The sequence below is a fragment of the Photorhabdus sp. RW14-46 genome (genome assembly GCF_963887965.1).
Taxonomy (GTDB): Bacteria; Pseudomonadota; Gammaproteobacteria; order Enterobacterales; family Enterobacteriaceae; genus Photorhabdus; species Photorhabdus laumondii.
Window position 1 is genome coordinate 1 of record NZ_CAWPHH010000021.1, and the last position, 57671, is coordinate 57671.

47 protein-coding genes, 6 tRNA genes and 1 pseudogene (1 of these 54 running past the window's edge) are annotated in these 57671 nt (G+C 42.8%); 42 read left to right on the top strand and 12 right to left on the bottom strand.

The window, feature by feature from the left end:
- From rtxA to rtxH, 3 genes are all read right to left on the bottom strand, one after another.
- Window positions 1–2023: MARTX multifunctional-autoprocessing repeats-in-toxin holotoxin RtxA (gene rtxA / locus AACQ38_RS15895; RefSeq protein WP_165578595.1), on the bottom strand; the 2023-nt coding region annotated here is incomplete at its 3' end.
- A 198-nt stretch (window positions 2024–2221) separates the two neighbouring features.
- On the bottom strand, window positions 2222–2683 hold the full coding sequence (gene rtxC / locus AACQ38_RS15900; RefSeq protein ID WP_011145658.1) for an RTX toxin-activating lysine-acyltransferase RtxC: 462 nt from the start codon (window positions 2681–2683) through the stop codon (window positions 2222–2224).
- A gap of 21 nt (window positions 2684–2704) precedes the next feature.
- Window positions 2705–3055, bottom strand: a complete 351-nt coding sequence (rtxH, locus tag AACQ38_RS15905; RefSeq protein WP_041379985.1) for a protein RtxH — start codon at window positions 3053–3055, stop codon at window positions 2705–2707.
- Window positions 3056–3377: 322 nt separating this feature from the next.
- Here rtxH and AACQ38_RS15910 point away from each other — a divergent pair, with 322 nt between their 5' ends.
- The 7 genes from AACQ38_RS15910 (at window position 3378) to fur (ending at window position 12082) form a co-directional block, all read left to right on the top strand.
- Window positions 3378–5483, top strand: coding sequence for a peptidase domain-containing ABC transporter (locus AACQ38_RS15910; protein WP_165578572.1), 2106 nt, complete (start codon window positions 3378–3380; stop codon window positions 5481–5483).
- A complete protein-coding gene (locus tag AACQ38_RS15915) occupies window positions 5476–6831 on the top strand; it encodes an HlyD family type I secretion periplasmic adaptor subunit (protein ID WP_011145655.1) in 1356 nt (451 codons plus the stop codon). The genes AACQ38_RS15910 and AACQ38_RS15915 overlap by 8 nt, the downstream gene beginning before the upstream one ends.
- 2 nt (window positions 6832–6833) lie before the next feature.
- On the top strand, window positions 6834–8984 hold the full coding sequence (locus AACQ38_RS15920; protein ID WP_165578573.1) for a type I secretion system permease/ATPase: 2151 nt from the start codon (window positions 6834–6836) through the stop codon (window positions 8982–8984).
- A 186-nt stretch (window positions 8985–9170) separates the two neighbouring features.
- Complete coding sequence (locus AACQ38_RS15925; RefSeq protein WP_165578574.1) at window positions 9171–10139, top strand: GlxA family transcriptional regulator; 969 nt, start codon at window positions 9171–9173, stop codon at window positions 10137–10139.
- A gap of 138 nt (window positions 10140–10277) precedes the next feature.
- Window positions 10278–10565 (top strand): LexA regulated protein, encoded by a 288-nt coding sequence (gene ybfE, locus AACQ38_RS15930; RefSeq protein ID WP_011145652.1) that lies wholly within the window; start codon window positions 10278–10280, stop codon window positions 10563–10565.
- 174 nt (window positions 10566–10739) lie between these two features.
- A complete protein-coding gene (fldA, locus tag AACQ38_RS15935) occupies window positions 10740–11270 on the top strand; it encodes a flavodoxin FldA (RefSeq protein ID WP_011145651.1) in 531 nt (176 codons plus the stop codon).
- Window positions 11271–11635: 365 nt separating this feature from the next.
- Window positions 11636–12082 carry a ferric iron uptake transcriptional regulator gene (gene fur / locus AACQ38_RS15940; protein ID WP_011145650.1) on the top strand — a complete coding sequence of 149 codons (447 nt, stop codon included), beginning with the start codon at window positions 11636–11638 and terminating at the stop codon, window positions 12080–12082.
- A gap of 68 nt (window positions 12083–12150) precedes the next feature.
- On the opposite strand, the gene AACQ38_RS15945 is transcribed toward fur, so the two are convergent.
- The 5 genes from AACQ38_RS15945 to AACQ38_RS15965 form a co-directional block, all read right to left on the bottom strand.
- Complete coding sequence (locus AACQ38_RS15945) at window positions 12151–14826, bottom strand: beta-N-acetylhexosaminidase (RefSeq protein WP_165578575.1); 2676 nt, start codon at window positions 14824–14826, stop codon at window positions 12151–12153.
- Between the two features lie 693 nt (window positions 14827–15519).
- The gene (locus AACQ38_RS15950; protein ID WP_011145646.1) at window positions 15520–15969 is read right to left on the bottom strand and encodes a cupin domain-containing protein; all 450 of its coding nucleotides are present in this window, start codon (window positions 15967–15969) and stop codon (window positions 15520–15522) included.
- A gap of 613 nt (window positions 15970–16582) precedes the next feature.
- The gene (locus AACQ38_RS15955) at window positions 16583–18250 is read right to left on the bottom strand and encodes an FAD-dependent oxidoreductase (RefSeq protein ID WP_165578576.1); all 1668 of its coding nucleotides are present in this window, start codon (window positions 18248–18250) and stop codon (window positions 16583–16585) included.
- A gap of 565 nt (window positions 18251–18815) precedes the next feature.
- A complete protein-coding gene (locus AACQ38_RS15960) occupies window positions 18816–19172 on the bottom strand; it encodes a hypothetical protein (RefSeq protein ID WP_165578577.1) in 357 nt (118 codons plus the stop codon).
- Between the two features lie 620 nt (window positions 19173–19792).
- Complete coding sequence (locus tag AACQ38_RS15965) at window positions 19793–20557, bottom strand: TenA family transcriptional regulator (RefSeq protein WP_011145644.1); 765 nt, start codon at window positions 20555–20557, stop codon at window positions 19793–19795.
- A 574-nt stretch (window positions 20558–21131) separates the two neighbouring features.
- On the opposite strand from AACQ38_RS15965, the gene AACQ38_RS15970 reads away from it, so the two are divergent.
- The gene (locus tag AACQ38_RS15970) at window positions 21132–22025 is read left to right on the top strand and encodes a LysR family transcriptional regulator (protein ID WP_165578578.1); all 894 of its coding nucleotides are present in this window, start codon (window positions 21132–21134) and stop codon (window positions 22023–22025) included.
- Window positions 22026–22194: 169 nt separating this feature from the next.
- Here AACQ38_RS15970 and glnS read toward each other — a convergent pair whose 3' ends face one another.
- Window positions 22195–23862 carry a glutamine--tRNA ligase gene (glnS, locus tag AACQ38_RS15975; protein WP_165578579.1) on the bottom strand — a complete coding sequence of 556 codons (1668 nt, stop codon included), beginning with the start codon at window positions 23860–23862 and terminating at the stop codon, window positions 22195–22197.
- A gap of 712 nt (window positions 23863–24574) precedes the next feature.
- On the opposite strand from glnS, the pseudogene AACQ38_RS15980 reads away from it, so the two are divergent.
- The 11 genes and pseudogenes from AACQ38_RS15980 to AACQ38_RS16030 all read left to right on the top strand — a co-directional run bounded on the left by AACQ38_RS15980 (window position 24575) and on the right by AACQ38_RS16030 (window position 31855).
- Window positions 24575–25600 (top strand): annotated as a pseudogene (locus AACQ38_RS15980) (IS630-like element ISPlu3 family transposase).
- A 411-nt stretch (window positions 25601–26011) separates the two neighbouring features.
- Window positions 26012–27526: an N-acetylglucosamine-specific PTS transporter subunit IIBC gene (gene nagE, locus AACQ38_RS15985; protein WP_165578580.1), complete on the top strand. Its 1515-nt coding sequence runs from the start codon at window positions 26012–26014 to the stop codon at window positions 27524–27526.
- Window positions 27527–27803: 277 nt separating this feature from the next.
- Window positions 27804–28616, top strand: coding sequence for a glucosamine-6-phosphate deaminase (nagB, locus tag AACQ38_RS15990; RefSeq protein WP_011145640.1), 813 nt, complete (start codon window positions 27804–27806; stop codon window positions 28614–28616).
- An 84-nt stretch (window positions 28617–28700) separates the two neighbouring features.
- Window positions 28701–29861, top strand: a complete 1161-nt coding sequence (nagA, locus tag AACQ38_RS15995) for an N-acetylglucosamine-6-phosphate deacetylase (protein WP_011145639.1) — start codon at window positions 28701–28703, stop codon at window positions 29859–29861.
- Between the two features lie 15 nt (window positions 29862–29876).
- Window positions 29877–31100: a DNA-binding transcriptional regulator NagC gene (nagC, locus tag AACQ38_RS16000; RefSeq protein WP_011145638.1), complete on the top strand. Its 1224-nt coding sequence runs from the start codon at window positions 29877–29879 to the stop codon at window positions 31098–31100.
- Between the two features lie 151 nt (window positions 31101–31251).
- A tRNA-Met gene (locus AACQ38_RS16005) sits at window positions 31252–31328 on the top strand.
- A 5-nt stretch (window positions 31329–31333) separates the two neighbouring features.
- Window positions 31334–31418, top strand: a tRNA-Leu gene (locus AACQ38_RS16010).
- Between the two features lie 28 nt (window positions 31419–31446).
- Window positions 31447–31521 (top strand) — tRNA-Gln (locus tag AACQ38_RS16015).
- Between the two features lie 52 nt (window positions 31522–31573).
- Window positions 31574–31648 (top strand) — tRNA-Gln (locus AACQ38_RS16020).
- A 50-nt stretch (window positions 31649–31698) separates the two neighbouring features.
- Window positions 31699–31775 (top strand) — tRNA-Met (locus tag AACQ38_RS16025).
- A gap of 5 nt (window positions 31776–31780) precedes the next feature.
- Window positions 31781–31855 (top strand) — tRNA-Gln (locus AACQ38_RS16030).
- A gap of 241 nt (window positions 31856–32096) precedes the next feature.
- Here the strand turns inward: AACQ38_RS16030 and ubiF are convergent.
- Window positions 32097–33278 (bottom strand): 3-demethoxyubiquinol 3-hydroxylase, encoded by a 1182-nt coding sequence (gene ubiF, locus AACQ38_RS16035; protein ID WP_165578596.1) that lies wholly within the window; start codon window positions 33276–33278, stop codon window positions 32097–32099.
- 198 nt (window positions 33279–33476) lie between these two features.
- Between ubiF and miaB the strand changes: the two genes are divergently transcribed.
- From miaB to crcB, 23 genes are all read left to right on the top strand, one after another.
- Window positions 33477–34907: a tRNA (N6-isopentenyl adenosine(37)-C2)-methylthiotransferase MiaB gene (miaB, locus tag AACQ38_RS16040; RefSeq protein ID WP_011145636.1), complete on the top strand. Its 1431-nt coding sequence runs from the start codon at window positions 33477–33479 to the stop codon at window positions 34905–34907.
- A gap of 87 nt (window positions 34908–34994) precedes the next feature.
- On the top strand, window positions 34995–35972 hold the full coding sequence (locus tag AACQ38_RS16045) for a PhoH family protein (protein ID WP_049789758.1): 978 nt from the start codon (window positions 34995–34997) through the stop codon (window positions 35970–35972).
- Complete coding sequence (ybeY, locus tag AACQ38_RS16050; RefSeq protein ID WP_011145634.1) at window positions 35969–36436, top strand: rRNA maturation RNase YbeY; 468 nt, start codon at window positions 35969–35971, stop codon at window positions 36434–36436. The genes AACQ38_RS16045 and ybeY overlap by 4 nt, the downstream gene beginning before the upstream one ends.
- A gap of 72 nt (window positions 36437–36508) precedes the next feature.
- Window positions 36509–37390, top strand: coding sequence for a CNNM family magnesium/cobalt transport protein CorC (gene corC, locus AACQ38_RS16055; RefSeq protein ID WP_011145633.1), 882 nt, complete (start codon window positions 36509–36511; stop codon window positions 37388–37390).
- A 7-nt stretch (window positions 37391–37397) separates the two neighbouring features.
- Window positions 37398–38927: an apolipoprotein N-acyltransferase gene (gene lnt / locus AACQ38_RS16060; protein ID WP_011145632.1), complete on the top strand. Its 1530-nt coding sequence runs from the start codon at window positions 37398–37400 to the stop codon at window positions 38925–38927.
- Window positions 38928–39489: 562 nt separating this feature from the next.
- Complete coding sequence (locus AACQ38_RS16065; RefSeq protein WP_011145631.1) at window positions 39490–40383, top strand: amino acid ABC transporter substrate-binding protein; 894 nt, start codon at window positions 39490–39492, stop codon at window positions 40381–40383.
- Between the two features lie 132 nt (window positions 40384–40515).
- Window positions 40516–41256: an amino acid ABC transporter permease gene (locus tag AACQ38_RS16070; RefSeq protein WP_011145630.1), complete on the top strand. Its 741-nt coding sequence runs from the start codon at window positions 40516–40518 to the stop codon at window positions 41254–41256.
- Window positions 41257–41931, top strand: coding sequence for a glutamate/aspartate ABC transporter permease GltK (gene gltK, locus AACQ38_RS16075; protein WP_011145629.1), 675 nt, complete (start codon window positions 41257–41259; stop codon window positions 41929–41931).
- Window positions 41931–42656: an amino acid ABC transporter ATP-binding protein gene (locus AACQ38_RS16080; protein ID WP_011145628.1), complete on the top strand. Its 726-nt coding sequence runs from the start codon at window positions 41931–41933 to the stop codon at window positions 42654–42656. Before gltK ends, AACQ38_RS16080 begins: the two co-directional genes overlap by 1 nt.
- 162 nt (window positions 42657–42818) lie before the next feature.
- Window positions 42819–45401, top strand: coding sequence for a leucine--tRNA ligase (gene leuS / locus AACQ38_RS16085; protein ID WP_165578581.1), 2583 nt, complete (start codon window positions 42819–42821; stop codon window positions 45399–45401).
- A 13-nt stretch (window positions 45402–45414) separates the two neighbouring features.
- The gene (lptE, locus tag AACQ38_RS16090; RefSeq protein ID WP_165578582.1) at window positions 45415–45963 is read left to right on the top strand and encodes an LPS assembly lipoprotein LptE; all 549 of its coding nucleotides are present in this window, start codon (window positions 45415–45417) and stop codon (window positions 45961–45963) included.
- Window positions 45960–47000 carry a DNA polymerase III subunit delta gene (gene holA / locus AACQ38_RS16095; RefSeq protein ID WP_165578583.1) on the top strand — a complete coding sequence of 347 codons (1041 nt, stop codon included), beginning with the start codon at window positions 45960–45962 and terminating at the stop codon, window positions 46998–47000. The genes lptE and holA overlap by 4 nt, the downstream gene beginning before the upstream one ends.
- Window positions 46984–47661 (top strand): nicotinate-nucleotide adenylyltransferase, encoded by a 678-nt coding sequence (gene nadD / locus AACQ38_RS16100; RefSeq protein WP_011145624.1) that lies wholly within the window; start codon window positions 46984–46986, stop codon window positions 47659–47661. The genes holA and nadD overlap by 17 nt, the downstream gene beginning before the upstream one ends.
- Before the next feature lie 98 nt (window positions 47662–47759).
- On the top strand, window positions 47760–48086 hold the full coding sequence (rsfS, locus tag AACQ38_RS16105) for a ribosome silencing factor (protein WP_075508944.1): 327 nt from the start codon (window positions 47760–47762) through the stop codon (window positions 48084–48086).
- Window positions 48087–48088: 2 nt separating this feature from the next.
- Window positions 48089–48559, top strand: a complete 471-nt coding sequence (rlmH, locus tag AACQ38_RS16110) for a 23S rRNA (pseudouridine(1915)-N(3))-methyltransferase RlmH (protein WP_011145622.1) — start codon at window positions 48089–48091, stop codon at window positions 48557–48559.
- Between the two features lie 40 nt (window positions 48560–48599).
- Window positions 48600–50495: a peptidoglycan DD-transpeptidase MrdA gene (gene mrdA / locus AACQ38_RS16115; protein ID WP_165578584.1), complete on the top strand. Its 1896-nt coding sequence runs from the start codon at window positions 48600–48602 to the stop codon at window positions 50493–50495.
- A gap of 8 nt (window positions 50496–50503) precedes the next feature.
- On the top strand, window positions 50504–51616 hold the full coding sequence (mrdB, locus tag AACQ38_RS16120) for a peptidoglycan glycosyltransferase MrdB (protein WP_011145620.1): 1113 nt from the start codon (window positions 50504–50506) through the stop codon (window positions 51614–51616).
- Between the two features lie 13 nt (window positions 51617–51629).
- The gene (gene rlpA, locus AACQ38_RS16125; protein WP_011145619.1) at window positions 51630–52628 is read left to right on the top strand and encodes an endolytic peptidoglycan transglycosylase RlpA; all 999 of its coding nucleotides are present in this window, start codon (window positions 51630–51632) and stop codon (window positions 52626–52628) included.
- A gap of 162 nt (window positions 52629–52790) precedes the next feature.
- Entirely contained in the window at window positions 52791–54002 is a 1212-nt protein-coding gene (dacA, locus tag AACQ38_RS16130) for a D-alanyl-D-alanine carboxypeptidase DacA (protein ID WP_165578585.1), read from the top strand.
- Between the two features lie 157 nt (window positions 54003–54159).
- Window positions 54160–54423: a DUF493 family protein YbeD gene (ybeD, locus tag AACQ38_RS16135; protein WP_165578586.1), complete on the top strand. Its 264-nt coding sequence runs from the start codon at window positions 54160–54162 to the stop codon at window positions 54421–54423.
- Window positions 54424–54554: 131 nt separating this feature from the next.
- The gene (gene lipB / locus AACQ38_RS16140) at window positions 54555–55196 is read left to right on the top strand and encodes a lipoyl(octanoyl) transferase LipB (protein ID WP_041379981.1); all 642 of its coding nucleotides are present in this window, start codon (window positions 54555–54557) and stop codon (window positions 55194–55196) included.
- A gap of 110 nt (window positions 55197–55306) precedes the next feature.
- Window positions 55307–56272 carry a lipoyl synthase gene (gene lipA / locus AACQ38_RS16145; protein ID WP_011145615.1) on the top strand — a complete coding sequence of 322 codons (966 nt, stop codon included), beginning with the start codon at window positions 55307–55309 and terminating at the stop codon, window positions 56270–56272.
- A gap of 139 nt (window positions 56273–56411) precedes the next feature.
- A complete protein-coding gene (gene crcB, locus AACQ38_RS16150; RefSeq protein WP_011145614.1) occupies window positions 56412–56786 on the top strand; it encodes a fluoride efflux transporter CrcB in 375 nt (124 codons plus the stop codon).
- A 76-nt stretch (window positions 56787–56862) separates the two neighbouring features.
- Here crcB and cspE read toward each other — a convergent pair whose 3' ends face one another.
- Entirely contained in the window at window positions 56863–57072 is a 210-nt protein-coding gene (cspE, locus tag AACQ38_RS16155) for a transcription antiterminator/RNA stability regulator CspE (RefSeq protein ID WP_041379980.1), read from the bottom strand.
- 218 nt (window positions 57073–57290) lie between these two features.
- Window positions 57291–57671, bottom strand: the 3' portion of a protein-coding gene (locus tag AACQ38_RS16160) for a methylated-DNA--[protein]-cysteine S-methyltransferase (protein WP_011145612.1). It continues 81 nt past the right edge of the window; 381 of the gene's 462 nt are visible here — the last part of the coding sequence; its start codon lies beyond the right edge, outside the window — the gene reads right to left on this strand; the stop codon is at window positions 57291–57293.

Genomic DNA, 57671 nt, shown 5'->3' on the forward strand with positions numbered 1-57671 from the left:
GCACCCGGCTGCTACCGTTGCCTTTGTGGATTGAGATATTGCCATAAGCCAGCAGATGAGCCAGGTATTGCCCATCCCCGATACGCACAAGAACATTTACCGCGCCACCGGCGTAAACATCCATTTTTCCGCTCTTGCCTTGGTGAACCAAGACATTGGCTAAACCGGTACCACGGAATATCAGATCGCCCTTTTTACCTTTTTTTACAATCACGTTGGCAGCACCCGCACCATTAAAATGCGTATCACCGAACTTTGAGCCATGCAAAATAACGTTCGCCGCCCCCGCTCCTGTGAAATTAATATCTCCCCGTGTGACATCAGATGTAATAACGTTTCCACCACCCGCACCGTTAAAATTAATGTCATTACTGCTTGCAGATAATTTCACAAGGTCTTGATGATGATATTCTTTGCTATGCACTAATCGATGGGCGGTACGGCGCACTGTATTGATGTCATATTGAAGCTGGCTTAACGTGTAACCGGGGCAGACAGAGGTATACCCGTTAGCATAGGAAAACTCTTCATTGGCTAAATCACCCATATGATCGCCTGCTTTAGACCAGGCTGTTGCGATGTATTTGAGGTGCTTTGTTTCGGGATCATTGGCCAACTGAACTTCAACTACTTCGATATAGGATCCTATGACTTTGGCATACACATAAGTATTGGGTTTTCGGTTCGATTTGACTGCGGAAACATCGACTTTTCCCTGATCAGAAAAGACGACATACCCCTCCATTTTGGCATCGCCTAGCGAGATATCCTCCGCTTTAACCATCACACCACCCGCATAGGTTACCCACTGATCTGACAACAGGTTTTCCTCGATAGCATGGATCGTGACGGGTTGCAGACGCTCAAAGATTAAACCGGAAAGATGATAAGCGCCATTAGCATTTACCGTGATAAATCCATTGCCTGACGAAATTTCTTTCGCAGCAAGATTTTCAAGGTGATTGCCCGCTTTATACCAGGAAGTGGCATAATAACCGAGTTTGCCCGTAATGGGATTATTTTGCAGCCGAACTTTGCTGATTTTAGTGTACATTTTGTCAGCAAAGGCAAAAAGATAGGTATTCGGTTCAACGGTTGATTTCATCCCTGTGACTTTCTGGGACTCTTGGATCCCGCGTCCTCCCATCGTTGCCGTCGTTAATACGATCTCTTCAGCTTTAGCAAATTCCAGTGTCTCACCATCGAAATTGCTATTCGCGTCTATTCTGGTGATTACATTGTAAGCCCCCGCACCGGAGAAATTAATATTGCCATGCGCGACATCAGAATAGAGCTGGTTATAACCGCCAACACCTTCAAAAGTAATATCACCACGGGTCTGTTCATACTCGTCTTTATTTTGGTATACACGCTCAATTCGATTCGATGCCCCCGCACCACGTAAGATAATATTACCCTCTTTACCTTTACGTACGATGTGATTATCAGCACCGGCCCCGTTGAATGTAACATTACCGCGTTCTACCCGCGAATTGATACTGTTTGCAGCACCGGCACCATTAAATATCACATTTCCCTGTGAATCTTGATAACGGTTAAACCAGGTACGGTTAATGCCATTGCCTGCCCCTGCGCCGGCAAAATCTAAATTTCCCCGATTAGTTTCATGCCATAATTGATTATATCCACCGGCCCCTCTAAAACGAGTATCACCAGACAACCCTTTACGGACCAGTTTATTATAACCGGCCGCACCCGAATAATTTAAATTTCCCGTTTCACCCGTGTGATCAATAGCAGCCACACCGGCAGCCCCCGCAAATGACAGCCCGCCATTTCCCGTTTTATGAATACCGGTATAACCTGATACTCCCTTTACCGTAAGGTCGCCATCTGTATGGTATACATCGACTTTAAATGAACCAACGGTAACATCATCATTTCCGCCATAAGCATAAACTTCACCACCAGCCCCAATAGCAGTAATACTATTACCGTCATTATCGTCGTAATATCTTCCTGTAAAGAGATACACTGTACTTCTATTCGATGCTTTCCCCATCAAAAATTCCTTTAAATCATACAAGAGGGTATCTCCCCACCCTCTGGCTACACCAGCCGCTATTCGGTTACGGCGGGACATCCACTTAATGTCAAAAAATTCGGAGTGTTTAACGTCAAGTTTACACACTCCGATAACTACTTATCCCCTATCTGAAGGAAGGGCCTGCGCTCAGTGCTATTTGATCAAACAAATTGATCAAACAAAAAACCACTGTACCTGACGAATACAGCGGTTATTTTGAACATCCAGCTTCCCGCGGACAGTACAAGCTTTCTGGCCTTTCCACGGCAAAAAGACACGGCGGCGCAAATCCCTGGCAACTTCACGCCCGTGACCAAAAGGCGCAATCATTTCAGGAAAAAAGATATGTGGACCTGAGCGCCAGTCTGTGTGGATAAGCTCTCTTTCTCCCGAAAGAAGCTCATCTCGATTCTGCTCAGATAAAAAAGCCCAATTACAAAAGGCGATTGGGTGCCCTTGTCCATCTGCATAGTAGCAAAACTGATTCAGTTCAAATGCAGGCAAGATACGCTGTTGCCACTCGGACACCAGGTATCTTCGATGCAGAGGAGAATACTGGCTCAGCAGCATCACTCCTCCAATCATTGCCTGAATTTCTGCGGTATTCAGTTTCGCTGGTTGATGTATAATCGCCATGCGCTAATCAACCATGAGATTTTATTTTGTATTTTTAGATAGGCGTTTTTTAGCGTTAGCCGGCTCTTCCACTATAGATTCCGATGCAATTTGCTCTTCAGCCACTTGTGGCGCGGGTAAAAACCCTGCTGCAACTAATTTATCAAATTCAGCCGCCATTCGTGGATCTTCCAACATATTTTTAACCATAGAAACCATATACATAAATCCTGATGCTGGCATATGGATAACTTGCTTTAATTCAAGTTCATTATCATTTTCTGCCATTATCCCATTCGCCATACGATTAGGTTCTTGACCAACGAAATAAAGAGAAAAAACACCTTTATTATAATTAACACTAGAGATGGTTTGTACGAATTTTTCAGACATATTTTTATTTACCAAAAATAAACAACTTATTAATGAAGTTATACAATGTATACAACAAAGAATACATTTGATTCACGGATATCTTGAATTTTTATATCTATAAATACATTAAGAGTAAAAAAATCAATAAAATAATATAGAGAAAAAACTTAAAATCAACATTTACACACAAAAAGTCCTTTTACCCCACATATATAGTCCCATTTACCCACATCGATAATGACGATAAATATAAGATAATGAGTAACACTTAAATGCTACACAAAATTAATATAACAATTTGTTTTAATTCGTATTTTGTGGATTTTAAAGATATTTTTTCATGAATGAAATTGAGAAATTGACTATAGCATCATTAAGATTAATATTAATGATATATAATAGAAAAGAAAACATCACTGACATTGATAACTTAAAAAAATCTAATTGTTACTATTCATATATAAGTAATATAGAGGAAAAATTTAATTTATCGATTTCAAGTAAAAATTCCGTAAGCAAAAAGCACCATAATATACTTTTACCCGCAATCTTGTTTGATAATAATGGCCTACCTTTTGTTTTAGCCAAATCGAATAAAGAGAGCTCACTAATACAGAGGGTTGATAAAGAAAATCCTGAAATATGGTCCGAAGAAAGACTGATAAAAGAGTGGAATGGAAAATGGATTAAAATAAAACAGAAACAAGCTAAATTTAACATCCGTTGGTTTATTCCAGAATTTCTGGCACAAAAGAAAAATCTATGTGAGATACTGTTATTTTCCTTTGTGTTACAGATTCTTGCGCTAATTTCTCCCTTAGTTATTCAAGTGGTAATGGATAAGGTCTTAATCCACCAAGCGCTATCAACACTTGATGTATTAGTCTTTGGCTTAATCATCGCCGGCATCATCGAGGTGATTTTACGTGGATTACGAGAATACCAATACGCTCACACCGCAAACCGCATTGATATCAAACTGGGATTAAAACTAGTCCGGCATCTGTTCGGGCTACCTTTACTCTTTTTTAAATCCCGCCAAGTGGGAGCGATTGTTACTCGGGTGCGTGAACTGGACACCGTTAGAGAATTCCTGACCGGCTCAATGTTCACCTTATCTGTCGATGTTCTATTTATGTTTATTTTCATCTACGTGATGAGCCTGTTATCCGGCCTACTAACTTGGGTTTTTCTCGCAACCTTCCCTTTTTATGCCATTTTGGCGTGGTGGGTGACGCCTCGTATGGAAAAAGCGGTTGAACAACAATTCACCCATGCAGCAATAAATACCTCTTTTCTGACTGAAACGGTCTCTGGTGCTGAAACCCTGAAAAGTCTGGCGGTAGAGCCCAAATTCGTTCGCCGTTGGGATAGCCAGACTGAGAAGATGGTAGATACTAGTTTTGCAGTACAGCAACTGGGTAATCGCTCAAACCATATTGTTATGCTACTGCAAAAAGTTACCGGTGCGGCAATTCTCTGGTTAGGCGCATCAGAGGTTTTATCACTGCAAATGACCCTCGGTCAGTTGATCGCCTTCAATATGATGGTCAACCACACTTCCCAGCCATTAGCCAGACTGGTGGAACTATGGGGACAATTCATCAGAACACGGGTAGCCGTAGATAAATTAGGAGATATGTTAAACCTGCCAACCGAGCAACAATCCGGCCAGCAGCAGGTAGCACTGCATGGTGCAGTTTCGTTTAACAATATTGTCTTTCGCTATCAACCTGATATTCCGCCAACTATCAAAGGACTGACCCTTGATATCAGAGCCGGAGAAGCCATTGGTATCGTAGGTACTTCCGGTTCTGGGAAAAGCACGCTGGCACGTTTATTACTCCGCCTTTATTCCCCGGAAACAGGCGCAATCACCATAGATGGCATTCCATTGCAAAACATAGGGATCGAAACACTCAGACAACAAGTTGGTGTGGTTCTGCAAGAAAATTTCTTATTTAATAAAACAGTATATGAAAATATCGCTCAGTCGAAACCCGATGCCAGCCTAGAATCGGTGATTAAAGTCGCCAAACTGGCAGGCGCTCATGAATTTATTCTCAGGCTGCCGATGGGATATGACACAACCATTGCAGAAGGCGGGCAATCTTTATCTGGTGGTCAGCGTCAGCGACTGGCTATTGCCCGGACTCTCCTCGCTGACCCCAAAATCCTCATTCTTGATGAAGCAACCAGTGCGCTTGATGACGAGTCACAATCACGCATTCAATCAAATATGGCAGAAATTGCCCAAGGCAGAACGGTTATCACAATCGCACACCGCCTTTCAACTGTACGTCATTGTGATCGCATCATTGTTCTTAAACAGGGGGAAATTCTCGAACAAGGCTCTCATGAACAGCTAATTAACCACGGTAGACAGTACCGGAAGCTCTGGCAGTTACAACAAGAATTAAAACAGGAGATGCCTTGTCATGATTAAAGCGTTTAAGAATAAAATTAAAACCTGGTTGCGCCCTTGTCCGCAGCACTATGACTTTTTACCGACACATTTAGCATTGTCACAACGACCACCGTCACCTTTTGCCCGCTACACTGCAATCACGCTCAGTATCGGCATTATCATGGCCTTGCTCTGGGCTTATCTGGGTAAGTTGGATGTTCAGGCAACCGCAACCGGTCGCCTGATTGTCTCTGGCCGTTCTCAGATAATTCAGGCATACGAACAGAGCCGGGTGACCGCTATCCATGTTCAGAATGGGCAGCGGGTAGAGAAAGACGCCCCACTGCTGACACTCAACACACTCGGTGTTAACCAAGATATCACCCGGTTATTAAAGCAGATCGAATATCAAGCCCACGAAAAAATTCGTTATCAAGCTTTGACAGAAGAGCAGGAACCGACAAAACAGGAGCTGTTTCAGGCTTTGCCGGTATCTCAACAAACACAAGTTGCTGACAACTATTCCCGGGAGAAAAGAGAATACGAAGCGGTTGTAACAAATCTGAAAGCAGAGATGAACGTCAATCTCTCTTCTCAACAATCACGAAAAAGCGATATCAATGCGCTCACTAAGCTCCGACAAAATATCAGCCAGCGTTTAAAAGCACGTCAAACCTTAAGTCAAAAACAAGTGATCAGTAAAGTTGAATATCTTGAACAGGAAAAAGAGTTTCTGGAAACAGAACGCCTGATTGCCCAACAAAATGCGGAGTTTCATGTTCTGCAATCGCAATATATTAGCCTGGAAGAGCGCTTAAACAGCCTGAAAACACAAAAAGAGCGCGAATGGTTTGATAAAAGAAAACAGGCCGAAGTTCAATTGGTCGTTTTAGAGCAAGAGCTGGCAAAAGCTCAGGTACGGGAACAACTTGAAGTCATTCGCTCCCCCGTCACAGGAACAGTTCAACAACTCAGCGTCCATACATTAGGCGCGGTACTGCAACCAGCACAAAACTTGATGGTGATCGTCCCTGATGACAATGTGCAATTAGCAGAAGTGCAAATTTTAAACAAAGACGCCGGGTTTGTTTATTCGGGGCAACAAGTCACCATTAAGGTCGATGCTTTCCCTTATACACGTTATGGCACGATTGACGGCGAACTGTTGAGTATATCCAGAGATTCAACCACCGATGAACAGCTAGGATTGGTCTTTCCTGCTCAAGTGAGCCTTAAACGTAATAGCATTGCCATAGACGATACCCAGGTTGAAATTACCCCAGGAATGTCAATCGTCGCTGAAATCAAAACCGACCAACGCCGCGTTATCGATTATCTCTTGAGCCCTATCAGAGAGTATCAATCTGAAGCATTGAGGGAGAAATAATCGTGAACCTATTACCTTCTTCTGCTACTGACTCCAGTAACTACACTCATAATCAGGCGCTGAATTGCATCGTCTATGTGGGGAAACAATTTCATAAGCCAGCTACTGTCGATCAACTTCAACACAGCCTGGGTTTTGACTCCTTATATCTGAGTGAACTACAGCTGCGTGAAGCCGCCAACGCTATTGGGCTACACAGTAAAATTGAGCGATTAACTGTCAACACAGGGCCAACATTACCCTTACCGGCATTGATTGAGCTGGAACAACGGTGGTGGGTACTCATTGAAGTCGAGAATGACAATATTACCATTCTCGATCCTGTGACTGAACAAACTCAATCGCTTTCCCTATCTACATCTACGGGTAATAAAGAGAATGTATATAAGATTCTTTTAATCGCAGATCAGGAATTAACTAAGAAGCATGTCAAATTCGGCTTGAGCTGGTTTTATCCCTCCATTTTCCGCCAGAAAAGTCAGATAAGAGATCTGTTTTTGTTTGCCATGGTTCTCCAGTTATTTGCACTGGCCAGTCCGATCTTGTTTGAAAACATCATCGATAAGGTATTAGTAGGACGAAGTTTATCTAGCCTGCATGTATTAGGTATAGCTATGCTCGCTATCGCCCTTGCCGAACCCTTGTATAGCTTTATGCGCAACACCGTGTTTGGGCACATGGCAAGCCAGATAAATTCCGAGCTCTCCGGGCGACTGTATCGTCATCTGGCAGGATTGCCGCTGCAATATTTTAAGCAACGGCAAACAGGGCAGATCATTGCCAGAGTCAGAGAGATGTCTCAAATCCGCCAGTTTCTGACAGGTTCTACCCTGATGCTGTTGCTGGATTTAATTTTCGTCATCATGTTTATTGGCATCATGTTTTATTATGCCTGGATACTAACCTGGATTGTTATTGGCTCACTTTTTGTTTACTTCATATTATGGGTAGTCGCCGGGCCGGTTATTCGCCGCAAAGTAGAAGCAGAATATGAAACCGATGCAAATGCAACAAGCTTTCTGACTGAAGCCGTCACTGGGATTGAAACCATCAAAACCACCGCTACTGAAAACCGTTTCTTACATCAGTGGCAGCGTATTCTCAGCCAACAGTTGACTAAAAGCTTCGCGGCACAGAAAAGCGGTTTAATCGCAGGACAGGGAATCGATTTTGTCCAGAAATTTACCGCCGCGATCCTCCTATGGTGGGGGGTGACCGAAGTCTTACGCGGTGAACTGACTCCGGGGCAACTTATCGCCTTCAATATGCTGGCCGGACACGTCACGCAACCTATCCTCCGGCTGGCACAGGTTTGGCAGGATTTTCAGCATACGTTAATCGCGTTGAAACGTGTGGGGGATATTCTTGATGAGCCAATGGAAAACAGTAAACAGGGATTGGCTTCTGTACCTGAGCTGGAAGGCCAAATTGAATTCAAAAATATTCGCTTCCGCTACCATGACGATACACCGGAAGTTCTGGCGAACCTGTCGTTATTGATAAAATCGGGTCAATTTATTGGTATAACTGGACCGTCCGGTTCAGGTAAAAGTACTCTCACCCGTTTGCTACAAAGGTTATACGTACCTCAACATGGACAAGTTTTGATTGATGGCATGGATTTAGCTATTGCTGATCCCGTCTCTTTACGCCGCAATATGAGTGTTGTGCTCCAGGAAAGTATCCTGTTTTCTGGCAGCATCACCGATAACATTCGGCTGTGTAAGCCCAACGCAACAGATGCAGAAGTCTATCGTGCCGCTGAGTTAGCCGGAGCCATTGAATTTATTCAATCCCTTCCTCACGGTTTTGCGCATCCAGTTGGGGAGAAAGGAGTAAATCTTTCAGGTGGTCAAAGACAGAGAATCGCATTAGCAAGAGCGCTCTTGGTCAACCCAACCATCCTGATCCTTGATGAAGCTACCTCAGCATTGGACTATGAATCTGAAGCGGCAATCATGGCAAATATGGACGAAATATGCCGTAACCGAACAGTGATCAGTATTGCTCACAGGCTCAATACAATTCGCCACGCGGATAAAATCTGTGTGTTAGATCAGGGGCAAATTATCGAATTTGGCTCACATGACCAATTGCTCCAGCAAGGCGGCTTATACGCGCATCTGTGGCATCAACAAATTGGCGAAAACTAAATGGCAATTCAGCCAACTCTTAACAAAGACGGAATAAGTTTTGGCTGAAATTATTTTTTATTTTACTTGTTTGTTCAAAAAAATAACTCAATGTAATTAAATTATTCAAATTGTTACAATAAGTTATTAAGATGTTAGATAATGAAATATCTTGATACATCTTAATTTTTAAGTTGGAGAATTCTTATGGACAGGAATCCAGTTTCTTTAAGCGTGTTAGTATTTTCAGGAGGATCTCTGACTTCTATCACTGGCCCAATAGAAATTTTAACCACTGCCGCTCGTTTAGCCGGAGCGCCGGAGCCAGAAATCAATATTGTCACACAGGATAATCAGGACGTTGTCGGGATGGGTGGTGTTCGGCTAAAACCCAATAAACTCATAGGCGAAATAAAACAAACAGATATTGTCCTGGTGGGTTCAATTGGGGCTCCTTATTGCGATTTCGATCTTTGTACTCAAGAAACCTTAGATTGGCTCCAGATGATGGAAGAAAAAAATGTTCTTATCGTCTCCGTTTGTACAGGCTCTTTTGTACTGGCTAAAGCTAATTTACTCAATAACCGCAAAGCCACCACACACTGGCTATTTACCAAATTATTTAAGGACATGTTTCCGCAAGTACAGTTACATTCAGAAATAAAAGTCACCAGCGATAACAATATTTTTTGTACTTCTGGTACCTATGAATACAACGATGTCATGATGCATATTATTGAACAGATATATGGTCAAAATACCAGGGAAACCTGTAGTCAGCTCATATTTGGTAATATGGAAGGCCTCCCCTCTCATACTCTCGCAAGTTTTGTACCCTATCGCCAACATTCAGATACATTAATCCACAAACTACAAGACTGGATGCATTCTGCCCCATCAGACAGATTATCGGTTGGCAATTTGGCCGATAAAATTCATCTGTGTGAAAGGCAAATGAAGCGGCGCTTTAAGACTGCAACCGGCCAGACACCGATTCAATATATCCAACAGATTCGACTATCTCTGGCGAAATGCCGGTTAGAAAAATCGAATAAGACCATAGAAGAAATCAGCCATGAAGTTGGTTATGAAGATACTCGCTATTTCAGAGAGTTATTCAAGAAACTTAATGGGTTAACACCAATAGAGTACCGTAGAAAATACCAACACCGCTAAAACGGAAACTCAAGCATAATCCTTTACAGATAAGCAATGACGCCGCTTTTATCTTTGTCAGGCAGTAGCGATACACTAGAAGCTGGGGTATCATGGCGTGCTATATTTTATGGTATACGCCCTTTACTAATTGAATTTATGGCAAAAGAACAAATGGATCGCACCACTCTGGATTTGTTCGCAAATGAACGCAGACCGGGGCGCCCAAAAACCAACCCACTTTCCAGGGATGAACAACTCAGAGTCAACAAGCGTAACCAACTTCGCCGTGATAAGGTGCGTGGTCTGCGTCGTGTGGAGCTGAAAATAAATGCTGATGCAGTAGACGCACTTAACTTTCTTGCACAGCAACGCAACATCAGCCGCAGTGAACTCATTGAGCAAATTTTGCTGGCCCAGTTAGCAGAAAGTAACACCACGACTTGATAGCATTGAAGGCACGAAATCACACAAATTTGACAGAATTGTCCTGACTGTTTAGTCAGAATAGGATTTTGCTTTTTTATTAATACAATCAGAACCTTTTTTACTGATTTTTAACATTTTATACGTATATCTCATACAGAAATACACAAATAAAACAAGAGGTTATATTATCCTATGGCAATTATAGGTATATTTTTTGGCAGCGATACCGGCAACACGGAAAATATTGCCAAAAAGATCCAAAAAATTCTGGGTTCCGACATTGCAGAAGTTCATGATATTGCTAAGAGCAGCAAAGAAGATATCGAACAGTTCGATATTCTGCTGCTCGGCATCCCTACCTGGTACTACGGTGAAGCACAATGTGACTGGGATGATTTCTTCCCTACTCTGGAAGAGATCGATTTTGAAGGGAAGCTGGTCGCTCTTTTTGGTTGTGGTGATCAGGAAGATTACGCGGAATATTTCTGCGATGCGATGGGAACCATCCGTGACATTATTGAACCCCGCGGTGCCATTATTGTTGGTCATTGGCCAACCGAGGGCTATCACTTCGAAGAATCAAAAGGTCTGGCTGATGATAGCCATTTTATTGGGCTTGCTATTGATGAAGACCGCCAACCAGAATTAACAGAAGAGCGTGTTAATGCCTGGACTAAACAGATCTACGAAGAGCTGAGTTTGTCAGAAATTCTTGCAGGATAGCGACCTATCCCAGTAAGCGTAATTGGTGCAGGCCATTTCTTATCAATAGTGAACCCACGGTAGGTGAGAAGTGACTCGCTTCACTCACCCTGTGGGATCGCATTCAAAGGCTATTACTTTTGTCAAAACACGGCTTAAATCCGCTTTTTATTACCAAGAATGGCAAAAAATAGCCTAACCATGATAAATAGTAAGGTTATTCCTGCGTTTTATAAACGATTATTCTGGCAAAATGTGTAATGAAAGTTAAGGTTAACGTGGTTTTCATTTTCATTAGTCATGCCTATAATCATAATCTGATAACTAACTGGTACTTTTTGCAGTATCACTAAGTTCACTTTACTGAGTAACAGGACTGAATCCGCATGACCGACAACAATAAGGCATTAAAAGATGCTGGACTTAAAGTTACACTTCCTCGTCTGAAAATATTGGAAGTGTTACAGGAGCCTGAATACCACCATGTCAGTGCGGAAGATCTCTACAAGAAACTGATTGATAACGGTGAAGAGATTGGACTTGCTACTGTCTACCGCGTGTTGAATCAGTTTGATGATGCCGGTATTGTCACCCGTCATAACTTTGAGGGTGGCAAATCGGTTTTTGAACTCACTCAACAACACCACCACGACCATTTAATCTGCCTGGACTGTGGTAGAGTCATTGAATTCAGTGACAAATATATCGAAAGACGCCAGAAGAACATTGCTGAGCGTTATGGGATTAAACTTTCAAACCACAGTCTTTATTTATATGGTCACTGCTCTGCCGGTAATTGCCGCGAAGATAGTAGTGCACATGACGAGAAGTAATTCACTCCTGAGTTTTTATCCACCTAGAGAGGGGAACCCGCCAGGGTTCCCCTCTTGCTACAACATTATCATGCCTTTACATTATCAATTCGACTGTAACGTTTACCGTCCGGGCTGACAGAACGGATCAACACATCACCTCTCACTCTTGGGCGTTTATGGTTGTTATAAACTTCCCAGTTATGACCGCCATCCGTCGAATACTGGATTACCAATCCAGGCAGAGCAACATTAGCCCGCAAAATACCCCGTTTTACCTTAGCCCCCGGAACCGGTAGACGGTAAGCAATGCCCGCTTTATCCAGTTTACTAAGCTCACGTTGCCCTATCAGGTTAGCGAACCGGGTCCAGTCACGATTAAGCGCATCTATATCGACTTTATACGTTTCTCCACGCTTATATACCTGGCCCGGAATATAATCCAACTCCCAACCGGCCCGGTGCCATGCCCGTTCCGCTAGCGGCAACAAGCGCGGATAAATCATATATTCCATCTGCTCATCAGTCCGAACCGTTTCACTCCATCCTTGACCTGAAAGCCCATAGGCACCCGGCCACGGTTTATCACTTTTCGCACTGAATGCATTACCATCACGGTCAACGGAAGTTTCAGCATTTTGCGGTATGTTATTGGGCGCAAAACTAAAGATCTTAGCTTCATCGTTAAAGCGAGCCGCCCAATAATAGCCACGTTCTTGTGGATGAACTTCATATGGCATATCCAGATAAATATAATCTGGGCTAGATATCACCACGTCATAGCCTTTATTCGCCCAATCATTGACTGAATCAAAGCCGCCATCGTAGAGAGTGTCCCAAAAATTCACCCCAACGCGTTTGGTGGCAAAATCTTTAGCACTGCTAGCATGTTTTAAACCATCCTGCCATGCCTGCATCCTCTCGATACCATTAGCATTCACAATTTTGCTCACTTCAATTGCGAAGTCGCTGGCAAGATGATCAATGTCTTTCACAACATCCTGTTCTATCAACTTCTGACAAATCTGAGACTTAGCCCACGGTTTATCTTCCGCACTTTTATCAATGATGCCCTTACCCGGTACGATAGGACCATTTTTATCCTGGAATCCGTCTCCCAAACGGATATTCTTCGCTTCATCTCCCCCAAAATGCCAAGTCTCCAATGGTGAACCTGCTGCTTTATGCATAGCAGCAATTTCACCTATGACTTTCTCAACAAACCGTTTTGAAGAATCCATACACGGGTTCAAATAACTGCGGCGATCATAGAGCTGAACCGATGTTGCTCTGGTGGTATCCGTTGGATCGAGCAAACGATATTCACTCGCCCCTTTCACATTCCCCTGAGCAATTAATTTTTTATAGCGGGCTTCCATAGAAACAACCGCGGCACGAGCATGGGCTGGCATATCAATTTCAGGAATAACGTCGATATAACGAGCTTTAGCATATTTCAGAATATCAATGTAATCTTGACGGCTGAAATATCCGCTCCCCATGTTGTTGTTATCGGGGCCTGAACCCAATTGTGGTAATAAACATTGAGTTTCACTTAAATCATGACACCGCTGGCTGCCAACTTCCGTCAACTCAGGTAATCCAGGAATTTCCAAACGCCAACCTTCATCATCAGACAGATGAATATGGAGTTTATTCAGTTTGTAACTTGCCATTTGGTCAAGCAAACGCAGAACAGCCTGTTTACTGTGGAAATTACGCCCTACATCAAGGAGTGCACCACGATATTCAAAGCGGGGCGCATCTTTTGCCGTCAAAGTAGCAATCTTCCTATCGCCATCAACAGGAATTAATGACAACAGAGATTGAAGACCGTAAAACACCCCGGATTGGTCAAAAGCAACAATTTGTGCCCCATTCTGGGTCACATTCAGACGGTAAGCCCCTTTAACCTGCCAATCTCCAGGAAACTCTGAAGAGACAATCTGGGTCGCAACTGAATAACCACTATCCTCTAATTTAATGCCTTGATCAGTAAAACGTTTTCTGACAAGAATAACTGCCTCGTCATTTAAACCACCCAATTCCAGTCTCACCCCGCCAGATAAATCAGCATCCTCGGGAAAAATCTGAACCTCTTTTGGTGTCGGGATAATTTGCCCACGCAACTTCTCTGATCCAACCTTTTTGACCTGCAAATTCTTCATATAACGGTTTTCAGGCGTCATCAAAATATTGTTATCTGTCTGTGTGCGTTTCCACTGATCATCGGTGAAAGCAGATAAGAATTGACTTAGATCTTCTGTATCCGTACTAACAAGCACTTTAGGCTTCGCATTACCCGACGTTGCATACCAGCGAGGTAGAAAATCAGTGCTGTAAATCTGCCAGTATTCTCCAATAAACGGCAGTTTTACCTGCTCATTAGCTTTAATACCGGTGAATTTTTCGGTTGGCTCCAGTCTATGTAAATCGCCCGTAATACGCGTGATTTTAAACTGTTCATTATCCACGCTCAGGACCTGACGAATACTGTGGAAATAAATAGCCCAGTCAATAGAGTCAATCGCCTGATTACCATTGGTTAAAGTAATATCCACTCGATTACATTTAGCCCAATCTGCCCCCAGTACCGCACAGTTAACGCCGTGATCTCCTGCCTGATTATCAACAACCTTATAATTAACTTTTAATTGACTCAGTGCATCAACCACTTGCTGCGCTGTTTGGGAAGCATATGCAGAACCCATAAGTCCAACAGTTGCAGTCAGTGCTGCTAATGTATGCAATTTAAATTTCTTCATTATTACCTCTTTCAAACACAAAAGTTATGTAAGGTAAGCCACTGCTCATAGGCACTAAGAGCAGCAACAACGAGCCATGAGAAGACAATAGACGGCATGATGACGTTGAATTTAATCGCTTTCTCGTTTTGGAAAAAAAATGCCAATCTTTACGCCATATGTAACCATAAAATTACTGCCAAAAATGTAAATAGATTTACAAAATAAAAAACATTACATTAAGAAAGAAAATTAAAATCATCTAATCGACATCTATAAAGATTATTTTTCGCACCACAAATTATCAATAGTGAAAAAAGGATTTTTTGTAAAACATGACAGAGAACACATTAAAAAATAACGAGATAGAAGTTATACACCTCATTGATATAAAAATAGAAATAATACAAAAACGAAAGATTAACACTATAAGAAAATACTAGAAAACAGATCGATTAATACAAATACTTTCTAACTAAAATAGATATAAAATTATTTACCAATGATAATATTTAAAAAAATAAACTACCAATTGTGATTTGTTTTTCTATTATAGAGAATCATTAAATGATCAAAGTTTAACTGAATAAAAAATTCAATAATTGAGATGAAATTAATATATATATACCACCGGGATATTGCTAATAACATCTATCCCGGTGAAAACATTATCTGTTTTTAAATACAATCTATAAAACCTACACTTACTTAAATTCAAAGCTCTTCACGAACAGCAAGACCTAAGTTTTGCAACATTGGGGCATTCTCACATGCAATATAGAATACTTCATTAATAGCACTACTATTGACATGTTGATGCCATGCCCATACAGGAACATATATCGCATCACCGGCTTTCCATGAAATATGTTGTTCACCAATGAGTGAATACCCCTCCCCATTAACGATATATATTATAGTTTCATAACTGTGTCTGTGTTTACGGGTCGATTGTCCAGGTTGTAACCCTCCCAGAGTCATACTGAGAACTTTACTAGGTAAATTAACCATAGCCACTTTATGGCGCCTTTCATTTGAGAAATTCAAATCTTGACTCACTTCAGAGTTCAATACATTTTCATGAATCAATTGAGTAGGCTTATCTTCAATTAATTCTCCGGGAACTTTACCAAAGTCTCCAGATGAGAAAAACGTTTTTTTCACTATAATTACCTCTAATATTGTAGTTTATTGTAAAGTTTGTATTTTTTAACTATCTTGAAATAATACTCAACATATTTTATCTTAGTTACCATTTCGGCCTATCTTCCCTAATTATCCTAGCAATACCATGTCATATGCTGGTAATTTCTGACAAACGTACAAGAAGTACCATCAAAATTACCGATAAGTTTTTTTATAAAATTAACTGTATCATTCTGCGTAATAACAGTGGTGGTTGAACTATATTATCGTTCTATATCCGTTATCTTTCAAGTTGCCTCTTTGTTGGCTACACTCGCTCACCCCGGTCACATCGTTATCTATACCCGTCATCTTTCAAACTGCCTCTTTGTTGGCTGCACTCACTCACCCCGGTCACATAGTTTGCTATGCTCCCGGGGATTCACTCCCTTGCCGTCGCGATCCATCTTGAAATCCATTGGGTATATACACTTTCCACAAGCGCGCTTTTCTTAATGTGCTAACACCAAACCCCAATAATATTTCGACTGCTCGCTGACTTTTTTATATGCGCACCAGATGTATTAGTTAACCATTATATTATTAACCCTATTTCATTAGCGTTAATATCTTCATCCCAGAAAATCATCCCTTACTTACCGACAATTTTATCCAATATTGAACTTATGTTGTCAGGAACCCTATCACCTCTCCAAGCAATATATTGGTCAGGACGCACTAAAAGGAGCCTGGTTTGATATAATTGCCAAGCATCATGACCGGGAAGATCAATAATCTTGACCGGAATTTTACGTTGATATGCCTGAGCTAATAATTCAGATATATCGGGAAAATGAGATCCTACCCGAAGCAAACTAAACCCGGTGCCTAAAATATCGAACAGAGATACCTTGGTGCCAGGAATAGGTGTGAGCCATAAGTGCGGCAATCTCCCTCCGGGTACACTACTTGGTTTATAATTAAGCCAATCATCATCCGGTACGGGATCGCTATTAATAATATGAGAAGAACTATCATATCGGGCACCAAGTTCCACACCGATAGAAGTAAATTGACAGCGAAAATGACTTAACTCAATATTAATCTTTTCACGCGCCAGATCACCCGCATAATCCGCATCCTCTAAATTTGCAGGCACATATAGTGATGCTGTCTGCCGGGTATAAGAACGTGCAGCGGCAGTATTTCTCCATGCAATGGGACGACGCTCGCTTTCATAAGAATCCATTAACGCATTACCTGCCCAGCCATTTATAGACGCAACAATTTTCCAAGCTAAATTGCTAGCATCGTCGATCCCTGTATGCATACCAAAACCACCGGTGGGAGCAAATAAGTGAATAGAATCTCCTGCTAAATATACCCTACCCTCAGAATATTTATCAGCAACGAGAGCAACACCGCCTTTCCATATCGTATTGCCAAGGACTAATACCTCAACATCTGAACCTATTCCTGCCTGCGCTATGCGAACGACTTCCAAATCATCGATAACTTTCCCATCCTTACTCTGAGTCACAAATAAAAAATCATCTTTACCGTCCAGGCAGATAAATAACATATTTTCCCTAGGTGAAATAATATTGTATATCCAGGATTTTTTGTCTCGTAATAATCCCTGGTGAATTCCAGGAACACGGATATAACTGGAAACCATTCCACCCGTTAGAAAACCTGCCTTAGCTTCAACGGTTCCTTCGTAAACTATACCAAGCTTAGATCGAACAAAGCTCTGTCCGCCATCACACCCAACCATATATGCAGCTTGCCAAACTTCATCTGCATACTTTCCATCAATATGCTCCGCATAAAGTTTTACTTCATCTTTATACTGGACAAAATCTTTAACGCGCCAGCCATATCTTATTGTAATATTTGGACGACTCTTTGCATGTTGTAGTAGAAACCTTTCAACATACATTTGATTTGCACGTATTATGGGTTCTGGAACGGGATCTGTCGAAGCCGCATTTTCGCGCATAGACATTTTCTCCATTTCCGACGGTAACGTAATCCGTGCAAGCTCCCATCCATTAAACTTGGTAAAATATGATACGTCCAAAGGGAACTCTTTTGGCACGCCTAATGACCGAATAGGCTGAGATATGCCTACACGACGAAAATGCTCCATAATACGGGCACTATGGGTACTGCCTTTAGGCTGCCATCGGGTCTCTTCTTCCAAATTAAAGATAACGGAACGAACACCATATAAATCCAAAAATAAAGCCAACATTAGACCAACGGGTCCACCACCAACGATGGCAACAGGTGATACAGAAATATTTTCCGAAGTCAAAATATACTCTCCTTAATAATGATTAATAGCAATAAATATTTCAGACCAAATATACCCGTCATCTTTCAAGTTGCCTCTTTGTTGGCTGTACTCTCTCACCCCGGTCACATCGTTATCTATGCTCCCGGGGATTCACTCCCTTGCCGTCGCGATACATCTTGAAATCCATAGGGTATATATTAATTAAAAAATTTATATATCTGTGAATTATCTCCTTTTCCTCGCTCCTCATATAAAACAAAATAGTTATAACCATGTTCTATGTATCATTCACTAAACACCGTTTCATTTCTCTGGCAGTTAAGCTCCACAACTCTTTTTCCTGAGTAATTGTGATACTTTCTCACTTCTTTAAGGAAACGCTTATATATCCGTTATCTTTCAAGAATAAATAAAAATGAGAGCTCAAAAAAATAACATCAAAAATTTCACTATTTTTTAATATTTAAAATAAATCATCATATCCAACAGAAACGAATTCATTTATCTTATATCACACTACACTAAACAAGGTATTCTTTATCGTTTCCTTAATGTAATAAACAATATTCTGATAATCTCCCTCTCATACTGTCATAACAATAATATACCCGTCATCTTTCAAGTTGCCTCTTTGTTGGCTGCACTCCCTCACCCCAATCACATAGTTATCTATGCTCCCGGGGATTCGCTCCCTTGCCGCCGCGATGCATCTTGAAATCCATAGGGTATAACTCTTACGTCGTAGTTTAATTCTAAAAAAGAGGTATCCTAAATTCTTAGTAAAAATACCGGTGAACTGAAAGTGAGTTGGTGGGAACACATCTTTGTGAATGTTAAAGAACCACTCCATGCGTTCAAACTCAGAGACATCGGGAGATTCAGCAAGAATCAATCTTTTTATAATTGCAATAACCGTATTTTCATAAAAACCTCCATTCACAATATTTTACCTTCGCCATAATTAACTCTAATTACTGGATGTATATACCCGTTATCTTTCAAGTTGCCTCTTTGTTGGCTGCACTCTCTCACCCCCGGTCACAGAGTTATCTATGCTCCCGGGGATTCGCTCCCTTGCCGTCGCGATCCATCTTGAAATCCATAGAGCATAATTAACAATTTCTAAAATCCCATCTGGAAATTTTTATTTCTTTCATATTTATCGAGAATTTCAGGAGAAATATCACTTACTTAGGTTTTAGAACTTTACCTATTGCCATCGAAGAAATTTGACCGAAACTATTCACAACAACGACATATTCTCTAATATAGTATTTCTTCTCGACCTTTTCCAATATTAGTTGAACAATTTATTGTCCAACAAAATTTACATCTAAATTTAACTTTCCATTCAATAGAATCAATAATTACTAATTTCGTTTTTTTATTTTTGACATCATACGAGTTCAATCCAATAATTATTACATTATATATGATTACGATCGTTTGTATTACTTATTTTGCCAAAAATATACCCACCAATGCTTTATGCTGATATTTCATCACTAGAAACTATATCAAGTAACTTTGCTGTACATGTCATTATGTACACAAAGTATCTCAATCACACTCGGATAAAAGCATCGTTACATCTGTATTTGTCCTGATATTGCTTTGATACAGTTCATTAAGCATCCCAATGCGAAAACGCACCATTTCTTCACCAACCGCAATAACATCCCCCCTTCGGTAAGGTTTCTCTTCAATCATTCGATCAATAATTTTTCTCATCGCAATTGCATGATCTTCATCCTCTTCAACATGGATTCTAAAGAAATGTAATGCATCATCAGGTGCCTTTATTAATTGCAAGGCATCTAAAATTGGGCCATAAACTAAAGGTACGATCGCCTCAGCACCTAAACACAGTGCCGCAAGCCCTCTTAGAGAATCATCACTGCGGCAGTGGCGAAACATGGCATCAATCAGTTGTTGAGTACTGTTAAGAATCGGGTCACTTTTAGGAACAGCGTTAATAGCCGTCATCGCTTTTTTATATAACTTTGCATGAGATATCTTTGCTGCATCGGTTCCTGTTAGCTCTTCCAACAGATTATGAGAAAGCAGCATAAAATCTTTTTGATCTGCTAAACCTCCCATCAATGAACACAGATAACGGGTGAAATATTGTGAATAGTAATGGTGCTGGATCATAAACTTTCTTAATAAATTCTGGTCCGCCTCTCCAGAACGGCAAGCGACCAAAAATATATTCGAATTAAGCTCCTCCAATAACACTTTAGAGAAAACATCTTGCCATAATGGAGATAAAAAATAACCGGCCTCTTCTTTAAGCTCGTTTTGAGTATTGATAGTGAGTTCCATAATAAACCCTTTTAGTAACATTCAACCGATGAAATAGATGATATACAAGCTCTTCTCAAGCCAAAAATATTAGTTCTATGTTTATGCAACCCTATCAATCTCTTAACAGAGATTGCTGTAAAGCCGTAGGTAAGAATATAGATATTAATGCTCCAACTCAGTTCTACTGTGCACTGTATTCAAAGGGATAAACGCGGCAACAAGACCAGCAGTCAGGACAAGTGAAATTTTATTTACGTTCGATCCTATGTCTATTTTGGTTTTCATGACCATTTCAATTTTCTTTCAGCCTTGAATCTGTATGGCTTTCCGCTATATATACCCGTCATCTTTCAAGTTGCCTCTTTGTTGGCTGCACTCACTCACCCCGGTCACATAGTTATCTATGCTCCCGGGGATTCGCTCCCTTGCCGCCGCGATCCATCTTGAAATCCATAGGGTATAGCAGCTAAATAAAGATAAATTTTATTTCATACTACAGATTCGCTAATAGTGAATAAATAGACCTAAAATCACTTCTGAAGTGACTTTCTTGTCACCAATAGTGACCTAATAAAAATCCCAAGAGGCCCAAATGAATAATTTGAGTGGATTCATGATCTTCATCCATGTCGCCGAAGCTCGTAGTTTTGCAACCGCAGCCCGGCAACTCGGACTCTCTCCTTCGTCCGTTAGCAAAAGCATATCCCGATTAGAGGACAAATTAGGTGTCCGCCTGCTCCAACGTAGCACCCGTAGTGTCAGTTTGACGGCGGAAGGCACACTGTTCCTTGAGCGCTGTAAACGCATCCTGGACGAGATTTCCACTGCGGAACATGAACTATTAAGCTCTATCTCTGCCCCTCAAGGCCGCCTGCGAGTAAGTTTGCCATTGCTCAGTAACCTGATGTTACCCGTATTATCTGCTTTTGTGGCTTGTTACCCACAGATAGAGCTGGAACTGGATTTTAGTGATCGATTAGTTGATGTTATCGATGAAGGCTTCGACGCCGTGGTTCGCACCGGGGAACTCAACGATTCACGACTCATGAATAAACGTATAGGGTCTAGCCGTTTTATCTATGTTGGCGCTCCAAGTTACTTTGCACAACACGGTAAACCATCACATCCCAGAGAGTTACTACACCACGCCTGCTTGATGCATCGTTTTCCCACTACCGGCCTTTTAGAGAAATGGCCGCTATGCTTAGGAAGATCCGAAATAGACATACATCTTCAAGCAAAGATAACCAGCAATCATGTCGAAACACTGCTACACATGGCGATTCAAGGCCACGGCATAGCCTGTTTGCCTGATTTTACCGTTAAACAAGCATTAGCTAGCGGTACATTGTTAACAATCTTGGATAAGTGGGCGGGTACTTCAAGCACCTTCCGTGTTCTCTGGCCATCTAACCGTTGGGTACTACCTAAAGTCAGAGCTTTTGTCGATTTCATGGCAGATAATTTATTCCCAAAAGAGAAATGAAAATGCCCATAAATGACATAATTAATCTCTTTGACTTTATTCTGTAATTCCGACACCTCGTTTATCCATGACTCAATCTTCTCTAGTAATGACAAATTTAGCCATAAAAAAACTGCACCTCAATGCTGGATTAAGTGTCCAACTTGTGAGGTACAGTTCATTATCTCAATTAATCCTGAGAAATTTTTGCCCAAGTATCACGCAGGCCAGCGGTACGGTTAAATACCAGATTTTCTGCACTGGAATGACAACTATCAGCACAGAAATAACCTTCACGCTCAAACTGATAAGTTTGTTCTGATTTAGCATCAGCTAAACTTGGCTCAACAAAGCCCTGACGGATCACCAGTGATTCTGGGTTGATTGTCGCCAGAAAATCATCCTCCGCACCTGGGTTCGGCACGCAGAACAGACGATCATACAGACGGAATTCAGCAGCAACCGCATGAACCGCACTAACCCAATGAATAACACCTTTCACTTTCCGACCATCCGCTGGATCTTTATTCAACGTTTGATCATCGTAGCTGCAATAGATTGTCGTGATATTATCGTCAGCATCTTTCTCAACGCGCTCCGCTTTAATGATATAAGCGTTACGCAGACGAACTTCTTTACCCAACACCAGACGCTTATATTGACGATTCGCCTCTTCACGGAAATCTGCTCGGTCAATATAGATCTCACGACTAAATGGCACTTCACGGCTGCCCATCTCCGGTTTGTTCGGATGATTAGGCATACTCAAAATCTGCTCCCCTTCTGGCATGTTTTCGATCACTAATCTGACCGGATCAAGAACAGCCATTGCACGAGGCGCATTTTCGTTCAGATCATCACGGATACAAGATTCCAATGCTGCCATTTCCACATTATTATCCTGCTTGGTGACACCAATACGACGACAGAATTCACGAATAGACGCGGCAGTATAACCACGACGACGCAAGCCTGAGATCGTTGGCATACGTGGGTCATCCCAACCTTCAACAATCTTATCTGCCACCAGCAGATTCAGCTTACGCTTAGACATAACCGTATATTCAAGGTTCAAGCGCGAGAATTCATATTGGCGTGGACGACAATCAATGGTGATATTTTCCAGCACCCAGTCGTACAGGCGGCGGTTATCCTGGAACTCCAGCGTACACAGCGAATGTGTAATACCTTCAAGCGCATCAGAAATACAGTGAGTAAAATCGTACATTGGGTAGATGCACCATTTGTTACCACACTGATGATGCTCTGCAAATTTAATCCGGTACAAAACCGGATCACGCATCACAATAAAAGGGGATGCCATATCAATTTTAGCGCGCAGACAAGCTTTACCTTCGTCAAATTCACCGGCACGCATTTTTTCGAACAACACCAAGTTTTCTTCAATAGTGCGGTCACGATATGGGCTATTTTTGCCCGGCTCTTTTAACGTACCACGATATTCACGGATCTCTTCCGGACTCAATTGATCAACATAAGCCAGACCTTTGTTGATCAATTCAATAGCATACTGATACAGCGTATCGAAATAATTAGAAGAGTAGCAAATATCACCGCTCCACTCAAAACCTAACCACTGAACATCATTTTTAATAGAATCGACGTATTCAACATCTTCCTTAACTGGGTTGGTATCATCAAAGCGCAGATTACACTGCCCCTGATAGTCCTTTGCAACACCGAAGTTCAAACAGATAGATTTTGCATGACCAATATGCAGATAACCATTGGGTTCAGGCGGGAAACGAGTATGTACCGATGTATGTTTACCAGTTGCCAAATCTTCGTCAATTATCTGACGAATAAAGTTTGTCGGGCGGGCGTCTGCCTCACTCATTGTTTTATACCTCAATAATGCCAAAAACGCGTCACATAACCGCCTATAATCCAACAAGCAGTGCCGAGAAACAACCATTTGTTCGTGTAAAATGGCGATTCAGTACAAAGTTGGAGCGAAAAAACACTCAACAGTAGCACATGTCAACAATACAGCTCGCTTTATTATAATTATCCGTGAAAACAAAGGAACATTGAGTAAGTTATGATAATGAAATAACCCGTGAGACTGGTTTTTAACCCATATTTCATTCAACCATAACAAATATTACCTAATAACAATCATCCAATTTTAAAAAATAAATAATTGATACTATATCTATTACCAATGACTATTTGATAAAATTAAAATAAGTCTATAATTTAAATTTCCAAATTATCTATTGATTGATGCTTTTACTCTGTAAATATAAACAAATAATTATATATATCAAATTTATTATTAAAACACTATTTATGATGTTCTAAATTGAAATTTATATAAAAAACAAAAAATAATAATAAGTTAATTTTAGAATCAATTCGATAATTCAACTATTTCACTACCGGATTTTAGCCAAATTACACTGCCATTCTAATAGGTCTTTATTTAAAAATAAATTTACAATCATGCTAATAAAATAAATCTATTCTTGTCTGTACATCACGCTATATATACCCGTAATCATTGAAGATGCTTGATTTTATCCGAAATGGAGATCATTATCCTCGCTATGAAAATATTTATTACATCAGAACAAAAAATCAAACTTGAACGTCTTCACGACACCACTCGTGATGGTCAGGTACGAGACAGAATAAAAGCGATCCTTCTGGCTTCTGAAGGGTGGAGTTCTGTGATGATAGCCCAGGCATTGCGACTCCATCAGACCACCGTTGACCGCCATATCAGTGATTACCTTAATCAAGGTAAACTTAAATCTGATAATGGAGGGTCTGATAGTTTGCTTTCCCGAGAACAAACTGATTTTTTAATCAATCACTTATCTCAACATCTTTTCCATCACACCCATGAAATCGTGGCCTATGTTGCTCAGCTCTGGAAGATTACCTTTAGCATTCCCGGCATGAATAAATGGCTACACCGTCAGGGTTTTTCTTATAAAAAACCTTGTGGCGTCCCTCATAAATTCGACGCAGAAAAACAGCGACAATTTATTGAATATTATGAGAATCTTAAAGTCACAGCGAAAGACGAACCCATCCTTTTTCTTGATGCTGTTCACCCGACTCAAGGCACCAAACTCAGTTATGGCTGGATGCGAAAAGGCGAGAAAAAAACCGTCAAAACAACAGGAAGCCGGACTCGCCTGAATATATTGGGCGCCCTCAACCTGAATGCCATTGGTCGTACGGTGTTCCAGGAATATCAGACCATCAACGACTACAACATTTGCTGTTTTTTCAATGAAATAAGAAAGTCTTATCCTGACTATCATCAAAAAATTCACCTTATTGTGGATGGAGCGGGTTACAACAAAGCTCATCTTGTGAAGGAGTGGGCTTATGTTAGCAATATTGAGTGACATTACCTTCCTCCCTATAGCCCAAATTTAAACCCGATAGAACGATTATGGAAGGTCATGAATGAACAGGTTCGAAATAACCGTTATTTCTCTGATAAACATGAATTTCGAGACAACGTCTTCAAATTTTTCACCACAACGCTACCGGATATAGCGGACTCGCTGATATCTAGAATTAACGACCATTTTCAGGTGCTAAAAACTGCATCTTGAAGTTTCTTGGGTATACCCAATAGATTTCAGGATGCATCGCGGCGGCAAGGGAGCGAATCCCCGGGAGCATAGATAACGATGCGACCGGGGTGAGTGAGTGCAGCCAACAAAGAGGCAACTTGAAAGATGACGGGTATAAACTCTTTAATTTCAAAAGCGTGTTTTGAAGCAACATCTTCCCGCGATTAACTTATTAAGTTAATTCAGTTAAAAATTTGAACCCGTTTACTATTTGAACCCATTTACTACAGATGACTCAATTTATGCAATTTTAAACAATATCGCTACAGTGATCACAATTACTCACTTATGTGTAGCTTTTTATTATTTTTCAACTAAAAATAAGTTGTATTGCTGTTATTAATGGCGAGCTATTTTTCAATAAAATTTCCTACAAATAAGGTAAGCATTATGGGTATATTCAATTACTTGCAGCGATTGGGAAAAGCATTAATGCTTCCCATTGCCACGCTTCCCGTAGCAGCACTTTTGCTACGTTTCGGCCAACCCGACGTATTTAATATTCCTTTCATCGCCAGCGCTGGCGGTGGTATTTTTGAAAACCTCCCGCTACTATTTGCATTAGGTATCGCAATAGGCTTAGCAAAAGATAATGCTGGCGCTGCCGCACTGGCAGGTGTCGTCGGTTTTTTAGTACTCACTAAAGCCACGTCAGTCATAGACTCGACTATCAATATGTCTTTTTTCGCAGGTATTATCGCAGGTATTGTTGCCGGTCATTGTTATAACCGTTTTTCAAATACACGTCTGCCAGAGTTTCTCGCTTTCTTCGCCGGTAAGCGATTAGTCCCTATCATGACCGGCATTATTTGTCTGTTCATTGCATGGATATGTGGCTATGTATGGCCATATGTCCAGCACGGTATTGATACTTTCAGCCTTTTAGTATCAAAGAGCGGCATGGCCGGATGGTTTACTTATGGTGTGCTTAACCGCTCCCTCATTCCATTTGGTTTACACTATATCCTGCATTCTGTTTTCTGGTTTAGTCTGGGTGACTGTCTGAAAATTACTTATGACTTAGCCAGTTCTGTACATAATATCTGCCTGGCACCGGATATTGTCCGTTCTCTGACCATCGGCGCAGCGGTTCCAGGTATTGATGGCTCTACTATTACCCAAATAGCCACCGATATGAGCCGCGGCGACTTGAACCGTTTCTTCGCCGGTGATCCACATGCCGGAATCTATATGGCCTGGGCTTATCCTATCTTTATGGGCGGTTTGCCCGGCGCTGCATTGGCAATGTATCTTGCAGCACCAAAGGAACGTCGTCCTCAGATTGGCGGGATGCTATTATCCGTCGCTTTAACCGCATTTTTAACCGGTATAACTGAACCAATAGAATTCTCATTCCTATTCCTGGCTCCAGCTTTATATGTTCTGCATGCCATATTGGCTGGTGTTAGCATGGTTATCGTCAATTCATTGGGTATTCTGCATGGCTTTGGATTCTCTGCCGGATTAATTGACCTTGTATTGAGCTGGGGTCTGGCAACCAAGCCGTGGTTGTTAATCCCATTAATCGCCTTATTCTTTGTACTGTATTTTGTTTGCTTCACCCTCATGATTCGTATTTTTAACTTACGTACACCAGGCCGCGAAATTGGAGAAACAACTCAAGCGACTTCCGCCTCCCAAGACAACGAAACAATTCAACATTACATTACCGCTCTTGGTGGTGCACAAAATATTCATGCCATAGATGCCTGCATTACCCGTCTCCGTTTAACCGTTGAAGACAACACACAATTGGATGAACACCGGTTAAAACAATTAGGTGCAAAAGGCATCCTGAAAATAGGTAAGCAGAGTGTTCAAGTGGTATTGGGACCCCAAGCAGAAAGTATTGCCGGGCAGATACGTACTCAGCTATCCTCAGATAGACCAGACAAAAGATCGTAGTTAAAAACACCTCGAACTTAAAAGGGAACTCATCTCTCGTTCCCTTTTATTTTTCTTGCAAAAATAAGATGACTGAATCAGTGACAAAAACAGTAAAATTCATCATTTATCCTATTAATTTTCTGGCTATTTTTTGTATCTTATTTTAATATAAAAAATATCTATGAAGTACAGCATATCTCTGCTCATAAAAATGATTTAATATTCACGCGATAAAAAGATTAGTTAATCAACTAATTTATCCAACTGCTATAATTTCTTGTTTTAAGAGGCAATTATGAGGCTGATCCCCCTAGCGAATGCAAGTGACGTTGGTAAATGGTCCGCACACTATATCGTTAGCAAAATCAATGCATTTAACCCCACCGCCGAGCACCCTTTTATTTTGGGGTTGCCAACCGGCAGTACACCACTGGCAACTTATAAGGAATTAATTGCTCTGCATAAAGCAGGGAAAGTCAGTTTTAAATATGTCGTGACATTCAATATGGACGAATATGTCGGTATCACCGAAAATCATCCACAAAGCTATCACCATTTTATGCACCAGAATTTCCTTGATCACATTGATATTCCAAAGGAAAATATCAATCTGCTCAATGGTAATGCTTCTGATGTCGAAACAGAATGTCAACGTTATGAAGACAAAATTAAATCTTACGGTCAGATTCATCTATTTATGGGGGGCGTCGGTAATGACGGTCATATTGCTTTCAATGAACCCGCATCATCCCTGACTTCCCGTACACGCATTAAAACACTTACCGTAGAAACCCGCACGGCTAACTCCCGCTTCTTCGATAATGATATTAATCAGGTGCCTAAATACGCCCTGACCGTAGGTGTAGGCACGTTAATGGATGCAGAAGAAATTATGATCCTCGCAACGGGTCTAAATAAGGCCCAAGCCATTCAGGCAGCAATTGAAGGCAATGTTAACCATATGTGGACAATAAGCTGTCTGCAAATGCATCCTAAATCCATCATTGTCTGTGACGAACCAGCAACAATGGAATTGAAGGTAAAAACAGTCAAATACTTCCATCAACTGGAAGCAGATATTATCGGCGAATTCGCTAGCAAAAAATAAGAATCTACGCAGCCTGATGTCTCTCTCAGGCTGATTACCGCCATTATCTTCAATCATCATCTCCCGATCCCATAGGAGGCTAAGATGTATGCTTTAACCAACTGCATTATATATACCGGTCACAATAGACTAGATGAGCATGCCGTTATCATTGCAGACGGCTTAATTAAACGAATTTGCCTAACACAAGAGTTACCCGAACATATTGAAAAACGTGATCTAAATGGTGCAATTCTTTGCCCCGGCTTTATTGATCTGCAAGTGAATGGTTGTGGTGGTGTTCAGTTCAACGATCAGTTGGAAAACATTTCAGAAAAAACGCTGGATATCATGCAAAGAACCAATGAACGCTCTGGCTGCACCAGCTATTTGCCGACTCTGATTACCAGCACAGACGAATTGATGATGGCCTCTGTTGAGGTAATGCGCACTTATCTTAAACATAATCAGCATCAGGCTTTAGGCTTGCATCTGGAAGGACCTTATCTCAACCCAGCAAAGAGAGGCACTCATAATCCCGAGCTTATCCGTAAGCCCACATCTGAAATGATAAATTTCCTGTGCAATAACGCTGATGTCATCACTAAGTTGACCCTCGCACCGGAAATGGTTGAGCAAAAGTATATTCAGCAGTTGGTAGAAGCCGGTATTATTGTTTCTGCCGGTCATTCAAATGCCAGTTATGAAGAGGCCCGACAAGGATTCCAAAACGGAATTACTATCTCAACCCACCTTTATAATGCCATGCCAGCTATTTCGGGACGCCAACCCGGCTTGATTGGCGCTATCTTTGATACACCTGAAATCTATGCTGGCATCATCGCTGATGGTTTACACGTTTCATGGCCAAATATTCGTAATACTAAGCGTTTGAAAAATGATAAATTAATTCTGGTAACGGATGCGACCATCCCAGCAGGACTTGATCCCGCCATCAGTAAAATGGCACATTTCACCTTTGCGGGTAAGACCATATACTATCGCAACGGATTATGTGTTGATCAAAACGGCGTTTTAAGTGGCTCCTCTCTCACTATGATAGATGCCGTTAAAAATAGCGTTGAACATGTTGGTATTGCATTGGATGAAGCACTGAGGATGGCAACTCTTTACCCTGCCCGCGCAATTGGTGTTGATAAATATCTTGGCACTGTTGAAACCGGGAAAATCGCTAACCTCTGTGTTTTCAATCACGACCTTAAAATCTGCACGACCATCGTTAACGGAAAAGAAACTGAACTTTGACGGACTAAATAGCTGATGAGTTATAACAACACACAAAAACAAATTGGTAATATTGACCTTGTAAAACAACTTAACGGGGCCGTGGTATATCGGTTGATTGATCAACAAGGGCCAATCTCTCGCATTCAAATTGCTGAGCAAAGTCAACTTGCGCCAGCCAGTGTGACTAAAATTACTCGTCAGTTACTTGAACGCGGCTTGATTAAAGAAGTCGATCAACAAGCCTCTACCGGAGGCCGCCGTGCCATTTCCATCGTTACAGAAAATCGTCACTTCCATACTGTTGGTGTCCGCCTTGGTCGCCATGATGCTACTCTTGCTCTTTATGATATGAGTGGCAAGGCATTGGTTGAAGAACATTATCCACTGCCTGAAGCGACTCAGCAAAAAGTTGAAAACCAACTTATCAACGCAATAGAAAATTTTATCCAGCAAAATCAACACAGAATCCGCGAACTGATCGCCATCTCAGTTATCCTGCCCGGATTAGTTGACCCAGATACCGGCATCGTCCGTTATATGCCTCATATCAAAGTAACCAATTGGACTCTGGTCGATAACCTGAAAAAACATTTCAACATTAGCTGTTTTGTTGGTCATGATATCCGCAGCCTGGCATTAGCTGAACACTATTTCGGTGCCACCCGTGATTGTGAAGATTCAATACTGGTACGTATCCATCGGGGTACCGGTGCCGGGGTAATTATCAATAGCCAGATACTTCTCAATAATAGAGGAAACTTAGGTGAAATTGGTCATATTCAAATTGATCCACTCGGTGAACGTTGTCACTGTGGCAATTTTGGCTGCCTGGAAACTATCGCCGCTAACTCAGCGATAGAAGCGCGAGTTCAGCATCAATTAAAGCAAGGTTTTCCAAGCCAGCTAACATTAAATAATTGCAATATCAGAGCTATCTGCCAAGCTGCTAATCAAAATGATCCTCTAGCATCTGAAGTCATAAAAAGTGTCGGCCATTACCTCGGCAAAGCTATCTCTATCGCGATTAATTTATTTAATCCACAGAAAGTTGTTCTGGCGGGAGAAATTACTGAAGCTCAGAAAGTACTCTTACCCGCTATTCAAAGTTGTATCAACTCTCAGGTCCTGAAAGAATTTCGTCAAGATCTGCCGATCGTTATTTCTGAATTAGTCCACTGTTCTGCTATTGGCGCCTTCGCTCTGACTAAACGTGCTATGCTTAATGGTGTTCTGTTACAACACTTACTCGAAAGGTAATGTTATTTTTTGTTGATTTTGTCATCAAAATGCTTACATGCCAAACAAACAAGCGACTTTAAACAGATTTCGAGAAAAAAGCAGTTGACGCATTTAACTGATATACGCATAATGCGCCCCGCAACGCCGATGAAGGTAATGCAAAAAAGATGGCTACGTAGCTCAGCTGGTTAGAGCACAGCACTCATAATGCTGGGGTCACAGGTTCGATTCCCGTCGTAGCCACCATCTTTGCGGGAGTGGCGAAATTGGTAGACGCACCAGATTTAGGTTCTGGCGCCGCAAGGTGTGCGAGTTCAAGTCTCGCCTCCCGCACCATTCATTCATCGAGTTGTCGTTATTCAGATGGGGTATCGCCAAGCGGTAAGGCACCAGGTTTTGATCCTGGCATACCCAGGTTCGAATCCTGGTACCCCAGCCATAATTCTGATAACACAATTCTGACAACATGTTGTACAGTGACCACTTTCAGTTGGGGTATCGCCAAGCGGTAAGGCACCAGGTTTTGATCCTGGCATACCCAGGTTCGAATCCTGGTACCCCAGCCACTGGATATCAATCACTGGTATTTTTTAATAGATTTTCTCACATCAAAAAAGGCTACGTAGCTCAGCTGGTTAGAGCACAGCACTCATAATGCTGGGGTCACAGGTTCGATTCCCGTCGTAGCCACCACTTATTGGGGTATCGCCAAGCGGTAAGGCACCGGATTCTGATTCCGGCATTCCCAGGTTCGAATCCTGGTACCCCAGCCATATTTATCAATGTGTTACGTGAAGTGATATGTTGAAAAAATCCACAGAAAGAATAGAAAAAGAATATACAGGTAGAATATCTTTTGATGTAGAGGGCCACCGAGAGGTGTCTTTTGCTTTCCAGCCCCCTATCTTTTCTTGCTTGCTTGTTAATTACTGCATATAAAGAAAAACAAATTATCCACGCCATAATTAATATAGATTTACGACGTGCTTGTGAGCTTCACTACCAATCTATACGTTACAATCCTAACGCATACTTAAGCACCGTTTTTTTCATTACGCCAGCCCGTTGAGCTGCCATCAGCGCCAGATTACGAGCAACTTTCAGCCCTGGCAATTCATTACTGAACACGGTGTAAAATAGATCCATTCCAGCTTGCATCATTCGGTTATCCGGCATTCTACGACGCTGATAACGCATCAATACTTCCAATGAATCCCACTGCTCTGTTAATTCTCTCGCCTTCACCAAAACATCAAGCAGAGTATTCACATCCCGATAACCAAGATTTACGCCTTGCCCGGCCAGCGGATTAATGGTATGAGCTGCATCCCCCAACAATACTAATCCTTCACGCACATAACTGTTAGCATGATGACGAGTCAAAGGAAATGAACCGGCGGCAACGGGAGTCACTTTACCTAACCGTATAGGAAATGCCTGGAAAATCTCCTGTTCAAGTTGAGCCATTGACATTGCCTGTAATTGTCGTATGCGTGCCGGTTTGTCGTACCACACCAGCGAAGCCCATTGATCAAACAGTGGAAGAAACGCTCTCGGGCCAGAAGGAAAAAACTGCTGCCAAGTAATATCCTGCTGGGGCTGTTCTGTTTTTACCGTGATCAACATACAAGACTGTCTGTACTGCCAGCCACGACTGCCAATTCCTGCCATTTGCCGAACCTGAGAACGAGCACCATCAGCCCCGACAATCAAACGAGCAGCCATCTCCGTTCCATCAGCCAGAGTCACTAACCAACCCACTTTCTGCCACTGCATTGCTTGCAATACTGCCGGGCATAGCAAAGTCAAATTGGGATATTTTTCAAACTGCTGCCACAGAGCCAGTTGCAAGATACGGTTTTCAACCATATAGCCCAACTCAGGCAGCCCTAAACTTTGAGCATCAAACACCAAATTAGAATCATTCTGTTCCCAAGTCTCTAATGTACGATACGGCGCACTGCGCATCTGTAATACCCCATCCCATGCGCCAAGTTGTTTGAGCAAATCTACAGAAGCACAACTGATTGCTGATACACGCACATCAGGCTGACTCTGTGCATCATAAGATTGTGGTGGTTGATGATCCAATAAAGCAACTGTCCAACCTTCCTGTGCCAACCCCAATGCTGTTGCAGCGCCGATCATGCCAGCACCGACCACCACTACATCAAAAATCTGTTGTGAATTATTCATATCAACCATGCTATTAACCCATTGATTAGTACAGTGTACCGAATTTTTAATTCTCCGGTAGAGAATATCCTGTTTAACAGTCTGGTCACTGCTCCTGCAAATGACTACAATATCCGACAACTTTATGCCTAATACACAATTGCTTTTGCCGTGTAATAACACTTTTCAGCGCGGTAGAAAGCTCGGATGCACAAGAAAATGTCGACGATAAAAAAACTGTATATTAAAACTTGGGGCTGTCAGATGAATGAATATGATTCATCTAAAATGGCCGACCTGCTGGAAAGTACTCACGGTTATCAGTTAACCGATGTCGCCGAAGAAGCAGACATTTTGCTATTGAATACCTGTTCAATCCGCGAAAAAGCACAGGAAAAGGTTTTCCATCAATTAGGCCGCTGGAAAAACCTAAAAGATACTAATCCAGATCTCATCATTGGAGTCGGTGGCTGTGTAGCCTCTCAGGAAGGCGATTTCATCCGGCAACGCGCTCAATGTGTAGATATCATTTTCGGGCCGCAAACATTGCATCGTTTACCTGAAATGATCAACCAGGTGAAAGGTACCCGCAGCCCGGTTGTTGATATCAGCTTCCCGGAAATCGAGAAATTTGACCGTCTACCGGAGCCGCGTGCTGAAGGTCCATCTGCATTCGTTTCTATTATGGAAGGTTGCAACAAATACTGTACTTTCTGTGTCGTACCTTATACCCGCGGAGAAGAAGTTAGCCGCCCATGTGATGATGTTCTGTTTGAAATCGCTCAACTTGCCGCTCAAGGCGTACGCGAAGTCAACCTTCTCGGTCAGAATGTGAACGCCTATCGTGGTGCCACTTATGATGGTGATATCTGCTCTTTCGCTGAGTTAATTCGTTTGGTAGCGGCTATAGATGGTATTGATCGTATTCGCTTTACGACTAGCCACCCAATTGAATTTACAGACGATATTATTGCCGTTTACGAAGATACACCGGAATTGGTTAGCTTCCTACATTTACCGGTGCAAAGTGGCTCGGACCGTATTCTAACGTTGATGAAACGCGCACATACAGCCCTTGAGTATAAAAGCATTATTCGCAAACTGCGTAAAGCACGTCCTGATATCTTGATAAGCTCTGACTTCATTATCGGATTCCCTGGTGAAACCCAAGATGACTTCGAGAAAACCATGAAACTGATCGCTGATGTCAATTTCGACATGAGCTACAGCTTCATCTATTCTGCTCGTCCGGGAACGCCAGCAGCCGATCTGCCTGATGACGTTAGTGAAGAAGAGAAAAAACAGCGCCTTTACCTGTTACAACAACGTATCAACCAACAAGCTATGAGCTACAGCCGTGCTATGTTGGGCAGTGTACAACGTATTCTGGTTGAAGGAACTTCCCGTAAGAATGTGATGGAACTTTCTGGCCGTACCGAAAACAATCGGGTTGTCAACTTTGAAGGCCAACCTGATATGATTGGCAAATTCGTTGATGTTGAAATTGTTGATGTCTACGCCAACTCACTACGCGGTAAAGTTATCCGTACCGAAGATCAAATGGATCTTCGTATACACGAATCACCTGAGTCCGTTATAGCCCGTACCCGTAAAGAAGACGAAATCGGGGTCGGCACTTATCAGCCCTAAATATAGAGATAATCAGTGACTCAACAAATTCATTCACAAATAGCAACCCAGGAAATTTTCCTCGAACCCGCCGACAATCAGCGCCTAATGAGCCTGTGTGGTCCGTTTGATGACAATTTGAAGCAGCTTGAACGCCGGTTAGGTATTGAAATTAGCCGTCGTGATAACCGTTTTAAACTGATGGGCAAACCGCTGTGTGTTAGCGCAGCCACCAATATCCTACAGCATTTATATGTGGAAACTTCCCCTGTCCGTGGCGTGATCCCTGATGTCAAGCCAGAACAAATTCATCTGGCAATTACCGAAAGCCGGGTTCTGGAACAAACCGCCGAGAGCATACCCGAATACGGTAAATCCGTTAATATTCGCACCAAACGCGGCATGGTAAAACCACGCACGCCCAATCAGGCACAGTATATTGCCAATATTCTTAGCCACGATATTACGTTTGGGATTGGCCCTGCCGGCACAGGAAAAACTTACCTGGCCGTTGCTGCTGCGGTTGATGCACTGGAACGACAAGAGATTCGCCGTATCCTGCTAACCCGTCCGGCTGTCGAAGCAGGCGAAAAATTGGGTTTCCTACCGGGTGACCTGAGCCAAAAAGTGGATCCGTACTTGCGCCCACTCTACGACGCTTTGTTTGAAATGCTCGGTTTTGAAAAAGTTGAAAAGCTGATCGAACGTAACGTTATTGAAGTTGCCCCATTAGCTTATATGCGAGGACGAACCCTGAACGACGCTTTTATTATTCTGGATGAGAGCCAGAATACAACCATCGAACAGATGAAGATGTTCCTGACTCGTATCGGCTTCAACTCCAAAGCAGTTGTTACCGGTGACGTTACGCAGATTGACCTGCCTCGTGGGCAAAAATCCGGCCTACGCCATGCCACTGAAGTTCTATCAGGCGTCGGTGAGCTGAGTTTCAATTTTTTCCACAGTGATGATGTTGTCCGTCACCCAGTGGTTGCCAAAGTCGTTATTGCCTATGAAGAGTGGGAAGCAACCGAGCAAAAACGCAAACAAACACTCAGTGAACAACGCAAGCAGGAAGCACAATGAGTTCAGTCATACTTGATTTACAAATTGCCTGTGAGCATTCACAAGGTCTTCCTAAAGAAACCCTATTCCAGCACTGGCTGGATGGGGTTTTACCGCAATTTCAATCTGAAAGTGAAGTCACTATCCGTATTGTTGATGAGGCAGAAAGTCACGATTTAAATCTGACCTACCGTGGTAAAAATAAGCCAACAAATGTGTTATCTTTCCCATTTGAGGCACCACCAGAGATTGATTTACCCCTGCTTGGCGATTTAATTATCTGTCGTCAGGTCGTTGAAAAAGAAGCGGAGGAACAACAAAAAACAATAGAAGAACATTGGGCGCATATGGTGGTCCACGGATGCCTACATCTGCTGGGCTATGATCATATCGAAGATGATGAAGCTGAAGAAATGGAATCTTTGGAAACAGAAATTATGCAAAAGTTAGGTTATGCTGACCCCTATCTTGCAGAAAAAGAGTAACCATTCGTACCATTTTTATGCTAAAAAATACCAACAATAACTTATTTAATGGGAAATTTTCATTAAAACGCCATGAGCGACGACCATCCTTCAAGTAATGACAACCCTAGCCCTAAGAAAGGGTTTTTCACTCTTCTTCTTAACCAACTTTTTCACGGTGAGCCAAAAAGCCGTGATGAACTGGTGGAACTGATCCGTGACTCTGAACAAAACGATCTGATTGATCCTGATACCCGCGATATGCTCGAAGGGGTAATGGATATTTCCGATCAGCGTGTTCGGGATATCATGATCCCCCGTTCTCAAATCGTTACCTTAAAACGTAATCAAACCCTGGACGAATGTCTGGATGTGATTATCGATTCGGCTCACTCTCGTTTCCCTGTGATCAGTGAAGATAAAGATCATATTGAAGGGATTTTAATGGCAAAAGACCTATTGCCATTTATGCGCACCGACTCCCCACCATTCAGCATAGATAAGGTTCTGCGTCAGGCTGTCGTTGTACCTGAAAGTAAACGGGTTGACCGCATGCTGAAAGAATTCCGTTCTCAACGTTATCATATGGCAATTGTCATTGATGAGTTTGGTGGTGTATCGGGCCTAGTCACTATCGAAGATATTCTTGAATTGATCGTCGGTGAAATTGAAGACGAATACGATGAAGAAGAAGATGTCGATATTCGTGCCTTGAGCCGTCATACCTATACGGTACGAGCACTGACTCAGATTGAAGACTTTAATGAAGCCTTTAGCACCCAATTCAGTGATGAAGAAGTGGATACTATTGGTGGTCTGGTTATGCAGGCATTCGGTCATTTACCCGCCAGAGGAGAGTCCGTTGATATCAACGGCTATCTCTTTAAAGTTGCTATGGCCGACAGCCGAAGAATTATTCAAGTTTATGTTACGATACCGGACGATGCGCCAATACCTAACCTTGAAGAAGAATAAAATCTGAATGAACAAAGCTTCATTATTAAATTGCCAGCGGCTACGCGCCTTACTGGCACTGTTTTTTGGAGCCAGTGGAACACTGGCTTTTTCACCTTTTGACTTCTGGCCTGCCGCGATTATCTCCCTGTTTGGACTACAACTTCTGACTTTAAACAGAACACCCCGACAAGCGGCATTTATTGCTTTTTGTTGGGGATTCGGTCTGTTCGGCAGTGGTACAAACTGGGTGTATGTCAGTATTGCTAATTTCGGTGGCATGCCAACCACAGTCAATATTCTGCTGGTCATATTACTTGCCGCCTATCTCTCGCTCTATCCTGCTTTATTCGCTGCCTTACTCAATCGTTTCTTCGCAAAAACGAACGGGTTGAGGCTGGCTGTAGCAGCACCTGCATTATGGCAACTCACCGAATTCCTGCGAGGCTGGATTCTAACCGGTTTCCCCTGGCTACAATTCGGCTACAGTCAATTAGATGGTCCAATGAAAGCCATTGCACCAATTTTGGGTGTTGAGGCCATCACTTTCCTGTTAATGGCTCTCAGCGGGTTATTCGTTCTGGCCGTCATACATCGGAAAATAGTCGCTGGTATTATCGCTGTCGCCATTCTGCTATTACCATGGCCAATACGCCATTATCAGTGGTACAGCCTGCTATCTGAAAAAACTGTTGATGTCGCGCTGATTCAGGGAAATATTCCACAATCCCTGAAATGGGACCCTAAAATGCTCAGCGAAACTATGGACATCTACATGGGCAACAGCCTGCCATACATCGGCAAAATGCCGATAATCATCTGGCCGGAGTCTGCTATTCCTTCATTGGAAAGTTATCAACGCCACTTTCTAACAAAATTGGATGAACTGTTACGCAATCAACATACCAGCCTCATTACCGGTATTGTCGATGAAAGAGCCGTTGGCGACCGTGATAAGATCTATAACAGTGTGATTGTCCTCGGCGATAAAATACCTTATCAATATCCGGCAGCTATTCGCTACGATAAATATCATCTGGTACCATTCGGTGAATTTGTTCCGCTAGAATCCCTACTCCGGCCTCTGGCACCATTCTTCAACTTACCCATGTCTTCATTCAGCCGTGGCAACTACATTCAACCACAGCTTTCTGTTGCAGGATATAACCTAACCACCGCTATTTGTTATGAAATTATACTGGGTGAACAAGTTCGGGCGAATTTCAAACCGGATACCGAATTCTTACTCACTGTTTCCAATGATGCTTGGTTTGGTGGTTCAATTGGCCCTTGGCAACATTTCCAAATGGCGCGCATGCGTTCCCTTGAATTAGGACGCCCGTTACTACGTGGTACCAATAACGGCATTACAGCTGTTATCCGCCCGGACGGAGAAGTGCAAGCAGCACTCCCACAATTTACCCGTAATGTCTTGGTAGCTAAAGTGACACCTGCAACCGGGATAACGCCCTATGCACGCTGGGGTAACTGGCCGTTATGGATAATTACCGTATCATTTTCTCTGTTTGCCTTAACGTATAACCGCCGTAAATCTTAATTCAAATATCCATCTTGATTCGAATGTCTAGACAGTCAAAAGGGAGCAAAACTGCTCCCTTGAAATTGTCGATTTAACATTATTAATCGGCCTTATCAACCTATAGAATCGTCTGGCAATTGGCATGAAATATACCTTGCCCAATTCAGCCATTGACCCATGCTAACCCTCAATCACTGATATCACTCTATGTATACAAGTAACCTACTTAAACAACTTATTGGTATTAATTTTACCCTTCGTTATTATTTTGGCATGCTAATTGCTACTATCTCTATGAATGAAAAGGAAAATAGCTGTTTCACTAATAAAAAATGGGAACATGCACCAAAAAAATGATAATCACGTATCTTTATTGTGCAAGACAAACAACATTGTTCATTTATAGTGCGAGACAGCTCCCGAAATAGAAACAATTCATTTTCATTATCTAACCCTTTTGTACTATTTTTTAACACTATATACACATACAACAGCAAATGATCCTAGATTAAAAACAAATCACAGAGAGACTTTTGCAAACACAACATCGCAAACGATAGCCACATTAAAGGAGTTATATATGCGTATGCGTAATCTAGTATTAACCATGATGTTACTTGGCATGGCGGGGGCTGCTCAAGCCGAAGAATTAACGGGAACACTGAAAAAGGTTAAAGATGATGGTGTGATCATTGTGGGACATCGTGAATCCTCCGTACCTTTTGCTTACTACGATAACCATCAAAAAGTCGTCGGCTACTCTCAGGATTATTCTAATCTGATTGTTGAAGCAGTGAAGAAGAAACTGGACATGCCAAATCTGCAAGTAAAATTGATACCCGTGACTTCGCAAAATCGTATCCCATTGCTACAAAATGGCACTTATGATTTCGAATGCGGTTCCACTTCCAATAACCTTGAACGTCAGAAACAAGTCACTTTCTCTAACAGCATCTTTATTATTACAACACGTTTGCTGACTAAAAAAGGTTCCGGTATAAAAGATTTCCCAGATTTGGCGGGTAAAAATGTCGTTGTCTCAGCAGGTACGACTTCTGAAATCTTGCTGAATAAACTCAACGATGAGAAAAGCATGAAAATGCGCATCATCAGTGCAAAAGATCATGGTGACTCATTCCGTACTCTGGAATCTGGCCGGGCAATCGCCTTTATGGTGGATGATGCACTACTAGCAGGTGAACGCGCCAAAGCGAAAAAACCTGATCAGTGGGAAATTGTTGGTACACCTCAGTCTAGAGAAGCCTATGGTTGTATATCGCGCAAAGACGATCTTCAATTCAAGAAGCTGATCGATGAGACCATTGTTCAGGCGCAAACCTCTGGAGTGGCAGAGAAATCATTTGAGCGCTGGTTCAAACACCCGATTCCACCCAAGAACCTGAATTTGAATTTCTCTTTGTCTGATGAAATGAAAGCACTATTTAAATCGCCAAATGATAAGGCGCTTGACTAGAAATATAATTAAAAAAATGACTATTTGATTGGCATCACAGGGTGCGAGGTGGCCGTTCCCTACCTCGCTTTTTTTCTCAGCCAATCAATCGTTTTCAGGGGATCAAGCTACACCCTAACAGGGAGTATTATTATGTCAATCGATTGGAATTGGGGCATCTTTTTGCAAGCTGCCCCTTTCGGCAATACGACTTATCTAGGCTGGTTGATAGCTGGATTTCAGGTAACGATTGCCTTGTCTATCTGCGCCTGGATTATCGCTTTCATTGTCGGCTCACTGTTCGGCATCTTACGCACTGTTCCCAATAAAATACTATCTGGGATAGGTACCTGTTATGTTGAGCTCTTTCGTAACGTACCACTGATAGTTCAATTTTTTATCTGGTATCTGGTTGTACCTGAACTACTACCAGAAAAAATCGGTCTGTGGTTTAAAACTGAGCTGGACCCTAATATCCAATTTTTTCTCTCATCCACTGCCTGTTTAGGTCTTTTCACTGCTGCTCGGATGTGTGAGCAGGTTCGTGCCGCCATACAATCACTACCACGTGGTCAAAAAGCGGCAGGGCTGGCAATGGGGCTAACCTTGCCGCAAACCTATCGCTATGTCCTATTACCCAATGCCTATCGAGTAATCATTCCACCCATGACATCAGAAATGATGAATCTGGTGAAAAACTCCGCCATTGCCTCCACTATTGGTCTGGTAGATATGGCAGCACAAGCAGGTAAGTTACTTGATTACTCAGCACATGCTTATGAAACATTTACGGCGATTACGCTAGCTTATATCGGAATCAATCTGGTGATTATGCTTGCCATGCACTTGCTTGAGAAAAAAGTGCGTTTACCGGGTAATATTGGAGGTCAATAAATGTACGAGTTTGACTGGAGTTCGATTATCCCCAGTATCCCGTTTCTGCTACAAGGCTTAGTCATTACAGCAAAAATCACGATTATTGCTGTTGTTGTCGGTATTCTCTGGGGAACCGTACTGGCTGTTATGCGCCTCTCTTCGGTAAAAGCACTGAGCTGGTTTGCCACTTTATATGTCAATCTGTTCCGTTCTGTACCACTGGTTATGGTACTGTTATGGTTCTATCTGATTGTGCCTAGCCTAGTGCAGAACGTTCTAGGGATTTCTCCGAAAACAGATATTCGTTTAATTTCAGCTATGGTTGCATTTGCCTTTTTCGAAGCTGCTTATTATTCAGAAATTATCCGGGCAGGAATTCAGAGTATTTCCCGCGGGCAATCTTCGGCAGCACTGGCATTGGGTATGACACCAATGCAAAGTATGAGACTGGTTATCCTGCCTCAGGCATTCCGTGCGATGACCCCGCTGTTACTGACACAGGGTATCGTACTGTTTCAAGACACCTCATTGGTGTATGTGCTCAGCCTAGCGGACTTTTTCCGTACTGCGGCAAATATCGGTGAGCGTGATGGCACTCAGGTCGAAATGATCCTATTTGCTGGTTTGGTTTATTTTATTATTAGTATTGCCGCATCTATGCTGGTTAACTATTTGAAGAAAAGGACTGTTTGATGATCTCCCTGAAAAATGTATCCAAGTGGTATGGCCAATTTCAGGTTCTCTCCGACTGCTCAACTGAAGTTAAAAAAGGTGAAGTCGTTGTGGTCTGTGGCCCGTCTGGCTCAGGCAAATCCACCCTGATAAAAACGGTCAATGGCCTGGAATCCATCCAACAGGGTGAAATTCTGGTTAATGACATTAAAGTTAATGATAAAAACACCAATCTGGCACAACTACGCTCTAAAGTCGGCATGGTGTTCCAGCATTTTGAGCTGTTCCCCCATCTATCCATCATTGAAAATTTAACTCTAGCGCAGATTAAAGTGCTTAATCGTGATAAAAAAGCAGCGGAAGAAAAGGGGCTGAAATTACTTGAACGCGTTGGGCTTGCCAGTCAAGCGAATAAATTCCCGTCTCAACTTTCCGGTGGTCAACAACAACGTGTAGCAATCGCCCGAGCCCTTTGTATGGACCCGATTGCCATGCTATTTGACGAACCTACCTCCGCACTCGACCCTGAAATGATCAATGAAGTGCTCGATGTCATGGTTAAACTGGCAGATGAAGGGATGACCATGATGGTTGTTACTCACGAAATGGGCTTTGCCCGTAAAGTAGCCAACCGGGTTATCTTTATGGATGAAGGCAGAATTGTTGAAGATAGCAAAAAAGAAGATTTCTTTGCGAATCCAAAATCAGATCGCGCCAAAGAATTTCTAGCTAAAATTCTTCACTAACCTCATTTCATCCCCGGTGGTGACTCCCGTCGCCATCGGATTTTCCCTCAGAACCTCTGTTTCTTATATACCAAATCAGATATGCTATGCCGATCTCATATTTTACCAACTAAATGATTGCTACAAACGTAGCTTTTTACTCACCATAGGATCATCGGTGCCATGCAAGAACAATACCGTCCAGAAGATATAGAGCCGCAAGTTCAGCTTCACTGGCAAGAGAAGCAAACTTTCAAAGTGACAGAAGACAACAGCAAAGAAAAATATTACTGCCTGTCCATGCTACCTTACCCTTCTGGTCGACTACACATGGGCCATGTACGTAACTACACTATTGGCGATGTTATCTCCCGTTATCAACGTATGCTTGGAAAAAATGTCCTGCAACCTATCGGTTGGGATGCATTTGGCCTGCCCGCAGAAGGTGCCGCAGTAAAAAACAATACTGCACCTGCTCCGTGGACCTACGCCAACATCGAATATATGAAAGGTCAATTGAAAACACTGGGCTTCGGTTACGACTGGGATCGTGAAGTCACAACCTGTACCCCGGAATATTACCGTTGGGAACAGTGGTTTTTCACCAAATTGTATGAAAAGGGCTTGGTTTATAAAAAAACCTCCTCAGTTAACTGGTGTCCCCACGATCTGACTGTTCTGGCTAATGAACAAGTGGTCGATGGCTGCTGCTGGCGTTGTGATAGCAAAGTTGAACGTAAAGAAATTCCACAATGGTTTATCAAAATCACTGATTATGCCGAAGAGTTGTTAAACGATCTGGAGACGCTGGAAGAGTGGCCAGAGCAGGTCAAAACCATGCAGCGCAATTGGATTGGCCGTTCTGAAGGGGTAGAAATCACTTTTGATGTGGCTGATAGTCAGGAGAAACTGACCGTCTATACCACTCGTCCTGATACGTTCCTCGGCGCCACTTATGTTGCGATTGCCGCCGGCCATCCTCTGGCAAAACAAGCAGCAGAAAATAACCCTGAACTGGTTGCTTTCATTGATGAGTGCCGTAATACCAAAGTTGCAGAAGCAGATATGGCAACAATGGAGAAAAAAGGCATGGCAACCGGTATGTTTGCTATTCATTCATTGACCAAAGAGAAAGTGGCAATCTGGATTGCAAACTTCGTCCTGATGGAATACGGCACCGGTGCAGTCATGGCAGTGCCTGGCCACGATCAACGCGACTGGGAATTTGCGACAAAATATAACCTGCCAATAAAAGCCGTTATTCTGGACAATGAAGGTAATGAACCGAACGTCCATGAAGCACCGGTAACAGATAAGAATATCCTGTTTAATTCCGGTGAATTTAGCGGTCTGAATCACGAAGCCGGTTTTAATGCCATCGCTAATAAACTGGTGGAAATGGGCGTAGGTAAGCGTAAAGTCAACTATCGTCTGCGCGACTGGGGTGTTTCCCGTCAACGTTACTGGGGTGCTCCTATTCCAATGGCAACACTGGAAAATGGCACAGTTGTTCCGGTTCCAGCAGATCAACTGCCTGTTATTCTGCCAGAAGATGTCAAAATGGATGGCATCACCAGCCCAATTAAAGCTGATCCTGAGTGGGCAAAAACCACTATCAACGGCCAGCCCGCACTACGTGAGACCGATACCTTCGATACCTTTATGGAATCTTCCTGGTACTACGCTCGCTACACCTGCCCAGATTATGACAAGGGCCTGCTCGATCCAGCAGCGGCTAACTATTGGCTGCCAGTTGACCAATACATCGGTGGTATCGAACATGCCATCATGCATCTGATGTATTTCCGTTTCTTCCACAAACTGATGCGTGACGCAGGCTTGGTCAATTCCAATGAACCTGCCAAACGTCTGTTATGTCAGGGCATGGTTCTAGCCGATGCTTTTTATTATATCGGCAAAAATGGTGAAAAAATTTGGGTTTCCCCGGCTGATACTATCGTTGAACGTGATGATAAAGGCCGTATCGTTAAAGCGACGGATAAAGAAGGCCATGAGCTGGTTTATACCGGCATGAGCAAAATGTCTAAATCCAAAAACAACGGTATTGACCCACAATTGATGGTAGAAAAATATGGTGCTGATACCGTTCGCCTGTTTATGATGTTCGCGGCACCACCAGAGCTGACGCTAGAATGGCAAGAATCCAGCGTTGAAGGAGCAAATCGCTTTTTGAAACGTGTGTGGCGCTTGGTTTATGAACATAGCAGTAAAGGGGCAACTCAACCACTGGATATCACAAACCTGACAGTGGAACAAAAAGATCTATTCCGTGACCTGCACAAAACCATCGCTAAAGTTACAGATGATGTTGGTCGCCGTCAGGCATTCAATACTGCTATCGCTGCGGTAATGGAATTGATGAATAAACTGACCCGCGCACCACAGGAAACTGAGCAAGATCGCGCTCTGATGCAAGAGGCACTGTTGGCGGTTGTCCGTATGTTGTCACCAATAACTCCTCATGCTTGCTTTATTATGTGGCAAGCTCTGGGTGGTGAAGGTGGTATTGATACGGCTGATTGGCCACAAGCTAATGAGCAGGCAATGGTTGACGATACCAAGCTAGTCGTCATTCAAGTTAACGGTAAAGTGCGTGGTCGTGTTACTGTGTCAGCCGATGCGACTAAAGAATATGTTCATGATCTGGCAGCACAAGAGTATGGTGTGGCGAAATACCTTGAAGGCGTCACTATTCGCAAAGTCATTTATGTACCAGGCAAACTGCTGAATCTGGTCGTCGGCTGATAAAGGAGGCAATGTGCGACATCGTATTTTAACGTTGTTGCTGGGGTTGGCGGTGCTAGTCACCGCTGGCTGCGGTTTTCATCTGCGCGGCACCACCCAGGTGCCAGCAGAACTCAAAAAGCTGCAAATAACAAGCAGTGACCCATATGGGCCACTGGCCCGTTCCGTTCGCCAACAGCTTCGTCTGAATAACGTCACTATCCTTGAGGATGGTAGCGCTGATGTTCCTGTTTTGAAGTTAATTGACTCTTCTGAAAATAAAGATACTGTCTCTGTTTTCCAAGATGGTAAGGCAGCTGAACGCCAATTGACACTGAATGTCAATGCTCAAGTTATTATGCCAGACGGTAGCGTATATCCGCTGCGATCCAGGGTTGACCGCTCTTTTTTCGACAACCCATTAGAGGCCCTGGCGAAAGATGCTGAAAACGAGATAATCAATCAAGAAATGCGTGAACAAGCTGCTCGCCGGTTAGTTCGCCAGTTATTGACCGTTCACAACGCAGAAAAGCAGAAAGCCCGAGAGAAACAGGTGGGACAGCAAGCTGCGCCAGCACAATGATCAAACTCTATCCCGAACAACTGATTTCGCAGCTCAATGAGGGGCTGCGAAACTGTTATCTGATATGGGGTAATGAACCCCTACTATTACAGGAAAGCCAGGATCATATTCGCAAGGCTGCTGAAAAAAACGCCTTCACTGAACACTTCACCTATACGCTGGATAATCACACCGAGTGGGGTGAGATATTCAATATTTGTCAGTCATTAAGTCTGTTTGCTAGCCGTCAAACACTCACTTTATTACTGCCGGAAAATGGCCCTAACACAACCATAGCCGAACAACTGGTGAAACTGGCAGAACTACTTCACCCAGATATACTGCTAATACTACGTGGTTTGAAATTGACCAAGGCTCAGGAGAACAGTCACTGGTTCAAAATACTAGGAAAAAATGGTGTTTATGTCAGTTGTCAGACCCCGGAACAGAACCGTCTGCCGCAGTGGGTTGCACAACGGGCCAAAGCTATGAAATTGGTGCTGGAAGAACAAGCCAATCAACTACTGTGTTATTGTTATGAAGGAAATTTACTGGCGTTAGCTCAGGCACTTGAGCGTCTTTCCCTGCTATACCCAGACGGTAAACTAACCTTATATCGTGTCGAAAATGCGGTAAATGACGCAGCTCACTTTACACCTTATCACTGGGTAGACTCGCTATTATCAGGTAAAGCAAAACGAGCCTGGCATATTCTAAAACAGTTAAAACAGGAAGATTGCGAAGCTGTTATTCTATTACGTACCGTACAGCGTGAATTACTGTTGCTACTCACGCTGAAACGTCAAAGTACCACAACCCCGATGAAAACACTGTTAGATCAGCATCGGGTATGGCAAAACCGCCGTTCATTACTGACAAGCGCACTGCAACGTCTCACTCAACATGATTTGCAGAGAGCAATTCATTTACTTGTACAGATGGAACGCCAGATCAAACAGGATTACGGCCAGTCTATTTGGTCAGATTTAGAAACTCTTTCCATGCTGTTATGTGGAAAAACCTTACCTGAGAGCTTTTTTAATGCCTCATGCCATTGATTCTACTTGCCCGAAACAACCCGTTATTAAAGCATTATTTGGTGGAACATTCGATCCCATCCATTACGGGCACTTGCAGCCAGTTGAAACCTTGGCATATCAAACTGGCCTGAATCAAGTGATTTTACTACCAAATCACGTCCCACCACACCGCCCACAACCGGAAGCCACTGCACAACAGCGGCTTGAAATGGTACAACTGGCAGTACAGGATAGCCCACTGTTTACCGTCGATAAGCGTGAACTGGAGCGTACTATCCCCTCTTACACAATTGATACGCTAGAGTCATTCCGTCAGGAACTTGGTAACAAACAACCACTAGCATTTATAATCGGCCAGGATGCTTTGTTATCACTGCACACTTGGCATCGTTGGCAAGAGCTACTGAGTTTCTGCCATTTGCTAGTTTGTGCTCGTCCTGGTTATCAAACTCAGTTTTCCACAACTGAAATGCAACAATGGCTTACAAAACATCAAATCTACGATCCAAGCCAACTTGGCAGTAAACCTAACGGTTATATCTATCTGGCAGATACACCTCTGCTGTCGATCTCAGCAACCGACATCCGTCAACGCCACCAGCAAGGGTTAAGTTGTGACGATTTACTCCCCCTTTCAGTACAAAAGTATATAGATTCACAGGGGTTATATCGCCAATAGCGGAATCTGCCTCGATTAGTCGCTTAGTTGACTTACCCTTAAGTGACCTGACATGCTATTATTCCGCACTATTTAATCAATTGTGATAAAAAATAAGGATGAGCCTTTTGCAAGGTAAAGAACTCCAACAGTTTGTTATTGATAAGCTTGAAAACTCCAAAGCACAGGATATTGTTTCCCTTGATGTCCAAGGGAAATCAAGTATTACCGATTGCATGATCGTCTGTACCGGAACTTCCAGCCGCCATCTGATGTCTGTCGCAGATAATCTGGTTGATGACTGTCGTGCGAGCGGCCTGATCCCACTCGGCGTTGAAGGACAAGGCGTATCTGACTGGATTGTCGTAGACCTCGGTGAAGTTATCGTACATGTCATGCAAGAAGAGAGCCGCCGCATGTACGAACTCGAAAAGCTCTGGAGCTGAGTTTGAAGCTGCAATTAATCGCTGTAGGTACAAAAATGCCGGACTGGATACAGGCCGGCTTTACAGATTATTTGCGGCGTTTTCCCAAAGACATGCCATTTGATCTGATAGAAATTCCGGCCGGCAAACGGGGCAAAAATGCGGATATTAAACGCATTCTGGAAAAAGAAGGCGAACAAATGCTGGCCGCTGTCAGCAAAGGCAGCCGTATTGTCACCCTGGACATTCCGGGTTCCCGTTGGGAAACGCCTCAATTGGCGCAACAGCTTGAACATTGGAAACGGGATGGTAGAGATGTCAGTTTGTTGATAGGTGGACCCGAAGGTCTCGCTCCGGCATGTAAAGCTGCCGCAGAGCAAAGCTGGTCACTGTCACCGCTGACCTTACCCCATCCTCTGGTCCGAGTTTTGGTTGCGGAAAGCCTGTACCGGGCATGGAGTATTACGACCAATCATCCCTATCATCGGGAATAATTTGGTTATCAACGGATAAAAGCGAATTTCTGGCAATGGGATGAAGAATAAACGTACCCCTTTTCGTGATTATACGGCTGAATCAGCCCTATTTGCTCGCCGCGCATTGGTGGCGTTTATTATCATCTTGGTACTGACGGGTATCCTGATGGCCAATCTTTACCATTTACAAATCACCCGCCACGAAGACTATCAAACCCGTTCAAACGAAAACCGTATTAAACTGGTTCCAATTGCACCAAGTCGCGGTATCATTTATGACCGAAACGGCACGCCATTGGCACTTAATCGAACTATCTATCAGTTGGAAATTATACCTGAAAAGGTAGAACACCTTGAGCAAACGCTGAATGATTTACGCAATGTTATCGATCTGACTGACGAAGATATTGCCAACTTTGAAAAAGAGCGTAAACGCTCGCGCCGCTTTACCTCTATTCCATTGAAAACTTCACTTGATCATATTCAAGTAGCACGCTTTGCCGTTAACCAATATCGTTTCCCTGGTTTTGAAATAAAAGGTTACCAACGCCGCTTCTACCCTTATGGTTCAGCACTGACACATATCATCGGCTATGTTGCTAAAATTAATGATAAAGATGTAGAACGATTGGATAAAGAAGGTATTTTACCTAATTACGCCGCTACCCATGATATCGGCAAACTGGGTATTGAACGCTATTATGAAACTGTTTTACACGGCAAAACGGGTTATGAAGAAGTCGAAGTGAATAACCGAGGCCGGGTGATACGCCAATTACATGAACAACCACCACAGGCCGGACAAGACATTTACCTAACTATCGATCTCGAATTGCAGATTTACATTGAGAAACTCCTGACAACCAGCCGTGCTGCGGTCGTTGTCAGTGATCCACGTAATGGGGAAATTCTGGCGCTGGTATCTAACCCAAGCTATGATCCAAACCTATTCGTAAACGGTATCTCCAATAAGAACTACCAAGAGCTATTAAACAATCCTGATAGGCCACTTATTAATCGTGCTACTCAAGGAATCTACCCTCCAGCTTCGACAGTGAAACCTTTTATTACCGTCGCAGCACTAAGTACAGGCGTTATCAATAAAAATACCACCATTTTTGATCCGGGTTGGTGGCAATTACCGGGTTCAGAAAAACGCTACCGTGACTGGAAACGTTGGGGGCACGGTAGTCTCAATGCACATAGAGCCATTGTAGAATCCGCGGATACTTTCTTCTATCAAGTGGCCTATGATATGGGAATTGATCGTCTATCTGAGTGGATGACCAAGTTTGGCTATGGCGAATATACTGGAATCGACCTAGCCGAAGAACGCACCGGTATCATGCCTACCCGCGAATGGAAACAAAGAAAATATAAAAAACCTTGGTATCAAGGAGATACCATTCCTGTGGGTATCGGCCAGGGATATTGGACAGCAACCCCCATTCAAATGGTAAAAGCACTGACAACCTTAATTAACGACGGTAATGTAAAAACACCACATCTTCTGCTAAGCAAGAAGCTGAAAGGTGAGATGATCCCTTATCAACAAACAGAAAATATTCAGATCGGTGATATCCATTCAGGATATTGGGAATTAGCCAAAAGTGGCATGTACGGTGTTGCTAACCTACCAAACGGTACCGGCCACAAGAGCTTTATCAGCACGCCTTATAAAGCCGCGGTCAAATCGGGAACAGCACAGGTCTACAGTTATGAAACCTACAATGCCAGTAAAATTGCTGAGCATTTACGGGATCATAAGCTGATGACCGCTTTCGCCCCTTATGAAAATCCGACAGTAGCCCTTTCCATTATTTTAGAGAATGGTGGTGCAGGTCCAGCAGTGGGAACCCTTGTTCGCCAAATCCTCGACCATGTACTATTAGAGGATAACAACATAACATTGCCGAATGCTGTCCCTACACCTCCCGGAACAGAAAGTGACTGATTAACACCATGACAGAAAACCAAAAAAGGGTTCCTCTCTGGACCAGATTACATATCGACCTACCGTTACTCCTGTGCATTTTGGCATTGCTGATATACAGCGCTTTTGTTATGTGGAGTGCCAGCGGCCAAGATATGGGGATGATGGAGCGCAAAATTGGTCAAATTGGTGCAGGACTGGTTGTCATGCTCATCATGGCGCAAATTCCACCAAGAGTTTATGAAAGCTGGGCACCCCATCTCTATATTGTTTGTGTTATTTTACTGATTTTTGTCGATGCTTTCGGGCAAATAAGTAAAGGTGCCCAACGCTGGCTGGATTTAGGGATCATCCGCTTCCAACCTTCAGAGATTGCCAAGATAGCCGTACCCCTGATGATCGCACGCTTTATGAACCGCGACTTATGCCCCCCATCACTGAAAAATACCACTATCGCTCTGATGCTCATCTGTCTGCCTACTTTACTGGTTGCCGCTCAGCCAGACTTAGGGACTTCAATTCTGATCGCGGCTTCTGGTCTGTTTGTCCTGTTCCTTTCGGGCATGAGTTGGCGGTTGATCGGTATCGCAGCTCTACTGTTAGCCTGTTTTATCCCCATCTTGTGGTTCTTCTTGATGCATGGCTATCAGCGCGATCGCGTCATGATGCTACTTGATCCAGAAAGCGATCCACTAGGTAAGGGTTACCATATTATTCAATCAAAAATCGCGATTGGCTCCGGTGGTTTATCAGGTAAAGGCTGGCTATTAGGAACACAATCTCAATTGGAATTTCTGCCAGAACGTCATACAGATTTCATATTTGCCGTACTATCGGAAGAACTTGGTTTGATTGGCGTACTACTGTTATTAACATTATATATGTTATTAATTACGCGTGGGTTGGTTATCGCAACCAGAGCACAGAACACTTTTGGTCGGGTTATGGTTGGCGGCCTAATGTTAATTCTATTTGTTTATATCTTCGTCAATATTGGCATGGTGAGTGGTATCCTGCCTGTAGTCGGCGTTCCTTTGCCATTTGTCAGTTATGGCGGCTCTGCGTTAATCGTCTTAATGGCGGGTTTCGGCATTATCATGTCGATTCACACACACAGAAAATTGTTGTCCAAAAGTTTATAGAGAAGAGGTTTCAATGCGTCAACACTGGCTTATACTCAGCATGATTGCAGCCCTGCTATCTGGCTGTACTACTCCTGACAAACAAAAATCTGCCCCGTTACCCGCAGTACCAACGCAGGATGTTCTGGGTGCAGAACCTCGTTATGAGCCTTATCATCCTAGCGCCAATGATGATTATCAGATGAACGGACATACTTATCACATTGTGCAAGCCCCCTCTCAGTTTAGTGAGACAGGTTATGCTAGTTGGTACGGTGAAGAATCCAGCGGCAAAATGACCGCAATTGGTGAACGTTTTAATCCTTATGCGCTGACAGCCGCCCATCCTACCCTGCCAATTCCAAGTTATGTCCGTGTGACCAACTTGAGCAATGGCCGCATGATGATTGTCAGAGTCAATGACCGTGGTCCTTATAAACCAGGGCGAATTATCGATCTATCGAAGGCTTCCGCTGAACGGTTAAACCTGACTCAAAGTACCAAAGTTAAGGTTGATTTTATCGAGGTTGCCCAGGACGGTTCTGCATCCGGTCCCGGTACCATTGGCAGCCAGATAGTTAAACAGAGTTATGCTCTACCGGGTAGACCAACGCTGACAACCAGTCCATTAGGAACACCAACAATGGAGAATATCCCTGATCAGACTAGCAGCCAGCCCTTAACAAATCAGCCGATGAAACTGACGATACAACCGGAAGCGACTGAACAACTCCCCGCAATGAAGCTGCAACCACCTAAGTCTGTTACAAACAGTACTTCAATAGTCACAACACCAACAGCCGCCTCAGCAAATGGTTTTATGGTTCAGGTTGGTGCTGTTAGCAGTGAGCAACGCGCAAAAGAGTGGCAACAAACACTAGCGCAACGCTTTAATGTTCAAGGTCGCGTAACTCAATATAGTAACGTTTATCGTGTACAGTTAGGGCCATTCAACAATCGCCAGCAAGCTGCCGATTTACAACAAAAACTGGCTGACCAGATACAGCAATCTTCTTTTATCGTCAGTCCCTGATCGTTCTCTTACTGATATTTCACTTTGATTCAGATATCAGTAAGAGGAGTAAAAAAAATGTAAACCTGAGTCTTGTCAAAATTTGGCAATGTCACTATTTTTTTCATTTGCTATGATGTGGCTCGATATCAACCTTTTCTCACGGATGTTGTCAAACTAACCATGAAATATACAACCACTTCTCGTTTTATAAAAAGCGCCACCTTGGGTATTGCGCTGGCAATAAGTGCTTCTGCCTTTGCCAATGGGAATGATGCCAACCTGAAAACGATGATCCCAGGTGTGCCTCAGATTGATGCGGAAGCTTATATCCTTATCGACTATAACTCAGGTAAAGTGCTGGCTGAGATGAATGCAGATGCACACCGTGATCCTGCCAGTCTGACAAAAATGATGACCAGTTATGTTATTGGTCAAGCAATCAAATCAGGCAAAATCCACCCAAGTGATATGGTCACTGTTGGCACTGACGCATGGGCAACCGGTAATCCGGTATTTAAAGGCTCTTCCCTGATGTTTCTCAAGCCAGGCGATCAGGTCTCGGTTTCTATGTTATCCCGCGGTATAAACTTGCAATCCGGTAACGATGCCTGTGTTGCAATGGCAGATTATGTTGCCGGTAGCCAAGAGTCTTTCGTTAATTTAATGAATGGTTATGTGAAATCGCTTGGATTAAAGAATACGAATTTCAAAACCGTTCATGGCTTGGATGCAGAAGACCAATACAGCTCTGCCCGTGACATGGCATTGATTGGTCAAGCGCTGATCCGTGATGTTCCTGAAGAGTACACCATCTATAAAGAGAAAGAGTTTACCTACAACAATATCCGCCAGACAAACCGTAATGGCTTATTGTGGGATAAGAGCCTGAATGTCGATGGTATTAAAACCGGCCACACTAGCGCAGCGGGCTATAACCTAGTCGCTTCTGCAACGGAAGGCGATATGCGCCTGATTTCTGCGGTATTAGGCGGCCACACTTATAAAGGCCGTGAAACAGAAAGTAAGAAACTGCTGACCTGGGGTTTCCGTTTCTTTGAAACTGTTGCTCCTCTGAAAGCAAGCAAAGAATTCGCTTCTGAACCAGTCTGGTTTGGAGATAACGATAGGGTTCAGTTAGGTGTTGATAAAGATGTTTATCTGACTATTCCCCGTGGTCGTCTGAAAGATCTGAAAGCCAGCTATGTCATGAATAATAGTGAATTACATGCACCACTGGCGAAAAATCAAGTCGTAGGTACTATCAACTTTCAACTTGATGGCAAGACTATTGAACAGCAGCCTTTAGTCGTGATGAATGAAATAAAAGAAGGCAGCATCTTCGGCCGCTTTATCGATTACATCAAACTACTATTTCATCATTGGTTTGGCTAATTCTTGAGATAATTAAGCGATAAACAGAGCCCATCAAAGCGAATCGGGTTACTACCCGATCGCAATAAGCATCTCCGTGTTTTTAAGGCGGAGGAAAGTATCAAATTTTACAGAAAAACTGACCGTACGTATCGCGGAAAGCAAAACAGGAGCGCCCATGAAAACCAAATTAAATGAACTGCTTGAGTTCCCTTGTTCATTCACTTACAAAGTGATGGGCTTAGCGGAGCCTGAGCTAGTCAATCAGGTCATTGAAGTGGTTCAACGTCATGCGCCGGGCGATTACTCTCCACAAGTGAAGCCAAGCAGCAAAGGTAACTACCACTCAGTGTCCATTACTATCAATGCGACTCATATTGAACAAGTAGAAACGCTATATGAAGAGTTAGGTAACCTTGAATTGGTACGGGTAGTCTTGTAATACACACTAGAGAAATCCCCTATAATTTTACAGGGGATTCTTTATCTATCAGGAATACTACAGTTTCAGATGCACTAAACTGGTGAGAAGCTCTTCTGAGGGTTATACTGACCAAATCTTATAGCTATCAAATGAAGTTTCAATTGCAACATAAAACGATTTTCTTACGTCAATTAGGAATACAGCCCTACGAGCCGATTTCTGATGCAATGCACTTGTTTACTGAGCAGCGAGATACTAATACACCTGATGAAATCTGGCTGGTACAGCATCCAAAAGTCTTTACTCAAGGACAAGCAGGTAAAGCTGAGCATTTGCTGTCCCTCGGTGATATTCCGGTTATTCAATCCGATCGTGGTGGACAAGTCACCTATCATGGCCCTGGTCAGCAGGTTATGTACGTCATGATTGACATTAAACGCGCCAGAATTGGTGTACGGCAACTGGTTACGGCGATAGAGGATACTGTCATTAAAACCCTTGCTCACTTTGGTGTGAAAGCCTATGCCCGCCCGGACGCCCCTGGTGTCTACGTCAATGAAGCAAAAATTTGCTCTCTTGGATTACGGATACGTAAAGGTTGTTCTTTCCACGGGTTAGCCCTCAATATCGCAATGGATTTAGAACCCTTCCAGCGTATTAACCCTTGTGGCTATGCCGGCATGAAAATGATTCAACTCAGTGACTTAGTTCCTGGAATTACTGTTGAACAAGTACAACCTGTTTTGGTAGAGAAATTTTGCCAGCAGCTAGGATTTAAACTGAACAGTTAAAGATGCTATAATTTTTTAACATTTTTCAAAAATTTTTTAATTGTTTATCATACAGTAGACTGAATGATAAATCTCAACCTGATGAATTTAACACTGGAACCAGCACGATTATGAGTAAACCAATTCAGATGGAACGCGGAGTTAAGTACCGCGACGCAGACAAAATGGCGCTGATCCCTGTCAAAACAGTGATGACCGAACGTACAGAAATCTTGCGTAAACCTGAGTGGATGAAAATCAAACTTCCTGCGGATTCCAGCCGCATTCAGGGCATCAAATCTGCCATGCGCAAAAATGGCCTGCATTCCGTTTGTGAAGAAGCATCTTGCCCTAACCTGGCAGAATGCTTCAATCACGGTACAGCAACCTTTATGATCCTTGGCGCAATTTGCACCCGCCGTTGCCCTTTCTGTGATGTTGCGCACGGCCGCCCAATGGCACCTGACACCAACGAACCGGTAAAACTGGCACAAACCATTAAAGATATGGCACTGCGCTACGTTGTCATCACCTCCGTTGACCGTGATGATCTACGTGACGGTGGTGCTCAGCACTTTGCTGACTGCATCTCTGCTATTCGTGAAAAAAATCCATCCATTAAGATTGAAACCTTAGTTCCTGACTTCCGTGGACGTATGGATCGTGCACTTGAAATACTGACAGCGACACCGCCCGATGTCTTTAACCATAACCTGGAAAACGTACCCCGGGTTTACCGTCAGGTGCGCCCTGGTGCAAACTATGAGTGGTCACTAAAATTACTTGAAAAATTTAAAGAAGCCCATCCTGATATTCCAACCAAATCGGGTCTAATGGTCGGTCTTGGTGAAACCAACGAAGAAATTCTTGATGTTATGCGTGATCTGCGCCGCCACGGTGTGACTATGCTGACTCTGGGACAATACTTACAACCTAGTCGTCATCATTTACCGGTACAGCGCTACGTCAGCCCACAGGAATTTGATGAAATGAAAGAAGAAGCGTTAGCTATGGGGTTCACCCATGCTGCCTGTGGTCCATTTGTCCGTTCTTCTTATCATGCTGACTTGCAAGCCAAAGGTGAAGAGGTCAAATAACCCAGTTTCTTATACCCTATGGGTTTCAAACTGCACCGCGACGGCAAGGGAGTGAATCCCCGGGAGCATAGCAAACTATGTGACCGGGGTGAGCGAGTGCAGCCAACAAAGAGGCAGCTTGAAAGATGACGGGTATATTATGATTAATATTATTCTGGCTATATTTATCGGAGGTGGCTTAGGCAGCGTATTACGCTGGTTTATCAGCCTCCGTCTTAATAATATTTCTTCTAATATCGCAATTGGCACCCTTACCGTTAACTGTATTGGTGCATTAATTATCGGGCTAGGGTTAGCCTATTTTAATAAATCTACCCATCTTGATCCGGCTTGGAAATTGATGTTGACCACCGGTTTTTGCGGAGGTTTAACAACCTTTTCCACATTCTCTGTTGAAGTTGTTTATTTGTTACTGGACGGGAAACTAGGATGGGCACTGGGAACAGTTTTGCTTAATCTTTTTGGATCATTACTGATGACCATGTTAGCTTTCGTATTGATGCATGAACTTTAAATTAAAATTACTTACATATCATACAAGACAAAAAAAACCCGTTGAAATAACGGGTTTTCGAAATACGGAGTTAAAATCAGATAGCGACAACGTTTACAGCAGATGGACCTTTAGCGCCGTCAGTGATTTCAAACTCTACTTTTTGACCTTCTGCCAAAGTTTTAAATCCGGTAATCTGAATAGCAGAGAAATGCACGAATACGTCTTTGCTACCATCTTCTGGAGTGATAAACCCGAATCCTTTAGATTCATTAAACCACTTAACGTTACCTTTAATTTTTGACATCAAACTTACCTTTAACGTGAAAATTAAGACACAAAATCTGCGTCGCATACAGTACAACAAATAAGTTGGCTCACTGTCTACAACCAAGATCACGAAAAGCATAATAAAATACGATAGATGTTATCTTTATTTAGTTTTACTACTAAATAATACACATATATAAATATCTATAACCTTCCCTGGTCTTTTATCACACAAGTTATCTAACAAACAAATGACTAGGTTTTTTCATGTTCTAATAGCCAGCTTTTAATATTCAGGCCGCCGGTATATCCCACCAATTTACCATCATGTCCAATAACACGATGACAAGGCACAATTAATGAGATCGGATTACGAGAATTAGCCATTCCTACCGCACGACAATAATTAACTGAACCTAATGCTAATGAAAGTTGCTTATAACTCCACACTTCTCCAAATGGGATCTTACATAACTGTAACCATACACGCTGCTGGAATTCAGTTCCTGCCGGGTTGAGTGGAACAGAAAACTCAGTACGCTTACCCGCAAAATATCCCCGTAACTCTTTCACGCACTGCTTAGTAATATCATTTTTCACTTCAGGCGCTGTTTTTTCATCAACAAAATATAGACT

Bases quoted from the DNA above. Each gene is read 5' to 3' on its own strand.
- AACQ38_RS16045 (WP_049789758.1), top strand. From the start codon at position 34,995: ATGAGCCTGTGTGGTCCGTTTGATGACAATTTGAAGCAGCTTGAACGC.
- AACQ38_RS15970 (WP_165578578.1), top strand. From the start codon at position 21,132: ATGAATAATTTGAGTGGATTCATGATCTTCATCCATGTCGCCGAAGCT.
- AACQ38_RS15925 (WP_165578574.1), top strand. From the start codon at position 9,171: ATGGACAGGAATCCAGTTTCTTTAAGCGTGTTAGTATTTTCAGGAGGA.
- AACQ38_RS15910 (WP_165578572.1), top strand. From the start codon at position 3,378: ATGAATGAAATTGAGAAATTGACTATAGCATCATTAAGATTAATATTA.
- nagE (WP_165578580.1), top strand. From the start codon at position 26,012: ATGGGTATATTCAATTACTTGCAGCGATTGGGAAAAGCATTAATGCTT.
- AACQ38_RS16065 (WP_011145631.1), top strand. From the start codon at position 39,490: ATGCGTATGCGTAATCTAGTATTAACCATGATGTTACTTGGCATGGCG.
- crcB (WP_011145614.1), top strand. From the start codon at position 56,412: ATGATTAATATTATTCTGGCTATATTTATCGGAGGTGGCTTAGGCAGC.
- gltK (WP_011145629.1), top strand. From the start codon at position 41,257: ATGTACGAGTTTGACTGGAGTTCGATTATCCCCAGTATCCCGTTTCTG.
- miaB (WP_011145636.1), top strand. From the start codon at position 33,477: ATGTCGACGATAAAAAAACTGTATATTAAAACTTGGGGCTGTCAGATG.
- AACQ38_RS16070 (WP_011145630.1), top strand. From the start codon at position 40,516: ATGTCAATCGATTGGAATTGGGGCATCTTTTTGCAAGCTGCCCCTTTC.
- leuS (WP_165578581.1), top strand. From the start codon at position 42,819: ATGCAAGAACAATACCGTCCAGAAGATATAGAGCCGCAAGTTCAGCTT.
- nagB (WP_011145640.1), top strand. From the start codon at position 27,804: ATGAGGCTGATCCCCCTAGCGAATGCAAGTGACGTTGGTAAATGGTCC.
- holA (WP_165578583.1), top strand. From the start codon at position 45,960: ATGATCAAACTCTATCCCGAACAACTGATTTCGCAGCTCAATGAGGGG.
- rtxH (WP_041379985.1), bottom strand. From the start codon at position 3,055: ATGTCTGAAAAATTCGTACAAACCATCTCTAGTGTTAATTATAATAAA.
- corC (WP_011145633.1), top strand. From the start codon at position 36,509: ATGAGCGACGACCATCCTTCAAGTAATGACAACCCTAGCCCTAAGAAA.
- dacA (WP_165578585.1), top strand. From the start codon at position 52,791: ATGAAATATACAACCACTTCTCGTTTTATAAAAAGCGCCACCTTGGGT.
- glnS (WP_165578579.1), bottom strand. From the start codon at position 23,862: ATGAGTGAGGCAGACGCCCGCCCGACAAACTTTATTCGTCAGATAATT.
- AACQ38_RS16080 (WP_011145628.1), top strand. From the start codon at position 41,931: ATGATCTCCCTGAAAAATGTATCCAAGTGGTATGGCCAATTTCAGGTT.
- lnt (WP_011145632.1), top strand. From the start codon at position 37,398: ATGAACAAAGCTTCATTATTAAATTGCCAGCGGCTACGCGCCTTACTG.
- mrdA (WP_165578584.1), top strand. From the start codon at position 48,600: ATGAAGAATAAACGTACCCCTTTTCGTGATTATACGGCTGAATCAGCC.
- lipB (WP_041379981.1), top strand. From the start codon at position 54,555: ATGAAGTTTCAATTGCAACATAAAACGATTTTCTTACGTCAATTAGGA.
- rsfS (WP_075508944.1), top strand. From the start codon at position 47,760: ATGAGCCTTTTGCAAGGTAAAGAACTCCAACAGTTTGTTATTGATAAG.
- AACQ38_RS15945 (WP_165578575.1), bottom strand. From the start codon at position 14,826: ATGAAGAAATTTAAATTGCATACATTAGCAGCACTGACTGCAACTGTT.
- rtxC (WP_011145658.1), bottom strand. From the start codon at position 2,683: ATGGCGATTATACATCAACCAGCGAAACTGAATACCGCAGAAATTCAG.
- fldA (WP_011145651.1), top strand. From the start codon at position 10,740: ATGGCAATTATAGGTATATTTTTTGGCAGCGATACCGGCAACACGGAA.
- nagA (WP_011145639.1), top strand. From the start codon at position 28,701: ATGTATGCTTTAACCAACTGCATTATATATACCGGTCACAATAGACTA.
- ybeD (WP_165578586.1), top strand. From the start codon at position 54,160: ATGAAAACCAAATTAAATGAACTGCTTGAGTTCCCTTGTTCATTCACT.
- AACQ38_RS15965 (WP_011145644.1), bottom strand. From the start codon at position 20,557: ATGGAACTCACTATCAATACTCAAAACGAGCTTAAAGAAGAGGCCGGT.
- ybeY (WP_011145634.1), top strand. From the start codon at position 35,969: ATGAGTTCAGTCATACTTGATTTACAAATTGCCTGTGAGCATTCACAA.
- rlpA (WP_011145619.1), top strand. From the start codon at position 51,630: ATGCGTCAACACTGGCTTATACTCAGCATGATTGCAGCCCTGCTATCT.
- mrdB (WP_011145620.1), top strand. From the start codon at position 50,504: ATGACAGAAAACCAAAAAAGGGTTCCTCTCTGGACCAGATTACATATC.
- nadD (WP_011145624.1), top strand. From the start codon at position 46,984: ATGCCTCATGCCATTGATTCTACTTGCCCGAAACAACCCGTTATTAAA.
- AACQ38_RS15915 (WP_011145655.1), top strand. From the start codon at position 5,476: ATGATTAAAGCGTTTAAGAATAAAATTAAAACCTGGTTGCGCCCTTGT.
- cspE (WP_041379980.1), bottom strand. From the start codon at position 57,072: ATGTCAAAAATTAAAGGTAACGTTAAGTGGTTTAATGAATCTAAAGGA.
- ybfE (WP_011145652.1), top strand. From the start codon at position 10,278: ATGGCAAAAGAACAAATGGATCGCACCACTCTGGATTTGTTCGCAAAT.
- nagC (WP_011145638.1), top strand. From the start codon at position 29,877: ATGAGTTATAACAACACACAAAAACAAATTGGTAATATTGACCTTGTA.
- fur (WP_011145650.1), top strand. From the start codon at position 11,636: ATGACCGACAACAATAAGGCATTAAAAGATGCTGGACTTAAAGTTACA.
- ubiF (WP_165578596.1), bottom strand. From the start codon at position 33,278: ATGAATAATTCACAACAGATTTTTGATGTAGTGGTGGTCGGTGCTGGC.
- lipA (WP_011145615.1), top strand. From the start codon at position 55,307: ATGAGTAAACCAATTCAGATGGAACGCGGAGTTAAGTACCGCGACGCA.